Origin of the sequence: Bacillus sp. FJAT-27225, assembly GCF_001685025.1 — a bacterium.
GTDB lineage: Bacteria > Bacillota > Bacilli > Bacillales > Cytobacillaceae > Bacillus_D.
In genome coordinates this window covers 1-52,363 of sequence record NZ_MAYU01000027.1, presented here as the reverse complement: position 1 = coordinate 52,363, position 52,363 = coordinate 1, and the positions used below count along the sequence as shown (strand labels likewise).

52 protein-coding genes, 2 tRNA genes and 1 pseudogene are annotated in these 52,363 nt (G+C 42.2%); 3 read left to right on the top strand and 52 right to left on the bottom strand.

Translation table 11 applies throughout. The annotated features are described in order from the left end of the window. Positions 1-343 precede the first annotated feature (343 nt). The 16 genes and pseudogenes from lysS to spoIIE form a co-directional block, all read right to left on the bottom strand. A complete protein-coding gene (lysS, locus tag A8F94_RS24750; protein ID WP_066207364.1) occupies positions 344-1,828 on the bottom strand; it encodes a lysine--tRNA ligase in 1,485 nt (494 codons plus the stop codon). Between the two features lie 209 nt (positions 1,829-2,037). Beyond that, positions 2,038-3,036, bottom strand: coding sequence for a tRNA dihydrouridine synthase DusB (gene dusB, locus A8F94_RS24745; RefSeq protein WP_066207373.1), 999 nt, complete (start codon positions 3,034-3,036; stop codon positions 2,038-2,040). Positions 3,037-3,093: 57 nt separating this feature from the next. Beyond that, complete coding sequence (locus A8F94_RS24740) at positions 3,094-3,303, bottom strand: helix-turn-helix domain-containing protein (RefSeq protein ID WP_066207361.1); 210 nt, start codon at positions 3,301-3,303, stop codon at positions 3,094-3,096. Further along, the gene (folK, locus tag A8F94_RS24735) at positions 3,255-3,782 is read right to left on the bottom strand and encodes a 2-amino-4-hydroxy-6-hydroxymethyldihydropteridine diphosphokinase (RefSeq protein ID WP_066207358.1); all 528 of its coding nucleotides are present in this window, start codon (positions 3,780-3,782) and stop codon (positions 3,255-3,257) included. The genes A8F94_RS24740 and folK overlap by 49 nt, the downstream gene beginning before the upstream one ends. Further along, complete coding sequence (gene folB, locus A8F94_RS24730; protein ID WP_066207353.1) at positions 3,779-4,144, bottom strand: dihydroneopterin aldolase; 366 nt, start codon at positions 4,142-4,144, stop codon at positions 3,779-3,781. Before folB ends, folK begins: the two co-directional genes overlap by 4 nt. Next, positions 4,137-4,976, bottom strand: a complete 840-nt coding sequence (gene folP, locus A8F94_RS24725; protein WP_066207350.1) for a dihydropteroate synthase — start codon at positions 4,974-4,976, stop codon at positions 4,137-4,139. The genes folB and folP overlap by 8 nt, the downstream gene beginning before the upstream one ends. Before the next feature lie 210 nt (positions 4,977-5,186). After that, positions 5,187-6,113, bottom strand: a complete 927-nt coding sequence (gene cysK, locus A8F94_RS24720; protein WP_066207347.1) for a cysteine synthase A — start codon at positions 6,111-6,113, stop codon at positions 5,187-5,189. A 165-nt stretch (positions 6,114-6,278) separates the two neighbouring features. Then, complete coding sequence (locus A8F94_RS24715) at positions 6,279-7,154, bottom strand: peptidyl-prolyl cis-trans isomerase (RefSeq protein ID WP_066207344.1); 876 nt, start codon at positions 7,152-7,154, stop codon at positions 6,279-6,281. 21 nt (positions 7,155-7,175) lie between these two features. Continuing rightward, positions 7,176-8,054: an Hsp33 family molecular chaperone HslO gene (hslO, locus tag A8F94_RS24710; protein WP_066207342.1), complete on the bottom strand. Its 879-nt coding sequence runs from the start codon at positions 8,052-8,054 to the stop codon at positions 7,176-7,178. Positions 8,055-8,068: 14 nt separating this feature from the next. Continuing rightward, complete coding sequence (locus A8F94_RS24705) at positions 8,069-8,857, bottom strand: type III pantothenate kinase (RefSeq protein ID WP_066207339.1); 789 nt, start codon at positions 8,855-8,857, stop codon at positions 8,069-8,071. 217 nt (positions 8,858-9,074) lie between these two features. Further along, complete coding sequence (ftsH, locus tag A8F94_RS24700) at positions 9,075-11,036, bottom strand: ATP-dependent zinc metalloprotease FtsH (protein ID WP_066207337.1); 1,962 nt, start codon at positions 11,034-11,036, stop codon at positions 9,075-9,077. Positions 11,037-11,135: 99 nt separating this feature from the next. Then, complete coding sequence (gene hpt / locus A8F94_RS24695) at positions 11,136-11,681, bottom strand: hypoxanthine phosphoribosyltransferase (RefSeq protein WP_066207335.1); 546 nt, start codon at positions 11,679-11,681, stop codon at positions 11,136-11,138. Between the two features lies 1 nt (position 11,682). Further along, a complete protein-coding gene (gene tilS, locus A8F94_RS24690; RefSeq protein ID WP_066207333.1) occupies positions 11,683-13,092 on the bottom strand; it encodes a tRNA lysidine(34) synthetase TilS in 1,410 nt (469 codons plus the stop codon). A 143-nt stretch (positions 13,093-13,235) separates the two neighbouring features. After that, positions 13,236-14,252 (bottom strand): protein kinase domain-containing protein, encoded by a 1,017-nt coding sequence (locus tag A8F94_RS24685; protein ID WP_066207330.1) that lies wholly within the window; start codon positions 14,250-14,252, stop codon positions 13,236-13,238. Continuing rightward, positions 14,221-14,964 (bottom strand): annotated as a pseudogene (locus tag A8F94_RS24680) (VWA domain-containing protein); the annotation flags it as partial. The pseudogene A8F94_RS24680 and the gene A8F94_RS24685, both read right to left, overlap by 32 nt. Before the next feature lie 82 nt (positions 14,965-15,046). Continuing rightward, positions 15,047-17,515 carry a stage II sporulation protein E gene (gene spoIIE, locus A8F94_RS24675; protein WP_066207323.1) on the bottom strand — a complete coding sequence of 823 codons (2,469 nt, stop codon included), beginning with the start codon at positions 17,513-17,515 and terminating at the stop codon, positions 15,047-15,049. Positions 17,516-17,758: 243 nt separating this feature from the next. On the opposite strand from spoIIE, the gene A8F94_RS24670 reads away from it, so the two are divergent. Together A8F94_RS24670 and A8F94_RS24665 are read left to right on the top strand one after the other, a co-directional pair. Then, positions 17,759-17,832: transfer RNA gene (locus A8F94_RS24670), tRNA-Met, on the top strand. 45 nt (positions 17,833-17,877) lie between these two features. Further along, positions 17,878-17,949: transfer RNA gene (locus A8F94_RS24665), tRNA-Glu, on the top strand. Between the two features lie 195 nt (positions 17,950-18,144). On the opposite strand, the gene A8F94_RS24660 is transcribed toward A8F94_RS24665, so the two are convergent. The 26 genes from A8F94_RS24660 to metG all read right to left on the bottom strand — a co-directional run bounded on the left by A8F94_RS24660 (position 18,145) and on the right by metG (position 43,674). Beyond that, a complete protein-coding gene (locus A8F94_RS24660; protein WP_066207321.1) occupies positions 18,145-18,567 on the bottom strand; it encodes a S1 domain-containing RNA-binding protein in 423 nt (140 codons plus the stop codon). A 96-nt stretch (positions 18,568-18,663) separates the two neighbouring features. Further along, the gene (locus A8F94_RS24655) at positions 18,664-19,053 is read right to left on the bottom strand and encodes an FtsB family cell division protein (protein ID WP_066207319.1); all 390 of its coding nucleotides are present in this window, start codon (positions 19,051-19,053) and stop codon (positions 18,664-18,666) included. Between the two features lie 11 nt (positions 19,054-19,064). Then, entirely contained in the window at positions 19,065-19,697 is a 633-nt protein-coding gene (gene yabQ, locus A8F94_RS24650; RefSeq protein WP_066207314.1) for a spore cortex biosynthesis protein YabQ, read from the bottom strand. Further along, the gene (gene yabP, locus A8F94_RS24645; RefSeq protein ID WP_066207311.1) at positions 19,694-19,996 is read right to left on the bottom strand and encodes a sporulation protein YabP; all 303 of its coding nucleotides are present in this window, start codon (positions 19,994-19,996) and stop codon (positions 19,694-19,696) included. The genes yabQ and yabP overlap by 4 nt, the downstream gene beginning before the upstream one ends. Before the next feature lie 105 nt (positions 19,997-20,101). Further along, entirely contained in the window at positions 20,102-20,371 is a 270-nt protein-coding gene (locus tag A8F94_RS24640; RefSeq protein ID WP_066207308.1) for an RNA-binding S4 domain-containing protein, read from the bottom strand. A gap of 69 nt (positions 20,372-20,440) precedes the next feature. Beyond that, on the bottom strand, positions 20,441-21,910 hold the full coding sequence (gene mazG / locus A8F94_RS24635) for a nucleoside triphosphate pyrophosphohydrolase (protein WP_066207306.1): 1,470 nt from the start codon (positions 21,908-21,910) through the stop codon (positions 20,441-20,443). Then, on the bottom strand, positions 21,907-23,508 hold the full coding sequence (locus A8F94_RS24630; protein ID WP_066207303.1) for a putative polysaccharide biosynthesis protein: 1,602 nt from the start codon (positions 23,506-23,508) through the stop codon (positions 21,907-21,909). The genes mazG and A8F94_RS24630 overlap by 4 nt, the downstream gene beginning before the upstream one ends. 150 nt (positions 23,509-23,658) lie before the next feature. After that, the gene (spoVT, locus tag A8F94_RS24625; protein ID WP_066207300.1) at positions 23,659-24,195 is read right to left on the bottom strand and encodes a stage V sporulation protein T; all 537 of its coding nucleotides are present in this window, start codon (positions 24,193-24,195) and stop codon (positions 23,659-23,661) included. Positions 24,196-24,451: 256 nt separating this feature from the next. Continuing rightward, positions 24,452-27,985, bottom strand: a complete 3,534-nt coding sequence (gene mfd, locus A8F94_RS24620; protein ID WP_066207294.1) for a transcription-repair coupling factor — start codon at positions 27,983-27,985, stop codon at positions 24,452-24,454. Between the two features lie 152 nt (positions 27,986-28,137). Further along, complete coding sequence (locus tag A8F94_RS24615) at positions 28,138-28,368, bottom strand: anti-sigma-F factor Fin family protein (RefSeq protein ID WP_066207291.1); 231 nt, start codon at positions 28,366-28,368, stop codon at positions 28,138-28,140. 100 nt (positions 28,369-28,468) lie between these two features. Then, entirely contained in the window at positions 28,469-29,032 is a 564-nt protein-coding gene (pth, locus tag A8F94_RS24610; protein WP_066207286.1) for an aminoacyl-tRNA hydrolase, read from the bottom strand. Between the two features lie 106 nt (positions 29,033-29,138). Continuing rightward, the gene (locus A8F94_RS24605) at positions 29,139-29,792 is read right to left on the bottom strand and encodes a 50S ribosomal protein L25/general stress protein Ctc (RefSeq protein WP_368072813.1); all 654 of its coding nucleotides are present in this window, start codon (positions 29,790-29,792) and stop codon (positions 29,139-29,141) included. Between the two features lie 164 nt (positions 29,793-29,956). Then, positions 29,957-30,913, bottom strand: a complete 957-nt coding sequence (locus A8F94_RS24600) for a ribose-phosphate diphosphokinase (protein ID WP_066207281.1) — start codon at positions 30,911-30,913, stop codon at positions 29,957-29,959. Between the two features lie 22 nt (positions 30,914-30,935). Then, positions 30,936-32,309, bottom strand: coding sequence for a bifunctional UDP-N-acetylglucosamine diphosphorylase/glucosamine-1-phosphate N-acetyltransferase GlmU (glmU, locus tag A8F94_RS24595; RefSeq protein WP_066207278.1), 1,374 nt, complete (start codon positions 32,307-32,309; stop codon positions 30,936-30,938). A 243-nt stretch (positions 32,310-32,552) separates the two neighbouring features. After that, on the bottom strand, positions 32,553-32,843 hold the full coding sequence (gene spoVG / locus A8F94_RS24590) for a septation regulator SpoVG (RefSeq protein ID WP_042453823.1): 291 nt from the start codon (positions 32,841-32,843) through the stop codon (positions 32,553-32,555). A 152-nt stretch (positions 32,844-32,995) separates the two neighbouring features. Next, entirely contained in the window at positions 32,996-33,373 is a 378-nt protein-coding gene (locus A8F94_RS24585) for a RidA family protein (protein ID WP_066207276.1), read from the bottom strand. A gap of 14 nt (positions 33,374-33,387) precedes the next feature. Next, complete coding sequence (gene purR / locus A8F94_RS24580; protein ID WP_066207273.1) at positions 33,388-34,209, bottom strand: pur operon repressor; 822 nt, start codon at positions 34,207-34,209, stop codon at positions 33,388-33,390. Positions 34,210-34,263: 54 nt separating this feature from the next. Continuing rightward, positions 34,264-35,130, bottom strand: coding sequence for a 4-(cytidine 5'-diphospho)-2-C-methyl-D-erythritol kinase (gene ispE, locus A8F94_RS24575; protein WP_066207272.1), 867 nt, complete (start codon positions 35,128-35,130; stop codon positions 34,264-34,266). Between the two features lie 452 nt (positions 35,131-35,582). After that, positions 35,583-35,762: a small, acid-soluble spore protein, alpha/beta type gene (locus tag A8F94_RS24570; RefSeq protein ID WP_066207269.1), complete on the bottom strand. Its 180-nt coding sequence runs from the start codon at positions 35,760-35,762 to the stop codon at positions 35,583-35,585. A 247-nt stretch (positions 35,763-36,009) separates the two neighbouring features. Next, positions 36,010-36,273 carry a biofilm formation stimulator Veg gene (gene veg / locus A8F94_RS24565; RefSeq protein WP_043931802.1) on the bottom strand — a complete coding sequence of 88 codons (264 nt, stop codon included), beginning with the start codon at positions 36,271-36,273 and terminating at the stop codon, positions 36,010-36,012. 279 nt (positions 36,274-36,552) lie between these two features. Further along, entirely contained in the window at positions 36,553-37,440 is an 888-nt protein-coding gene (gene yabG / locus A8F94_RS24560; RefSeq protein WP_066207266.1) for a sporulation peptidase YabG, read from the bottom strand. A gap of 130 nt (positions 37,441-37,570) precedes the next feature. Further along, the gene (gene rsmA, locus A8F94_RS24555) at positions 37,571-38,461 is read right to left on the bottom strand and encodes a 16S rRNA (adenine(1518)-N(6)/adenine(1519)-N(6))-dimethyltransferase RsmA (protein WP_066207264.1); all 891 of its coding nucleotides are present in this window, start codon (positions 38,459-38,461) and stop codon (positions 37,571-37,573) included. Further along, a complete protein-coding gene (gene rnmV / locus A8F94_RS24550; RefSeq protein WP_066207258.1) occupies positions 38,454-39,014 on the bottom strand; it encodes a ribonuclease M5 in 561 nt (186 codons plus the stop codon). Before rnmV ends, rsmA begins: the two co-directional genes overlap by 8 nt. Positions 39,015-39,442: 428 nt before the next feature. Further along, a complete protein-coding gene (locus A8F94_RS24545) occupies positions 39,443-40,630 on the bottom strand; it encodes a G5 and 3D domain-containing protein (RefSeq protein ID WP_066207255.1) in 1,188 nt (395 codons plus the stop codon). A gap of 234 nt (positions 40,631-40,864) precedes the next feature. Next, positions 40,865-41,632 carry a TatD family hydrolase gene (locus tag A8F94_RS24540; protein ID WP_066207252.1) on the bottom strand — a complete coding sequence of 256 codons (768 nt, stop codon included), beginning with the start codon at positions 41,630-41,632 and terminating at the stop codon, positions 40,865-40,867. 74 nt (positions 41,633-41,706) lie between these two features. Next, the gene (metG, locus tag A8F94_RS24535) at positions 41,707-43,674 is read right to left on the bottom strand and encodes a methionine--tRNA ligase (protein ID WP_066207249.1); all 1,968 of its coding nucleotides are present in this window, start codon (positions 43,672-43,674) and stop codon (positions 41,707-41,709) included. 507 nt (positions 43,675-44,181) lie between these two features. Here metG and A8F94_RS24530 point away from each other — a divergent pair. After that, positions 44,182-44,460, top strand: a complete 279-nt coding sequence (locus A8F94_RS24530; protein WP_066207247.1) for an AbrB/MazE/SpoVT family DNA-binding domain-containing protein — start codon at positions 44,182-44,184, stop codon at positions 44,458-44,460. A gap of 97 nt (positions 44,461-44,557) precedes the next feature. Here A8F94_RS24530 and rsmI read toward each other — a convergent pair whose 3' ends face one another. From rsmI to A8F94_RS24480, 10 genes are all read right to left on the bottom strand, one after another. Further along, a complete protein-coding gene (rsmI, locus tag A8F94_RS24525; RefSeq protein ID WP_066207244.1) occupies positions 44,558-45,433 on the bottom strand; it encodes a 16S rRNA (cytidine(1402)-2'-O)-methyltransferase in 876 nt (291 codons plus the stop codon). Then, entirely contained in the window at positions 45,411-45,698 is a 288-nt protein-coding gene (locus tag A8F94_RS24520; protein ID WP_066207241.1) for a GIY-YIG nuclease family protein, read from the bottom strand. The genes rsmI and A8F94_RS24520 overlap by 23 nt, the downstream gene beginning before the upstream one ends. Continuing rightward, on the bottom strand, positions 45,685-46,428 hold the full coding sequence (locus A8F94_RS24515; RefSeq protein ID WP_066207238.1) for a tRNA1(Val) (adenine(37)-N6)-methyltransferase: 744 nt from the start codon (positions 46,426-46,428) through the stop codon (positions 45,685-45,687). The genes A8F94_RS24520 and A8F94_RS24515 overlap by 14 nt, the downstream gene beginning before the upstream one ends. A 540-nt stretch (positions 46,429-46,968) precedes the next feature. Continuing rightward, positions 46,969-47,328: a DNA replication initiation control protein YabA gene (gene yabA, locus A8F94_RS24510; RefSeq protein ID WP_066207235.1), complete on the bottom strand. Its 360-nt coding sequence runs from the start codon at positions 47,326-47,328 to the stop codon at positions 46,969-46,971. Between the two features lie 13 nt (positions 47,329-47,341). Further along, positions 47,342-48,169 (bottom strand): PSP1 domain-containing protein, encoded by an 828-nt coding sequence (locus A8F94_RS24505; RefSeq protein ID WP_066207232.1) that lies wholly within the window; start codon positions 48,167-48,169, stop codon positions 47,342-47,344. Further along, on the bottom strand, positions 48,162-49,169 hold the full coding sequence (holB, locus tag A8F94_RS24500; protein ID WP_139070178.1) for a DNA polymerase III subunit delta': 1,008 nt from the start codon (positions 49,167-49,169) through the stop codon (positions 48,162-48,164). The genes A8F94_RS24505 and holB overlap by 8 nt, the downstream gene beginning before the upstream one ends. Positions 49,170-49,220: 51 nt before the next feature. Beyond that, entirely contained in the window at positions 49,221-49,550 is a 330-nt protein-coding gene (locus A8F94_RS24495; protein WP_066207230.1) for a cyclic-di-AMP receptor, read from the bottom strand. A 155-nt stretch (positions 49,551-49,705) separates the two neighbouring features. Continuing rightward, positions 49,706-50,341 (bottom strand): dTMP kinase, encoded by a 636-nt coding sequence (gene tmk, locus A8F94_RS24490; RefSeq protein ID WP_066207367.1) that lies wholly within the window; start codon positions 50,339-50,341, stop codon positions 49,706-49,708. Positions 50,342-50,363: 22 nt separating this feature from the next. Next, positions 50,364-51,794 (bottom strand): aminotransferase class I/II-fold pyridoxal phosphate-dependent enzyme, encoded by a 1,431-nt coding sequence (locus A8F94_RS24485; protein WP_066207227.1) that lies wholly within the window; start codon positions 51,792-51,794, stop codon positions 50,364-50,366. Between the two features lie 79 nt (positions 51,795-51,873). Further along, on the bottom strand, positions 51,874-52,080 hold the full coding sequence (locus A8F94_RS24480) for a sigma factor G inhibitor Gin (RefSeq protein WP_066207224.1): 207 nt from the start codon (positions 52,078-52,080) through the stop codon (positions 51,874-51,876). Between the last annotated feature and the right edge of the window lie 283 nt (positions 52,081-52,363).

Genomic DNA, 52,363 nt, shown 5'->3' with positions numbered 1-52,363 from the left:
ATCATATTATTGTTTGTTGACGCTTGTTTGTTTAGTTTTCAAGGAACAATCACTAACGCATCTTTTTTTGAAGACGACTTTTTAATATTACCAGATTGCTAATGTGATGTCAACAAGTTTTTTCTTGTTTGTTTTTCTCTCAGAAGCAACTTTAATAATATAGCACCTTTGAGCAAACCATGCAATAGCTTTTTTAAACTTTTTATCCAAAATCATAAAGAACCAAAATTCTAATTATTCCTCGTCTTCATCGTGTGTATAAAACTTCCCAAACAAGAAAGCGCCAGCCTCCAAAAAGGAAACTGGCACTTACTTCATACTTCTATATTGAAGGTTAACAAAATTACCGATGCCTCATTAGAGGGAACAATAGGACATCCCTTATAGATGGAGAATTAGTCAACAACATAACTAGACGGTCGATGCCAATTCCCAGTCCCCCAGTTGGCGGCATACCATATTCGAGTGATTCAATAAAATCCTCGTCCATTTCATGCGCTTCATCGTTCCCTTGCTCACGCTCTTTTAGCTGAGCTTCAAAACGCTCTCTTTGGTCAATCGGGTCATTAAGCTCAGTAAAAGCATTCGCATGTTCCCGAGCCACAATAAATAATTCAAATCGATCCGTAAAGCGAGGATCATTTTCATTCTTTTTAGCAAGCGGAGATATCTCAACGGGATGGCCGTAAATGAATGTAGGCTGAATCAGTTTTTCCTCAACCTTTTGCTCAAAGAACTCATTAACAATATGGCCATAAAGCATATGCTCCGTAATTTCGACGCCATGTTCTTTAGCAAGCGCACGCGCCTCTTCGACACTCATTTCTTTCCAGAAGTCAACGCCAGTATACTCTTTAATGGCATCAACCATATGAAGCCTCTTCCATTCAGGCTCGAGATTAACCTCATACTCACCGTATTGAATCGTTGTCGTTCCGAGTACCTCGCGGGCAATATGGGCAATCAGATTTTCAGTCAACTTCATAATATCCTCGAAATCAGCATAAGCTTCGTATAATTCAATCATCGTAAACTCAGGATTATGTCTAGTAGAGACTCCTTCATTTCTGAAAACACGGCCAATTTCGTAGACCTTTTCAAGCCCTCCAACAATCAGGCGCTTTAAATGGAGTTCGATTGCAATCCTCATATACAACTCCATATCAAGGGCATTATGATGCGTAACGAACGGGCGGGCAGAGGCACCGCCTGCTATGGAATGCATCATTGGGGTTTCCACTTCAAGATAGCCTTGGTCATCAAGATAACGGCGCATTGCCTGAAGGATTTTACTTCTGGTAATAAAGGTCTCCTTGCTTTCATCACTCATAATAAGATCAAGGTAGCGCTGGCGATACCGTTGTTCTACATCCTTAAGGCCATGGAATTTATCCGGCAATGGGCGTAGCGCCTTTGTCAAGAACGTATACTCGCTAACTTTTATGGACAGTTCTCCTACCTGAGTCTTAAAGAGCGTGCCGGATACACCGACAATATCCCCCAAGTCAGTTTGATCAAACAGCTCATACTGTTCATCTCCAACAGCATCTTTTCTAACATATATCTGAATCTGGCCAGTAAGGTCCTTAATATGGGCAAAGCCAGCCTTCCCTTTCCCGCGCTTGGTCATCACCCGGCCAGCAAGGGCTACGGAGACTTCCTTAGCTTCTAGCTCTTCCTTTTCAAGTTCTCCATATTGCTCAATCAATTCCTTACTCGTAGCATCACGTAAAAACTTTTTACCAAACGGATCCAAGCCCTTTTGGCGCATTTCATTCATTTTTTCTCTTCTGACAAGAAATTGGTCATTCAATTCCTCTTGGCTCATACTATCAGCTCCCGTATATATAGTGCGGTATGTAAACTCGCGTATGTTGAAATGTTATTCACCCAATCAGTTTGGACAAATTATTATAAAACAAGACATTAGCTCCATTTTACACAAAATAAGCGCATAGTCCTACTAATAATAACAAAAACAGAAGAAAGGCTGCCAGTGTTATACCGGCAGCCGCATTTTTAGCATCTCGAAAAAGGTTAGCCGACAATTGCCTGCTGTTCCTTTTCCTCAACATAAGCCACAAGGCTATTAAGGAGCATAACAAGCTCATCTCTCGTATTGCATTCATTAATAGCATTGCGAACCTTAGCATTACCTTTGACGCCTTTCAAATACCAGGCTGCATGCTTGCGAAACTCTCTGACGGCAATAAATTCATCCTTAAGGGCAATCAATCGGTCAAGATGGAGAATCGCTACATCCATTTTTTCACGTACGGATGGTTCACCCATCAACTTGCCTGTTTCTAGATAGTTTACAGTACGGTAAATCATCCATGGGTTTCCTAACGCCGCGCGGCCAATCATAACTCCGTCAACCCCGGTTTCATCAAGCATGCGTTTGGCATCCTGGGGGGTTTGAACGTCACCGTTCCCAATAACCGGAATATTCACAGATTGTTTAACTTCCTTAATAATATCCCAGTTTGCTTTACCTTCATACATTTGAACACGTGTACGTCCGTGTACGGCCACGGCCTTACCGCCGGCACGTTCTACCGCGCGGGCATTTTCTACTGCGAAAATATGCTTTTCATCCCAGCCGACTCGCATTTTAACTGTTACAGGCTTTTCAACCGCATCAACAACAGCAGAGACCATATCATAAATTTTGTTAGGATCTAAGAGCCACCTTGCTCCGGCATCACATTTAGTGATTTTAGGAACTGGGCAACCCATATTAATGTCAATAATATCAGCATTTGTATTTTTATCTACAAATCGTGCTGCTTCAATGAGGGTTTTCTTTTCGCCTCCAAATATTTGCAGGCTTAGCGGTTTTTCCCGCTCATCTATATAAAGCATGTTCATCGTCTTTTCATTTTTAAACACGATGCCTTTATCACTAACCATTTCGGCACAAACCAGCCCGGCACCAAATTCCTTTACGGTTAACCGGAAAGCCGAATTACAGACACCAGCCATTGGCGCCAAAACAACAGGGTTCTTCATGACTATATCGCCAATCTTTAACATACTACGGCCTTCCTTTCTCTTAAATGGTTTTGGGCCCGTTTGTGCCCGCTTCATCTATTACTCCTTGGGCGGAGCAATCTCATCAATACTAATGCGCAAAACCTGTGAAACCTTATTAAGTAAATCTGCCGGCGGCATTCGGTTTCCCCTTTCAATTTCCCCAAGGATTGAGACAGATACACCCAATTCCTTTGAAAAACTATCTTGGGTAAATCCTTTTAGTTTTCTAAAAGCCCGAATCCGTCTTCCCCATTTATCCGCTTCCATATCCGTACTCCTTCTTTATCAGGTAACCGCCCTAAAAGCTCAGTTAAAGGCTCTTTGAAGCCGGGAAGAGAAATGTTTCCGGCGATTTCATGCAACGGAACCAGCACAAAAGCTCGCTCTCCCAATCTGGGATGAGGAATGCACAGGCTCTCTGTTTCAATATTTTCTTGGTTAAAGGCAAGAATGTCAAGGTCTATTGTTCGGGGGCCCCATCTAACTTCCCTTTTTCTCCCAAAAACTTGTTCTATCCCAAGACATGTTTCCAATAAAGCAGAGGAATTTAAATCCGTTGTTATTTCTACAACCATGTTTAAAAAAAGAGCTTGCTCTTCAAAACCAACTGGATCAGTTTCATAGATAGAGGAATAATTTACTACCTGTATGGAGGGATGGCGATTTAATTCACGAATTGCAGAAAATAGATAATAGAGACGGTCCCCCATATTGGTTCCTAGTGACAAGAACGCATGATTGTTCAATTTGACCTTCTCCTTGTTATCTCAATTGCTACCGATTGATAATGCCCGGGAATCGGAGGATCTGGTTTAATAACCTTGACAGTTACCTCTTCAACCAGAGGAAATTCACCTAATACTGTGGAGGCAAGTTTTTCAGCAACTGCTTCAACCAATTTAAAAGGTTTCCCCTCAACAACCTCTTTGCATACTAAATAAAGCTCCCCATAGTTAACTGAATCCCCAAGGCTATCGGAGAGACCTGCTTTGCTCAGGTCAAGGCCAATAGCCAGGTCCACCCCGAACCGCTGGCCAAGCTTTGTTTCTTCCGGGAAGACACCATGATAACCGTAAAACTGCATTTTACTAATATATATCCTATCCATGCACTCGCCCCCGCCCCATTAATGCATCCATCATTTTCGCCATTCTGGAAATTTCCTTTACGTCATGGACACGAACCATCTGGCAGCCCTTCTGGATTCCATAGCATACAGTTGCCCCCGTTCCTTCCATCCTTTCGTCTGGCGGCACGTCAAGGACGTGTCCAATGAACCGCTTACGTGAGGTCGCAAGAAGAACTGGATAGCCAATCCCAACAAGTTGCTCAAGGTTTTGCATCATTTCCATATTTTGTTCATATGTTTTTGCAAAACCTATCCCGGGATCAAGAATGATCTGTTCATCCTTTACTCCTGCAGCTTTAGCAATAGCGATGCTCTCATATAAATCCAACAAAGCCTCACGCATGAAAGTACTATAAGGCACGTCTTCACGGTTATGCATGAGGATGATGGGAGCTCCCGTTTCGGCGGCGACATTCGCAATTTCCGGGTCTTTTTTAGCTCCCCAAATGTCATTAATAATATGAGCACCAGCTTTTAAAGCTTGTCTTGCAACTTCTGCTTTATATGTATCCACTGATAGCGGAACAGACAATTCCCTTGCCAAGGCTTTCACAATCGGGATAATCCTCGAAATTTCTTCATCCTGTGAAACAGGTTCATGCCCTGGGCGAGTAGACTCACCACCAATATCAATCATATCCGCTCCATGCTCGACCATTTCCTTCGCTCGTTCAATAGCACGGTCGATTGAATTAAATCTGCCTCCATCCGAAAAAGAGTCCGGGGTAACATTCAAAATCCCCATAATCAATGTTTTCGAAGAATAATCCAATTCTAAAGGCCCACATTTAATAATTGTATTTGTAGTCATGCTAATGTTCCTCCGTCTTCGAGTTTCCTCTCCTATCATACAAGAATTTCTCATTAAAACCTACTAACGGGCCAACGGTAGTCTTTGCACTATAGCAGACATGAATCGTCCGCTTAGAAAGGCGGGTTAGAAAAACTTTGCACTGCAGCTTATTATTAAAACAAAACATGGGCCAGCAGCTGCCAGCCCATGTAACAAAATCATTTTATTTTATTCATCAAATTGATAAAGTGGAGTGCTTAGATAACGTTCTCCATTACTAGGAATAACAGCAAGGACTTTTTTGCCTTTACCAAGTTCTTTAGCAACTTTAAGAGCTGCATAAATGGCTGCACCCGAGGAAATGCCGCCTAGAATACCCTCTTGCTTAGCGGCACGACGGGCATACTCAAAGGCCTGTTCATTTTCAACAGTAATAATTTCATCATAAATTTCAGTGTTCAGGATATCAGGTACAAAACCTGCACCAATGCCTTGAATTTTATGTGGTCCTGGCTTCCCACCGGAAAGTACAGGGGAGTCAGCAGGCTCAACAGCGACAATCCTTATACCTGGATACGTTTCACGAAGGACTTCACCTGCTCCAGTAACCGTACCACCCGTTCCAATCCCTGAGATGAAAGCATCCAACTGCTCTCCAATTTGTTCAACGATTTCCTTACCAGTCGTTTTCCTGTGAATTTCAACATTTGCTTCATTTTTGAATTGCTGAGGCATAAAGTAGCCATTTTCTTTTGCTACTTCCTCAGCTTTTCGAATTGCCCCGCCCATCCCTTCAGGTCCTGGAGTGAGCACAAGGTCAGCGCCATAAGCACGTAGGAGATTTCGCCGTTCAAGGCTCATTGTTTCCGGCATAACGAGAATCGCTTTATATCCCTTTGCTGCTGCCACCATCGCAAGGCCAATACCTGTATTCCCGCTAGTAGGCTCGATAAGGGTATCACCTTCCTTCAGGCGCCCTTCCTTTTCCGCTGCTTCAATCATAGCAAGAGCAATCCTGTCCTTAACGCTGCTGCCGGGATTCATATATTCTAACTTCAGATAAACCTCAGCACTATTTTCATCGGCCAAACGGTTCAGTTTTACAATAGGGGTATTTCCGATAAGATCCGTTACTGAATTTGCAATACGTACCATTCGCTCCACTCCTCATATCCGAGTATTTTTATTGGATTTAATTAAAATTTATCACTTTACCAGTTAATAGTCAATATAATAACATTCCCTTTCATTCATTCCTAAAACATACTTTTACAAGCAAAAAAACCGCCTTCATAACGAGGCGGCGGAACTTCCAAAAGATTATTTATTATAAAACCATTCAACGCCTGCTTCCTCCCAAAGGGCAGCTGCTGAAACGGGGGCTTCCATTTGAGCAAGGGCAATTTGTCTTTTTATTTCACCCTTGACCTCTTTATATGAGTAAACCGTTCCTTTAATGCTTTCATTTAGCTTGATAATTGCAAAGCCTGATGAGGTTTCAAGAGGACCGCTCCACTCCCCCTTTTTAAGTGATGAGGCTGCTTCAATGTAAATTTGCGGATAACGGTCATCACCCTCCTGCACAAATCCAAGATCTCCACCTTTGGATGATGTAAATTCATCCTCGGAAACCTCCCTTGCCAGGGCAGAAAAACTTGATCCTCCTTCGAGTTCCTTGGCAATTTGATCTGCCACTTCCTTACTGCTTGCAACTATATGGGATAAATGATAAGCTCCCGACACATTATACAACTCTTTGTTTTCATCATAATAAGCCTTCAGTTCCTGTTCTGGCACGACAACGTCTTTTGTTAAAATTTCCTCTAACAATAGGGATGTTTTGATTTGTTTCTTCCATTGGTCAAGATCCTCCGTTTCTCCTGGAGATGAGCCGCCATATGCAGTTTGAAACCTAATCAACTCCCTTTCAACATCTGCTTCAGGTATGCTTATTTGATATTTTTTTGCCAACTGGGCTATGACTTCTTGGTCTATGAGTTCCCTTAACGTATCTTCCCCATAACGCGCTTCAAGTTCAGCAAGCCAATCCTGCCTTGTTATGGTTCCTTTCCCAATCGTCGCAACTGTTTCTCCATTATCCTGGATTGCATCTATTCTGGAAGCAAAGTAGAAAAACGTCAATATGTTTAGGCAAGCCAGAGCAGCTATAACCAGCCACAATTCCCTCGTTTTCATTTTCCCTCTCCCGGCTGTATATTATTTAGCCTGAGCCAATAACTCTTCCAGTTCAACTTTTGTATATTGGTATTTTTCATTACAAAAGTGGCAATGGGCCTCGGCTTTGCCGTCTTCTTCAATCATCTCTGTTATTTCCTGCTGACCAAGTGATACAATAGCATCTGCGAAGCGTTCCTTTGAACACGTACACTCAAAAGAGACTGGCATTTTTTCAAGAATATTTAGTTCCTCTTTTCCGAAAAGCTGCTCAAGGATTTCCTCGGGCGTTAAACCTCGCTGAATCATTTTTGAAACTGGCTCGATCGTTTTTAATCGTTCTTCCAGAATGCTAATTGTTTCTTCCGAAGTGCCAGGCATCAGCTGAAAAATGAATCCTCCTGCTGCCAGGATTGAGTTATCGGGATTTACTAAAACACCAAGTCCTACCGACGAAGGTACTTGTTCAGATGAAGCAAAGTAGTATGTGAAATCCTCACCGATTTCCCCTGACACCAATTGAATTGCTCCACTAAAGAAGTCCCTCATACCAAGATCCTTTACAACAGTTAGTGTGCCATCTGTCCCTACCGCCCTTCTGACATCGAGCTTTCCATTTTCATTCAATTCAAAATGGGTCTGTGGGTTCGATACATATCCCCTTACAGTTCCCTTGGCATTGCTATCAACAAGGATATTTCCGATTGGGCCTCCGCCTTCAATCTTAATGGTCAGTTTTTCGTCGCCTTTCAACATTGCTCCCATCATCAAGCCTGCTGTCATTGCCCGTCCAAGTGCAGCAGAAGCTGTCGGCCATGTATAATGTCTGCGCTGTGCTTCAGAAACGGTTTCAGTGCTTCTAACGGCATATGCCCGAATTTGCCCATTGTATGCAAGGGCCTTTATTAAATAATCACTCATATGTTTGAATCCTCCTAGCTGAATGTCTTTAATGTATCCAAATTCCGCTTATAAATAAGCTGCAAACCCTTTAAGGTAAGGAATGGATCAACAATATCAATAAGATTTGATTCCGAAGCTATTAAAGCAGAAAGCCCTCCAGTAGCAATAACTGTTGGAGTTTTGGTACTGTTATCTACCATTCGTTTTACAATTCCTTCAACTTGGCCTACATATCCATATAATATGCCTGCCTGCATGGCTCCTACTGTATTTTTCCCTATTACTCCGCCTTCAGGTCTTGCAATTTCAATTCTAGGCAGTTTGGCTGCCCTTGAATACAGAGCTTCAGTAGATATCCCAATACCTGGCGCAATAGCCCCCCCCATATATTGTTTGTATTCATTAATAAAACAATAAGTTGTGGCAGTCCCAAAATCGACAATAATAAGCGGGCTTCCATATTCATGGATGGCAGCTACCGCGTTGACAATTCGGTCGGCACCCACCTCTCGGGGGTTTTCGTATTTTATGTCCAGGCCCGTTTTAATACCCGGCCCCACCACAAGCGGCTTAACACCAAAATACTTCTGACACATTCTCTCAAGGGAAAACATAATCGGCGGAACAACAGATGAAATAATAATCCCTTCTATATCTTGAAACGAAAGCCCAGAATGTTCAAAAAGGGATTTAATCGCCATCCCATATTCATCCTCAGTCCTGTTTCGGTTTGTTTCAATGCGCCAATGATGAAGAAGCTCATCACCTTTATATACCCCTAACACAATATTTGTATTTCCAACGTCAAAAACAAATATCAATTTCCTCACCACTTTACTGTTTTGTATAAGAAGATCCTTAATAGTTCCATATAGCTGAAAACATAATACCATAAATAGAAACGTGAAAGGAAAACAGTTTCCGTATACGCATTTCGTAAAGGCAGTTATAACGTAAATAGAAGTGGAAGATCCTCCTGGGCAGCATTTAACAGATAAGGGCATCGCGTTTGCGATGCCCTTATCTGTTAGATTTTATTTATTTATCTGTTTTGTGGTCCTCAGGCTTGTCAAGTCCCTTGTTTTGTTCGTCATCCTTTTTGCCGGAAATATTAATGATTACATCATCAAGTGTTTCCTTAACCTCAGAGGATGTCTTGTTGGCAGGAACCTTGCCATCCGGAAGCCTTCCGTGCTCCATCAAGTGCTTGATGCCATCCGCATCGAGAGTTTCTACTTCAAGGAGCGTATTGGCTATTAGGTCAAGCTTATCGCGGTTTTCTGTAAGGATCTTACGGCAGCGTTCATAAGACTCATTAATAAAGCGCTGCATTTCCATATCAATTTCATATGCGATTTTATCGGAATAATTTTGTTCATTATGGAGGTCCCGGCCAAGGAATACCTGGCCGCCCTGTGCCTGGCCAAATTGCATTGGCCCAAGCTTATCACTCATACCAAATTCGGTAACCATTCTTCTGGCAATTCCTGTTGCCCTTTGGAAATCATTATGTGCACCAGTACTTACTTCACCGAAGACAATTTCTTCCGCGACACGTCCGCCAAGAAGGCCAACAATTTTATCGAGCAATTCAGGCTTTGTCATAAAGTAACGATCTTCTTTAGGCAGCATAACGGCGTACCCGCCAGCCTGGCCGCGTGGGACAATGGTTACCTTATGGACCATTTCTGCTTCATCAAGCATAAGCCCGATGACAGTATGACCAGCTTCGTGGAAAGCAACAATTCTTCTTTCCTTTTCTGAAATCACTCGGCTTTTTTTAGCAGGTCCGGCAATGACACGGTCTGTCGCTTCATCTATATCCGACATTTCAATTTTCTTTTTATCCTGGCGCGCGGCCACCAAAGCAGCTTCGTTCAAAAGGTTTTCAAGATCCGCACCGGAGAATCCTGGCGTACGCATTGCGATTGCCTTTAGGTTTACTGTATCCGCAAGTGGTTTATTACGGGCATGAACCTTCAATACAGCTTCACGGCCATTTACATCTGGGCGATCAACCGTGATCTGACGGTCAAAACGTCCCGGACGAAGCAGTGCAGGGTCAAGGATATCAGGACGGTTAGTTGCAGCAATAATGATGATTCCTTCATTCGCTCCGAATCCGTCCATTTCAACTAGCAATTGGTTCAATGTCTGTTCGCGCTCATCATGGCCGCCACCCAAACCTGCGCCACGCTGACGCCCTACAGCATCAATTTCATCAATAAAAATGATACATGGAGCATTTTTCTTTGCTGTTTCAAATAAATCGCGAACACGGGATGCACCCACGCCGACAAACATCTCAACAAAGTCGGAACCGCTGATTGAGAAGAATGGAACTCCCGCTTCCCCTGCTACAGCACGCGCAAGGAGAGTTTTACCTGTACCTGGAGGCCCCACAAGAAGTACCCCTTTAGGAATACGGGCCCCGAGTTCAGAAAATTTACGGGGATCCTTAAGGAACTCGACTACTTCGACCAGCTCCTGCTTCTCTTCGTCAGCACCGGCTACATCCTTAAAGCGTACTTTTTTCTTCTCCTCATTGTATAGCCTTGCCTTGCTCTTCCCAAAGTTCATGACACGGCTTCCACCGCCCTGAGCCTGATTAAGCAGGAAGAAGAACAAGATGAAGATAATGACAAACGGAATAATTGAAGTAAAGAACGTCACCCAGCCGCTTGTTTCCTTAGCAGCAAGAACCTCAACCTTGGCTGGCATTGCATCATCAATCCGATTGAGCATCCGTTCACTGTTAGGCACGTATGTCAGAAAATATTGCCCTTCCTTAGCGTCTTCCAGCTGTCCACGAACTTCATAGACACCCCGCTCAGGCTGCAATGTGACCGATTTAATCTCCCCATTTTCGAGATGAGAAATAAATTCGTTGTACGTTATATTCTTTGTAGGCTCGTTGCTTCCATTAAAGAAGCTCACAACGCCAATAATCACTAAAAATATTAGCAAATAAAAGATGGTATTACGGAAAATCCGGTTCATCCCTTACCTCCTCCCACGGTAAAAAACAGTATATAAAATAGTAGCATAAACAATGATATCGCTTCAACAATTGTGCTTTATAGGGCTATAGCCGTTGCCCTATTCAGCCTTCGTGTACACTTCAGGCTTTAGGACTCCAATATAAGGAAGATTTCGGTATTTTTCCGCATAATCCAGTCCATATCCAACAACAAAAGCATCCGGGACTACGAACCCAATATAGTCTGCCTTAATATCCACCTTCCTGCCAGTTGGTTTATCAAGCAGGGTTACAATCCTAATTGATTTGGCTTTTCTATAGCGGAATAACTCAACAAGGTAGCTCAGCGTAAGGCCACTGTCTATAATGTCTTCAATAATTAATAGGTCCCGGCCTTCCACTGATGTATCGAGGTCCTTAAGAATCTTTACTTCACCCGAAGATACTGTCGAATTGCCATAGCTTGAAACATCCATAAAATCCATTTCAAGATAACAATCCATCTTTTTCAAAAGATCGCCCATAAATGGCATTGCCCCTTTAAGGACGCCGATTGCCAAAGGAAACTTGTCATGGTAATCCTCAGTTAGCTGTGCAGCCAGTTTCCTTGTCTTTTCCTGAATATCCTCCTCGGAAATCAGAATCTCTTTAATGTCGTTTTTCATCTCATATGTGCCCCCCAGAGGTTGATTCCTTTTTATACATAAGTTTCAGATAGCATTCTCCTGGTTCACCAGCGGTATCCAAAGGTGTTTTTTTAAGCCCAGGCAGCCAAATGATTCGGCCGCTGCTGTCTGTTATGACAGGCCAGCTGCCCCGGTTGGCAACTGGTACCTTGCAATCAATAAAAATGTCTTTAAGCTTCTTTGTGCCTTCCATCCCTTTTATCGGCATTCTATCCCCTTTTTCCCTAGTCCGTATAATAAGCGGAAACTGAACCTGAGAAAACGGAAGGAAAAGTATGTCATTTCCCAAACCTGATTCGAAATTGGCACAAACTTCAGCTGAAAGGATGAATTCATTTGGCAATTTCACAGCTCCCGGTCCGTCCAATTCAAATCTGAACGGGGCGATATCCAATTTTTCAAAATGGAAAATACACCGGTTATAGGATCGGGTTATTTTAAGCCCTCCAGGCAAATCAAGTTTGCCTGATGGATGAGGATGTTTGATCAGGGAGATGGCTTGATCAATATGTAGAGCAGCAAAATAAGCAGGCTTTCCTTCGTAAAGATAGTTTAATATTAGTTGAATCCCTCTTCTTTGTAAAGGCATTGGCATCCCAAGAAAAGCCAATATATCAATCACAACTCTGTCATTTTCCCTGCTTGTCATTACTGTATCCATTCTTTGTACAGCCAATTCCTCCAAAAAGGCCTCATCTCGCTCGATGTCTTCGCTGAATCGCAGGAAATGTTCATGAACGTGGGGATTTTCCCTCTTCAAAAAAGGAAGGATGGTTTTTCTAAACCGATTTCGGCTATACACATCCTTTTCATTACTTGGGTCAAACCGGGGCTTAATTCCTTTCCTTTCACAAAAATCGATGATATCGCCCCGGGTAGCCCCGAGAAGCGGCCTTATGATAGCTGCTCCATGGAAAGGCCTCCTAAAGGGTATGCCAGCCCTTCCCCTGCCGGATGATCCCCTTGTCAGCCTCATGAGGATCGTCTCTACTTGGTCATCCCCATGGTGTCCGAGAGCAAGATAAGAATACCTGTACTCTTCAATCAATTCCTGAAAAAAGCCATAGCGTGCATCCCTGGCTGCTTCCTGTCCATTTTTACCGGTAGACGAAATGATGCCTGGCACATTGATTCTTGCCATATGAAAAGGAATTCCCTTCTCATTACAATACCGTTCGACATACATGGCATCTTCAAGCGATTGCTCGCCTCTGAACATATGATCGACATGGGCAGCAGCAATATTTATACCTATTTTTCCTGCTTGCTCCCAGAGATAGTGGAAAAGTGCCATTGAATCAGGCCCGCCTGATACCCCAACAAGAACGCTTTTCCCCACTAAAGAAACATTATTTCTCTTTAAGAGGGATTCAATTTTTTCTTCAAGCATCTGCAATCTTCCTTATGGTATGTTAACCTGTTTACCCGATTCGTTCCTGGAGTAACCAGTCTTTTGCAAAACTGCTTTTCCTTGTGTTTACGATAAAGAAGGAAAAAAGTTTCACAAACAAAAAAAGAATTATATTGGGTTTACTAAATTAATTGAACGACAACATAAACAATATAAAGAATTGCCATTGCAGATACAATTAAAATGGTTTCCTTCCCTCCTCCATGTTTGTGATGTACATTAGGAGAAACCATTCTTGTTTTTGCCCGAATTTGCTGGCGGCTTTGCAGGGGCTGCGAAGGATTGGTTCCGGTATGTGGTTTTATTTGATTAAATTTTTCACCCTTACCCTCTTGCGCCCCCCGGCCAATTTTCAGGAAATCCTCTCTCATTTCTTTAGCAGTTAAGTAATCTCCCTTTAAAGCTTTAACAAGTACAGGTTCGTATTTAACAAGCTGCCTTTTTAATCGGATGGCTCCCTGTAGCTGTTTCATTCCGCCTTCGCTCTTGTTGAATCTATTTGGATATGCTGTCGATATAAACACCATCGAAGCGGCGAATAAATCATATGAAGGTTCTGCCTTTCTTGAACCCATACCCCAATACCCGCGGTCGAAAAATTCTGTATACTCTTTGATCGCCCTTCCTGCCATTGTCGTCCCGCCAACATCTACACAGCGGATCCTCGAAGGCGGGCCGGCTATGATTAAATTCTCCGGTTTTAAATCTCCGAATACCCATCCATTTTGATGAAGCAAATCAAGATCAGTTAGGAGCTGAAGAAAAAGTACTTCGACCCATTCCGCCCCTTTGCCAGCAATAAATTCATCGAATCCGGGGCCTTCTATAAATTCCATTACATAAAAACTTACTAATCCTTCCGGGCTCTTCCAATCATCAACATCAAGCAAAGAAGGCCCAAGGGCAGTACCCCGGGCCTTGGCAAAAGACTTCAGTACATTAACTTCAGAAGTTATAGTGAAGCCATCGTTGCTAATTTTGAGAGCAGCCTTTTGGTTTCCGTATCTTGTTAAATAAACAACGCCATTTGCCCCCTCGCCTAACTCCTTAAGCAATATGTACTTTTGGCCATGCCATTTGCCCTCAATCACAGTAGCTGGAGGAAGTTTACATGGATTCTTCGATGTAGGCCTCATCATTTTGCTCTATTAGGCTCCTTAAAGGTCTATTCTCATCGAACCATCGCAAAGCTGTCCGAATTGCAGGTCCAGTAGGGGTAATTCCCCCAGGCGTAATCATTGAAAAAATACTAGTAATCGATTCAAGCCTTGGGGTCCAATCGAGGATTTTCTCAACTTCTTCCTTTTTCCCGGGAAATACAAAAACAGAGAACTGGTTCCTGCCGGCTCTTGCATTCAGGCTGATCGACAAATCAAGAAGTGACTCTTTAACTGTTTGGAGTTTATGCTTCATACTTGCACTTGCATCTACTAAAATAAGGACCTCAAGATTTACCGTTTCCCCTAATTCATCGACAACCTCCATCACTTCTCCCCGCTCTTCAGGAGGAAGATCTTCCATAGTCTTGAATCGGCCCAATATTTGTTGAAGCTCACGGTTTACTACACCTTGTATTGTCTGATTCATTGCTTTTCGGGTAACCATTTGAACGGTCTGGGAAAGCTGTGCGGAATAAACTACCTGGCTGACCCCGCCGCCTGATGCGGCAATTCCTTCAATTTCTCTCATCCCTTGCTCATCTATGATATCCCGTTCCATTACACCAATGACATTGACGGTAATTCCTTGTTCCTTTGCAAGTGCTGCCATAGCAATGGGGTCCTCACCTTGATTAGAACATCCATCGGTTATGACTAAAATCTGCTGGATTTTCCCTGTGCGCATTCCGTTCCCTCCATTCTCTAAATGTTACCATTTTCGACGTGATGGGAGGGATTTATACATTTAGGAATAAGGGTGGACTTCTAAAAACCTATGCGCGTCTTTTTTTAATGATTTGAACAGGAATGGACGCCCATTTCGGAGTGTTATGTTTGATTTTGGCAACGGCGACTGTCATATCATCCTCAATTTGATTTGACCTTGAACGAATTACCTCTTCCATAATCAAATCGGCGATAGCTTGAGGATCGTCTGTCTCAAGCTCATGAATTTTCCTTTTCATCCACATCTCATAGTTGCCCACATGTTTAGGGCCTTCAAACACACCATCACTCATCATGATTAAGATGTCGCCCGCCTTTAGCTGCTCGCTCACCATATCAACATCAAATTCCTGTACAATCCCCATTGGCAGATTGCTGGCCTGGATTTTCATTACTTTTTTCCCCCTCTTAATAAAACTAGGGGTCGACCCAATTTTCAGGAATTTCGTCGAGGCATTCTGGAGGTCTATTACTGCAAGATCCAAGGTAGAGAATATCTCATCGGTTGTCCGTAGTGACAACACCGAGTTAACAGACTTAATGGCTACCTTTTCCTCAATTCCGGATTTCAGAATTTGTTGAAGGAGCTTCAGTGTCTCCTGGCTCTCATCATGCGCACGCTTGCCATTGCCCATTCCATCACTAATTGCAATGGCATATTTTCCACTTCCCAGTTCAACAGTAGAAAAACTGTCACCTGAAACAAATCCGCCATCCTTAGCAGCGTAGGCTACACCTGTTTCAACTGTAAAGGCCTTTGCCGAACGGAATGTAGCCTGACAAAGACTGCCCGGAAATGTACCACACTCCTCCGTGTTGACAACAATCGTTTCTCCTAAAATATCAGATAGCATCGGGGCAATTAATTTCTCACACTCCCCGTGGCCATTGCAAAATGGAAGGGTCATATCTATATCAACATTGCCTTGTTCAAGGCTATAAATTTCCACATTGTCTATTTGCAGGCCAAATCCCTGAATTGCCTCAAGAATTTGCTCTTCCTGCTTATGAAGGTTTTCTCGTTCTCTCTGAATTTCCCTGGCAAAATCACCCATCACTTCCGAAACACCAAGCAGCTGGTCCGCTACAAGCTTTCTGCTTTCCTGAACTTGTTTCTTTAGTTTTTGGTTTGCCTGGTAAACTGCAAGCTCCTGATGGATTGCCTCCAATACCTTTTTCGGCCGTGAACAATGCTTTTCCCATTCCCTTGCAAGTTTCGGAGGAATACTCGCTTTAGATTGGTCCATTTGAAGCATTATTTCTTCCATATAGTCATATGTTGTTGTAAAGTTCCTTGTCCAGCAATGCTCCTTTTTAAAGCATGATTGGCATGTTTTTTCCGTGACATTTCCGAGAAAGTTATCTAGCTCTTTATCCTCTTCACCCGGTTCTGGATTATGCTGTGCAAAGCTTCTTGAGAGTGCCTCAAAGACATCTGAAAATTGCTCCACCCTCTTTGCGGTAACATCTCTCATTTTACGCATGTATTTTTGCTGCTCAGCTGTATGTTCCGGAGTCCCGGGAATATATTTCGCAATACTTACAGTCAATGCTGACGGAGTTATAAGAAACAAAACAATTGCAGCGACTGTTTCAAGCACTGTTACAGAAAGAGAGCTTCCAGTTTCTCCATACATCCCGACAAGTAAAGTTGAAACTAGCAACCCAAATGAAACGCCAATTTTTTTTCCTTCCTTCAGCAATCCGCCAAGAACTCCGGAGAAAGCCAAAAGGCTCATGTGTGAAAAGCTTGATACATTTGCAAGGCTGAATATCAGGCCGGTTACAACACCAACCGTGGACCCCACTGCCGCACCTGCAACTAAAGAAAAAAGCAAAACAAGGTACCTGGACATTACATGCTCTAAGGAAATGCCATAGAAGGCCCATCCAATTGTCCCAGTCATAATAGATGCAAGCAGAATAATTAGAGAAACAATTTCTTCCGTTTTTAATGGCTGCTTTCGTTTATTCGCCGTTACAAGCGGTACACTTTGTAGAAAAATCAAGGTCAAAATGAATGCAAGAATTCCCTCTACCCCAGCCATTAGCCCATCATAAGGTGTTAAATCCCCTGCAACCAGGAATCGTTCTGCAAGTCTTCCAGCCAGAAGAACCATTCCCGTATAATAGGGAACTACTTTAGCCGGATTTGAAATCCAGTGTCGTGTGGCCCTATATAATGCGAGAAATAGAAAAGCAATTGTAAACGAGGATAGGGCATGTCCAAGGGAGAGTGTTGCCGATCCCACAATAAGCCCGAGAAGTGCAAGTGGTGCCCGATCCTTTTTGACTAAAAATACAGCTGCAAAAAAAGGCAGGCCAAAAGGTGTCAGCTTTGATAAAATCAGGGCTCTTCCAAGCAAAAAGCCAACAAATACAAGGAGATATCCCTTCCTGAAAAAAAATGCTTCAATTTTGGTTTGAATTTTGGCAGCTAAGGCAGCAACTTCCCATTTGGTGCTTATTCCTGTATTAGGAACGTTCTCCATTATTGGTTGATCTGTTCTTTCCAAGAAAAAACACTCCCCTGTCTTGTAATCATTGCGCTAATTATAATTGGACAAGTTATAAAAGATTGTCAAAATTAAGGGTCAGGAAATTAGTTTTGTTCGACGCATTTCACAATGAACGCACATGTCTACAAAACTTGCCAGTTAATCCCGCTATCAAAAAGAGAAAAATATATTGACAGGTTTTTTTAATCTATGTATTATAAGACTTGTGCTTTTAAAAAGCAGTATACCCAGTAAGAAAATGGCGGTGTAGCTCAGCTGGCTAGAGCGTACGGTTCATACCCGTAAGGTCGGGGGTTCGATCCCCTCCGCCGCTATAGATGAAAATGCCTGGCTTGCCAGGCATTTTCAATGTTAGTTACGGCCCCTTGGTCAAGCGGTTAAGACACCGCCCTTTCACGGCGGTAACACGGGTTCGAATCCCGTAGGGGTCATTACAAGAGCAATAAGAAGGAGCCGCCCAAATGGACGGCTCCTTCTTATTGCTCTTGTCTTTTTAGTCTGCATTATACTCTTTAATTTGCTGAAAAAAAAGCGCGATTACCATTTCCAAATACAAAATAGGCAGAACCCAAATAGGCCTGCCTGGTATTAGAAAATAGTATATATTTCAATGTAGCAGCAACAAGTTAACCTCGTCTTGCACCTCTGCCGCCTCGTTTTGATTCGGTATGGCGCTTAAGGGAAGATAGGCGATCTTCACTGTCCTTTAAGAATTTAGCCATCTTAGTTTCAAAATTCTCAGGGCGTGGATTGCGGTCATTTGTCCTGCCCTGGCGTGGACGTGGTGAATAAGGCCTTTGCTGCGATTCAGGGCGATCCTTCGCCTTTTTAATTGAGAGGCCGATTTTGCCATCTTTTTCAACATTAATGACCTTCACTTCAACCATGTCGCCCACTTTAAGATGATCATTAATATCCTTGACATAGTTGTCAGCTACTTCACTGATGTGAACAAGGCCTGTTGACCCTTCCGGCAGCTCGACGAACGCTCCGAAATTTGTAATCCCTGTTACCTTTCCTTGTAACTTGCTGCCTACTTCGATTGACATAAAAAGAATGTTCCTCCTTAAAAATATAAAAAAATCATACTTACTCTATATTATACCGAAATTGAAAAATAAGTGTCAATGAAGCAATACTGTGGTTCATTTTTCCTTTTTATTTTCATCGTCCGGCAGGGTAAAAATAATTTCACCTTCATCAGAATAAAAGTACTCTTTTCTTGCGTATTTCGCCAAATACTCATCATCATTAAGTTTTTTTATTTCCTCTTTGAGAACTTCCCGTTCATGCTTGAGTTCGGAAAGCTGATGATGAAGACGTTCTTTTTCTGCCTTTTTATCCTCGAGCATTGTTGCACGTGTATACATTGACGAAATAGTAAAGTAAGTTAAGAGGGCGGCCAACAACGCAAACGCGGACAGGCGGCGGATAAGACCTTTCCGCTTCCGCAATGCAGCTTCTGATGAAAGATGCTTTGCTTCGGAATACTCATTCTTGATTCTGGCTACATTCGTCTTTTTCGTTGCTCCCATGGTTTTCCCCCTTACTTTTTATTTTTATTCCACGTGATTGCTCTTTTATAAACATTCTTGGCTTTCTTAAAAAATCCTGCAACTTTATTATATATCTTCTCGACGGTTTTTTTAATCCCTTTCGGCAAAAGTTTCCATACTAAAAGAAAAACTTTACTAACTGGCAGAAAGAAGATTATCTTTATGAATTTTAGAAGGGCTTTTAACAAAAACCGTGCTGACGATATAACGGCTTTCCCAAGAAAGAACACGAGACCAAGAGCTAGCTGGAAAAGCCCAATAATAGGTTTAAAGACCAGCATGCTTACCAACTTCACTATAAAACGCCATATTTGTTGGATCACATGAAGCATTGCATTTAAGAACCAAAGATAAAACCCCTTTACTAATGCCTGATAGGCCGCAAAGCCGCACAAAAGGGCCAGAAAAATATAAAAGCGAATTTCCCCGCGGTTCACTAAAAACAACACATAAAAGATTACAAGGGCTTGGACAGTCCAAAACAAGATGTCATTAATAAAGGCAATCCAGCTCTTTCGTTTCGGGCGGTTTAAAAAGCGCTGGTATGTATCCAGCATCATACCGAAGCCAATCCCTGAGAGAATCATCGCCGCCATGGTCATGAACTGGACATTAAGTGTCATCGGAACAATTTGCTAAAGAAACCTTTAGCTTTTTCTCCCTGGTGTTCATCAAGATAGACGAGCTCATATACCTTGCCTTTTATTGAAACCACACCTTTGTCGACATCCAAGTTCTTCATTTGCAGATTTTGTCCTTTAATTGACAGAAAGCCCATTGTTGTCTCAAGTAGAAATTCTTCATTATCAAAGCTTTCTACCTGTTTCACTCCGGTAATATCAAGAAGCTTTCGCCCTCTCATTATTACATCATGGTCAGGTACTGTTCCCTTGGTCTGATTCGCATCATAATACTGGCTCATCTCTTTAAACCCCCGATCACATAGTTTTGTACATCCTATGCCTCGTTGAGTTTAATTAGAACAAGCCCTCTGTTCACATTGAATCAGATGAAGGGGAACCATTTTTCATAAAAGCTCCTGGTTCACTTTCTCTTCTTTCAGGATCGTATACATTTCTGCAGCTTCATCCTTCCGGGTCGTTTCTTGGATTTGATCAATCCTCGCAGTGACAACACGCTGTCCGAAACGGATGGTTAATTCATCTCCGACTTTCACTGTTGTACTGGCCTTTGCCTCTTTTCCATTAACATGGATTCTGCCTTGTTCGGATACTTCTTTAGCCAAGGTTCTCCTTTTGATGATTCTCGATACCTTTAAAAATTTATCAAGTCTCATGGTCGTTCCCCCTTTATATTTGGTGTTACATTAGTTTTTAGTTTGATTTCCACTTCACTAAAGAAAAATTTATAACCCTTTTTGTTTCGCCTCATCCCAGTATGCATCAAGTTCTTCAAGAGAATGGCTCTCAAAGGGCTTTCCGCTCTCATTTGCCTTACCCTCAACATATCGAAAACGCCGGATGAACTTTTCATTCGTATCTGCGAGTGACTCTTCGGGATGAATACCGAGAAATCGACTCACATTCACAAAGGCAAAAAGTAAATCGCCAAATTCCTTTTTCGCAAGATGGAAATGCTGGTCATCGGCCAGCTCTGATTCAAATTCCTGCAGTTCTTCCTTAACCTTCTCGAATGCAGGCCCGATTTCCTTCCAATCGAAACCAACTTTAGCTGCTTTTTTCTGCAATTCATATGCTTTTAATAAAGCGGGATAGGAAGCAGGTATAGTATCTAGGATTGAGCCTCTACCTTCTTTCCCTTTTTCACTGGCTTTGATTTCCTGCCAATTTGCCACTACTTCGTCAGGCGTGCTCGCATGTCTGTTACCAAAAACATGCGGATGCCTTCGGATCATTTTTGAAGAGATGGATTCTATGACATCGTGGATAGTAAAATACCCGTCATCCTCCCCTATCTGTGCATGAAGCATGACCTGAAGCAAGACATCACCGAGTTCCTCTATAAGGTTATCGATATCTCCCCGATTGATTGCATCGATCATTTCATATGTTTCTTCAATTGCATATTTCTTTAACGACTCATGTGTTTGTTCCTGATCCCACGGGCAGCCATCAGGCCCTCTTAAAGTTGCAATAATCTCCCGAAGCTTCGAGAAATCCCGCCACTGCAGTTCCTCTTGCTGGATTGGCGGAACATAAACCGTTACAAGATTATGTACCTCCGTTTTATGATCAAGTTCGTAAAGTTTCACTTTTTCAATTTTTTCTTCACTGCTTCCAGCGGCAGTAACAATCAATACCTCATATTCATCAGGAAGCCGCTCCATGAGGGTAAGCTTCACCTCAGAAGCAACAAACCGATCATATACTTGGCTAATGAACATATGCTGGCTCAGTTGAAGTTCATCCGCTTTCAATGAAGAACCATCCAGTAGTTGGAAACCCTCGACAGGATCAATTCGAAGCGCCTGAAAAAGTGCATCTAAAAAGCTTTGCCCTCCACCAAACCGGATTTGGATAGTCTTGTCATGTGAGGAAGCTTCCAATAGAAGTTGGACTGTTTTTTCGGCTACAAGCGGATGTCCCGGAACAGCATAAATGACTGGCCCCGCACTCGCTTCTTCTTGTATTCTCTGGCAGATATCCCGGTAGACATCATCAAAGTTATCATGTTTCTCATAAATATCATCAAACGCTGTATAGACGAAACCTTCTTTCTCCAACTCACGGACTACTGGATGTTCTTTTGTGCGAAGGAAAACTCTATCACCTTTCATTAACCTCTTATACACACCAAGTGGCATTTGGTCCAATTCAGCGGAACCAAGCCCGATAATTTCTATTTCCTTCATCATTTCCTTCTCCTATCCTTTGGCAATAGTAAAATCAACTTGCTTCCGAAAGGAAACAATGCCAGTTCATCAGCCCGAAAAGCCCCGCCTCTAATGATAATCAAAACATATAAGTAACCACCCAACAAACAGGCTGTCACTGCCTGCAGAGCGGCCGCCATCCTCCCGCTTTCCAATCCATATAAAAAGTCTGTCCCAAACAAATAGAGTTTAAGAAAAACAACCATAATCACCAAAGCAGCGGCAACATTTTTCATAAATGAGACGGTAATGATTCCATCATGAAAGGTATCTTTCAAAGCCAACCCAACCGCAATTGCAATCATACATAATGTTATTGTTGTAGCCCATGCCGCACCCATGGTTCCGAAATGGGGAACAAGCACCAGGTTCAGGACATATTTGAGCGGAAATCCAGCAAAAATTGCGGCAGCCGGGAAAAACATAACCCCGCGGCTTTGCAAAATAGCTGATGATGTTGAAATAAACGAGCTAAACAAGATTGCTATGCTTAGTACAGCCAGCACTGCAGTCCCGCTGCTGTTTTGAAACAGCATGATATTCGTTGGCTTCACAATTGCCCAAAGTCCTGCGGCGGCGCCAGCGCCTATGACGATTGTAACCTGTATGGCAAGTTTGATTTTTCCGTTAAGAAATTCTTTGTTTTTCTTTAAATGGTTTGATGCTATTAGAGGGACAATTGAGAACGAGATGGTAGAGGCCGCCGTAAGGCCTAACTGAATTAATGGCTGCCCTCTGTCAAATATCCCTTTCAGTTCTTTTGCGCTCTCTGGATCAATCCCACTTCTAACTAATAGGGAATATAAATTCAAAGCGTCCCCTAGCTGAATGAACACCAACAGGAGACTGCTAATACAAATAGCCAAGCCCTGGAGCCCCAACAAGGCACCAATACGTTTAAATTCAGACAGACGAAGCTTGAATAGCTCCCTCCTGCTAGTTCGCCGCGAGGTCCTTCTGTTTAAAAAAAGCAAAAGAATAATGAGAGAAAAAATTCCGCCAGTAACTGAACCGAACATTGCGCCAGCCCCAACATAGTAAAGAGAATAACCTTGTTGCACAAACAAGATTGCAATCACTAGTATCGTTGCTACACGGATAGCCTGTTCTCCAATTTGGGATGCAGCCGTTGGAACCATATCCCCTCTTCCTTGAAAATACCCCCTAAGAACAGAGATCGCTGGAAAAAGTAAAAAAACTGACGCTACAGCTTTTAAAAGGATGGAAAGACTTTCATCGCCCATCCAACCGGCAATATACTCAGCCCCTAAATAAAGAATTGCAAACAATACAAAGCCAAAACCTTGCAAAAGGAGAAATGAAGCAGCAAATAACTGCCTTTCCCTTTCACGATGTTCTGCAAAAAGTTTAGAAAGTACCACGGGAAATCCGGTTGTCGCTAAGGCCATTGCAATCCCATAAAAGGGATAAACCTGTTGATATATGTAAAAGCCCACATCCCCAGCAATATTCTGGAACGGAATCCGGTAGCCAGCACTCAGAAGTTTTGTGAATAAGGCGGCTGCCGTTAGAATGAAGGCCCCTTTAAATAAATTTTTTGCCTGGTTAGACGGCTCCATTACAATCTCCTTCATAAATGAATTCGTCCACTATTATAGCACAGTGAAAATTGTATAAGGTGAATGCCCTTCATGAACAGTTGGAGTCCGCTTTTTGCAATAGGAAGAGGGCGGCCCTTGGAACAGGCCGCCCTTTGAATCGATGTGATTCTATTGTTCCATTTGCCTTGCAAGAAAGCCGGCTGCCGTTTCAACTGCTTTTTGCTCGACTTCCCCCAAGGTTCCTTCTTTCGAAAAAATAATGACTGCTCCTATAGGGTCACCGTTAGCAATGATTGGCCCAATAGTATAGGATGATATCGATTCTTCATTTCCATCTGTAAGTGAAATGGTCCCTTGCTGGGTGATAAGAACAGAAGAACGGTCTTCCATTGTTTTTTCAACGAGGTCACTTATATTTTTGTTGAGATAATCCTTTTTCGATCCGCCCGCAACAGCAATGTAAGCATCCCTGTCACAGATGAGAACCGGGTTGCCAAGGCTGTCATACAGAGCTTCGGCATATTCTTTGGCAAAATCGCTCAACTCGCTGATGGGCGAGTATTTTTTCAGGATGACTTCCCCGTCACGGTCAACGAAAATTTCCAACGGGTCACCTTCCCGGATACGAAGGGTTCTGCGAATTTCCTTCGGAATAACAACACGACCTAAATCATCGATACGACGAACTATACCAGTTGCTTTCATCCAATGTTGCCTCACTTTCATCTGATGATTGAAATTGACTAACTTTCTGTTTTTTTGAAAGCCTAGCCAAGTTTGAACTTAGTATCCTTCATATGGAAAGTTCTATACATTGCGGAATTATTTTATCTTTGGTAATAAAGATTCCAGAAAAGGATAAACATTCCAGCCCTAATGGCTATTTACATTGATTGAATACCCATGTTTTTCCTAGCTGAAACTTCTTTTCTAATATATAAGAAGAACTTATTAGTTTAAGTTATTTTGTTTCTATTGCCTCTGTCCTTGCCTCATCCAGGCCTCTTGCCATTTGGTAGATGGCATGCAGCCAGACTGCTGTTTCCATACCCTTACTGGCAAGATTGATTTTAAACTTCTTCCCTTCCATTTCAAAACCGGCTGCGCGGCCATATGGTTCTGTAACACCGATAATCTTATCGCCAGGTATTTCAGCAACTGCCCTTTCATTTAAAAGGAGTGTAATCATACCTTTAGCTTGTTTAATGGATTCAATTCCTGCCCTTTTCCCATGTATCTTAATTTCTGCAATCTGGAACAAGAATGCTACCTCGTCTGGGTAATCTCCAAAACGGTCTTTCATTTCAGTTTCAAGCTCCTCTATTTCAGCTAGCTCCGTTATACCCCGGAACCGTTTGTACATCTCAATCTTTTGGTGTCCATCACGTATATAGGAGTCAGGGATATAGGCATCAATTTCAACATCAATCTCAATTGATTGAGATTCTAGCTCTCTTCCGGTCCCTCTTCTTTCTTCGATTGCTTCCTTCAGCATTTGTGAATATAAATCAAATCCTACCGAATCAATAAAGCCATGCTGCTGAGCCCCAAGCAAGTTACCGGCTCCTCTAATTGATAGATCTCTCATGGCAATCTTAAAGCCTGATCCAAGTTCGGTGAACTCCTTTATTGCATGGAGCCTCTTTTCGGCAATTTCATTCAGTACTTTATCCTTCCTGTAAGTAAAATAGGCATAGGCAATACGGTTAGAACGCCCTACGCGCCCACGGAGTTGATAAAGCTGCGACAAGCCCATCCTGTCTGCATCATGGACTATTAATGTATTTACATTCGGTATGTCCACGCCAGTCTCAATGATTGTAGTGCTAACCAGCACATCAAACTCCCCGGCAAGGAAACTAATCATTACAGATTCCAGCTCATTTTCGGTCATCTGCCCGTGCGCATACGTGACCCGGGCATCCGGGACAAGCATCGAAATCTCCTCAGCCTTACGCTCAATATCCTCTACGCGATTATAGAGGAAATAGACTTGGCCATCGCGGGCAAGTTCTCTCTCTATTGCTTCTTTCACAAGTGCACCATTGTATTCCATGACATATGTCTGAATCGGAAAGCGGTTTTCGGGAGGAGTCTCAATGACAGACAGATCCCTGACCCCGAGCATGGACATATGAAGAGTCCTCGGAATTGGCGTTGCAGTTAAGGTCAAAACATCTATATTTGTTTTAAGTTGTTTGATTTTTTCCTTATGGGTCACTCCAAACCGTTGTTCCTCGTCAATAATTAATAAGCCGATATCCCGATAAACAACATCTTTTGAAAGCAGGCGGTGTGTTCCGATGACAATGTCGACTGTACCCGCCTTAAGACCCTTTAAAGTTTCTGTTTGTTGTTTCTTCGACCTGAACCTGCTTAATAGTCCAATATTTATTGGGTACTCCTGAAACCGTTCACGAATTGTCTCATAATGCTGCTGAGCCAATATTGTTGTTGGTACCAGAAATGCGACTTGTTTTCCATCTGCAATGGCCTTAAAGGCTGCACGGATGGCAACTTCCGTTTTTCCATACCCAACATCACCACAAAGCAGCCTATCCATTGGACGCGGTTTTTCCATGTCACGTTTAATTTCATGAATTGACCGAAGTTGATCATCTGTTTCCCGGTAGGGGAAGGACGCCTCAAACTCCCTCTGCATTTCTCCATCCGGGCTAAATGCATTGCCTACGGCTGCTTCACGCTCTGCGTAAAGCTTAATCAAATCATCTGCAATATCCTGGACAGAAGCCTCAACCTTCTTTTTAACCCTTTTCCAATCACTTCCGCCAAGTTTATAAATTTTTGGATCTTTGCCTTCAGAGGCTACATATTTTTGAACCAAGTCAATTTGCTCGACTGGAACATAGAGCTGATCTGTACCTTGATAACGGATATGCAAATAATCCTTGTGTACCCCGTTAATGACTAAAGTCTCAATCCCAAGATATTTGCCAATCCCATGATTCACATGTACCACATAGTCGCCAATTTTTAGCTCCGAATAACTTTTCAGTCGTTCTGCATTGGACAGTTTTTGGCGCTGTCGAGATCGTTTAGGGCGCTTATTGAATAACTCTTCTTCAGTAATAACCGCTAGGCGCTGCATTGGAAGTTCAAATCCGCTTTGCAGACTTCCAGGAACAATTTGAACTGTTCCCGGCAACAGGATACTTGATCTTTCAGCTAGGCCCGCTTCAATTCCATAGTCATCTAAAACTCGTTGCAGCTTGTCTACCCTTTCTTTGTCAGGTCCAAGGAAGACTACCGAATAGTTCCCCTTTTTCCAACGCTCCAGCTCCGTTTTTAACAAATGCATTTGACCATGAAAATTCTGCATTTGCCTGCTCGAAATATTGATAATATTTTGTGGGCTTGTATTTGCTACATGACGAAGAAAAAGAGACAGGTATAAAACAGGGATTTTGGATTTCTGAAACAGCTCCGAAACATTATGGGAGAGGGTCAAGTCATGAACAATTTTCCCTTCGCCTAAAAGCGATGTATACCATTCCGCTTCTTCTTTATCGAGGCCCTCGTTCATTTCATGGACCCTGCTGATTTCATCTACCATTACCAGGCCGTTTGCCGGGAAGTAATCTAGTAAACTAGCTTGGTCCTCATATGCAAGCGATACATACTTGAAAATATCGTCTGTTCGCTGTCCATTTTTAAATTGTTCAAGTTCAAAGGATATATTTTGGGAAAGCTGTAATTTTGCTTTCTCATTCTTAATCTTTTTGAGGCTTGATCCCAATTGGGCTTGAAGCTTTTCATAGAGCCTTAGATAATTTGTTTGCTCAAGCGGGATTTCATTGGCAGGGCCTATAACTGCATTTGTTAATTTATTTTTTGACCTTTGGTCCTCCAATGAAAACGTCCGGATCGAGTCTACCTCAGTATCAAAAAACTCTATTCTAAGAGGGTCAACCTCTGTCAGCGGAAAAATATCCACTATACCGCCTCGAACACTGAATTCACCAGGTGTAGCCACCATTTCAGTCCGGACATACCCCATCCGGACAAAATCCAGCAACAGCTCATCTATATCAAGGTCATCACCTAAGTGAACCTGTCTCTTATATTTTTGCCACACGTTAGCAGGGGGAAGCATTTTCCGCAATCCGGCAACTGTAACAATTAGGATTCCGTTCCTCCCCTGGCTCCAATCATTTAACACTTCTATTCTTTGAGCACGAAGTTCAGGGCTGGCAATACTCATTTCTGCAGCTATTAACTCGTTTGCTGGAAAAAGATAAACATCCCGCTCATCTATTAAATTAATTAAATCATCATATAATTTTTGTGCCTGAAGCAAGTTATAGGTAACAAGGAGAACTGGCCTTTTTGTCTGGTTATGGATAGCCGCTGCCATAACTGTTCGGGATGAACCCGACAATCCTGCTACCAGCTGTTCCCTCAAGCCGCCTTCAAACCCGCTAACAATCGATTGTATGTCCTCCTGCTTGAGGAATAATGTTGTAAGGCCTTCCATGTCGCCTCCTCCTTTCTGTCCGCCTGCGAACGGTCATGCAAATCGTCTGGTTCTTGTTATCTCATGAAAATGCTATTTTAGAAATAGACGGTAATAAAAACGATACGAAAATCAAAACAGAAAAATGCTTTGGATCTTTCTCCAAAGCCTTTTCAGTGAATTAAATAATCATATTGGTGAAGTTCAGGATTTCTTTCGAAGGATTCCTGGCAATCCTCACAAATTGACTTTATTTCAACATCACCATCTTCATTATATGAAACCATTTGGGTTCGTTCCTGGCGATTCAGAGCAAAGAGTCCAAGCTTTATTGTATCAGCCGTCACCATATCGAGAGACCCCAGCTCTGTGCCGCAATGCCTGCATTTATAATGGATAGCCATCATTATCCTCCCCTGCCCAACTAATTATTTGTAGTATGGACTTTCATAGGGCTAATTATTCAGGCCTTTCCATTTTATGAGTATAACACTGCGAACATGCTCATGCTTGATTGAAGTCATTCATTACCTGCAAAAAGGGATTTTCAAGCCACGCCTCACAAGCAGCGGCACTTTTGTTTATAGCTTCCTCTATAAGCGGACCTTCTTCCTTACTAAAACGGCCTAATACATAATCCGGAACAGCCATCCCGACAGGAGGCCGGCTAATTCCTATTCTGATTCGATTGAACTCCTGTGTCCCAAGGTGCGCAATCGTGGACTTTATGCCATTATGGCCACCTGGGCTCCCCTTTTGCCGAAGCCTGATTTTACCGGTAGGCAGATCAAGGTCATCATATATAACCAATAGGTCTTCTGTATCCAGCTTATAAAAGTCCATGGCAGCCCGGATTGCCTCTCCTGACAGATTCATGTATGTAAGTGGCATTAGAAGAAGGACCTTTTCTCCTTTATGTACTCCAGATCCAAACACCCCTTTATGTTTGGCTTGATCCATAGCAATACCAAGACGGTCAGCCAGCAAAGCAATAACTTCGAATCCCACATTGTGGCGAGTTCCGGCATACTGTCTGCCTGGATTACCCAGTCCAACGATTAATTTCATCAGAATCCCCCTTTTTCCAATACTCATTATGTGAAAACAAGCAAGGTATGATTTTAGTTTAAACCATAAAAGACGTAACCTTGTAATTAAGGCTACGTCCTCACTTTTATTCTTCTTTTTCAGAGGCATCCGAAGGTTCGGTTTCTCTTCCCTCTTCGTTATCAGGTGCCCCGCCATCCTGTTGTTCACCGGTATCGATTTCTTCCTCAACTTTCGGAGGAAGGATGGAGACGACAACTTCATCCTCTTCATGATTAATTTCGTATTTACCTTCTGTATTTAAGTCCGCTACAGTCAGTGTCTCATTTACCTGCAGGTTTGTTACATCAACCTCAAGGGCAGAAGGGATATTTTCAGGGGTGCTCGTAATCGAAACGGTAAAGAGCGGCTGCTGCAAGACTCCGCCATCCTTCACGCCTGCTGCTTCTCCCACGAGTACAACGTTGACATCGACATTGACTTTTGAAGACTTATCAATCGCAAGAAAGTCGGCATGGAGGATTTCATTGTTAATTGTATCCCTTTGATAATCAGTCATAATGACATCCTGTTTCGCTCCATCAATATCCAGAGATATAATGCCGTTTCTGCCTACCTCTTTTATAGTTTTCGCAAAGTCGGCTGAACTAATGTATACAGGTGTGCTATCTACTTTTGAACCGTAAACGACTGCGGGTATATTCCCTTGCCTGCGCAGCTGCTTCGGACGCAGCCCTTGTTCTCCACTGCGGTTTTTAGCTGATAGAACTGTGCTCATCATGTATCCCCTTCCTATTCTTTCATCGTTTTGTCCTTCTATTAAAAATTGCCCCAAAAATGGAAGGTCTAAACTCACAACATTCTTCAGCTTAAAGAGAACACACCCGAAATCACAAAAATAGATACAAGGAAAAGGGCCAATCTAAACGGACCGGCCCTGGTATTTTAATCAAACAACGTGCTGACCGACTGTTCTTCGTGAACACGGATAATCGCTTCGCCAATTAAAGGTGCGACCGAAAGGGTTTGAATTTTTGCAATCTTCTTTTCCTCACCCAATTCAATTGAGTTTGTCACGACAAGTTCTTTGATCTTAGAATTCTGGATTCTCTCAATTGCCGGGCCAGACAAAACTGGGTGAGTACAGCAAGCATACACCTCAGCGGCGCCATTCTCGACTAGCGCATTAGCAGCTAGTGTAATTGTACCGGCAGTGTCAATAATGTCATCAATCAGGATGGCTATCTTCCCTTCGATATTACCGACAATATTCATAACCTCTGCCACATTCGGGCGCGGACGGCGCTTATCGATTATGGCTATTGGAGCTTTCAATCGTTCAGCCATTTTACGGGCACGGGTTACACCGCCATGGTCCGGGGAAACGATGACAATATCCCCTTTTATATCACTGCTTTTAAAATGTTCGGAAAGAATCGGTACACCCATTAAGTGATCAATCGGAATATCGAAGAATCCCTGAATTTGCGGAGCATGCAAATCAAGTGTAATGACGCGAGTAGCCCCTGCTGTCTCAAGAAGGTTCGCCACAAGTTTTGCAGTGATAGGTTCACGTGCACGCGCCTTCCTATCTTGGCGGGCATATCCGTAATATGGCATGACAATATTAATGGTTTTTGCTGAGGCACGCTTAAGGGCATCAATCATAATCAGCAATTCCATAATATTTTCATTGACTGGCGCACTGGTGGATTGAATGACATACACATCGCAGCCACGTATGCTTTCTTCAATGTTGATTTGGATTTCTCCGTCACTGAAACGCGTAACGGAACATTTTCCAAGCTCAACCCCGATTACTTTTGCAATTTCATCGGCAAGCTGATAATTTGAGTTTAAACTAAATACCTTTAAATTCGGATCTAAATACTGGTTTGACATGATGGCCTCCAATTGGAATCAATTATTTCTTTCTATCGAGTTTTTGCACATAGTTCTCTTTATTAACCTGGCGTGCTCTGGCAACCGACAAGGCTTCAGGCGGAACATTTTCGGTGATGGTGGAGCCAGCGGCAACATAAGCGCCCTTTCCAATTGTCACTGGGGCAACCAGGTTAGAGTTGCAGCCAATAAAAACCCCATCTTCTATTCTGGTCAAAAACTTATTTTTGCCATCATAATTAACTGTAATGGAACCACAGCCAATATTTACCTCGCTGCCAACTTCTGCATCACCAATATAGCTTAAGTGAGATGCTTTGCTGGAATCCCCCATAACAGCCTTTTTAATTTCAACAAAATTGCCTATTTTAACTTCGTTTCCAAGCTTGGAATCAGGGCGTATATGAGCGAATGGTCCAATGTTCACCTTAGAGCCAATCGAACTATTAAAAGCTGCAGATTGCCTGATAACTGTTTCATTTCCTATTTCGCATGATTCAATTTCGGTATTGGGGCCAATTTTACAATCCGAGCCAATGGTGGTTTTTCCACTAAGAATGGTTCCCGGCAGGATAATTGTGTCCTGGCCTATTTGTACATCCGGCCCAATATACGTTGCAGCCGGGTCGATAATTGTCACACCATTTCGCATATGTTTTTCATTCAGGCGGCTTCTCATGATCCGCTCCGCCTCAGATAACGCGATCCGATCATTTACGCCAAGTGATTCCGCAGGGTCATCTGTCATATATGCGGTGACAATTTCCCCTTGTTTTTTCAAGATTTCAATGACATCAGGAAGGTAGTATTCGCCTTGGGAATTTTCATTTGATACATTTTTGAGGGCAGAAAACAATGCTTGATTATCAAAACAATACGTTCCAGTATTAATTTCAGTAATTGACCTTTCTTCATCACTGGCATCTTTATGTTCAACTATTTTCTCTACATGGCCTGATTGATCCCGGACAACCCGTCCGTAACCTGCAGGGTCCATCATCTGAGCAGTAAGCACAGTCGCCTTTGCACCTGTGGCGCTATGGTGATTGAACAATGCTTCCATCGTCCCGGAAGTGATTAATGGGGTATCCCCGCAAACAACGAGTGTAACGCCTTCTCTATCAGCAAGCTGCCCGGCTGCCTGCATAACGGCATGAGCCGTACCAAGCTGTTTTTCCTGAAGAGCATAGCTGCTCTTTTCCCCGAGCTGGGCTTTTACCTTTTCTGCTCCATGACCAATGACGGTCACTATTTCATTTATCGAAAGCTTAGATATTTCATCAACAACATGCTCTACCATTGGTTTTCCACAGACAGGGTGAAGAACCTTGTAAAGCTTGGATTTCATGCGTGTCCCTTGGCCGGCGGCTAGGATAACAGCAAAACGGTTCGACATGAACATGCCTCCAATATCAATTAAATACAGCAAAAATGGCATTTGATAAGTACAATTCCGGAAGCGTGCCATTTTCTGTTTATCCAATTTAAAATATTAACGTAAATAGGCTGTTATTTCAAGGTTACCGAAGGAATGTATATTTTTTACACGGGGAAGTATAGCGGAACCATGCCGGGGAAGTTGCCGGGAATAAATAAAAAAAGAGCCTGACTATAAGAGTAGGCTCTAGTTGCATTATGCTTACGAAGCTCCTGCTTCTTCAAATTCAACTTCTAATTCCCCGAGGCGGTGATACTCAGCGAGGACCGCTTCCTGAATTTTTCCGCGGGTACCGGAATTGATCGGATGGGCAATATCGCGAAACTCCCCATCCGGAGTCCGCTTGCTCGGCATTGCCACAAACAAGCCATTGTTGCCATCGATCACGCGGATATCGTGGACGACAAATTCATTATCGAGCGTAATAGATGCAATCGCTCTCATCCGTCCTTCTGTATTTACGCGGCGCAATCTAACGTCTGTCACTTCCATACCTTCACACCCTTTTCTCGTGAATAAAAACCTAATACTATATTCGTCACAAATTTCCGTTTTCCTTCTTTTAATTTAGATTTTTTAGAAAAAATTCACCAAATTAGTGAACATTAGCAAAAATGGTATAAAATGGTGTGAGGCAGGGAAGATTAATTTTTTACGAGTGCGATAACTTCTATCTCAACTAACACATCTTTAGGGAGCCTCGCAACTTCCACAGTCGATCTAGCCGGCTTATGGACAGGGAAGTATTCAGCGTATACTTCGTTTAAAACCGCAAAGTCATCCATATTTTTTATAAAAACAGTTGTTTTTATGACGGTATCTAAACTTGCACCGGCTTCCGCAAGAACAGCCTCCAGGTTTTTAAATACTTGCCTTGTCTGGGCCGCAATATCGCCTTCCACCAAAACCCCCTGATCTGTAAGGGGAATTTGGCCGGAACTGTAAAATATATTATTTACAACCATTCCCTGAGAATAAGGACCAATGGCTGCGGGCGCCTTTTCAGTCTGAACTATTTTCATAGATTTTCCTCCTTTTAGATTTTGTTGAAATAATTCCCTTTCCTTACACTTATACGTTTTTCACGAACATCCACATCAGCAAGCTGGACAAGCGAGATATATTCGTCGACAAGTCTTTCCTCAATTTTTTCCGATTCTACGAGGACGGCTATACCGGCTACTGTCGCTTTGAATTCTTCCAAGAGGCTAATCATGCCGGCTACCGTTCCTCCAGCCTTCATAAAGTCATCAACAATCAGTACCTTTGATCCCTCTGCAAGGCTTCTTTTGGAAAGGACCATGGTCTGAATCCGTTTAGTTGAACCTGATACGTAATTGATACTGACTGTGGGCCCTTCTGTAACCTTATTGTCACGCCTAACTATAACCAGCGGTACATTTAATTCTGTTGCTACTGCATAAGCGAGTGGGATTCCTTTTGTTGCTACTGTCATGACTACATCTATTTTTGTTTTTGCATAGCCAGAAGCCATTATTTTGGCTGCAGTTTGTACTGTTTGGGGATTGCCAAGAATGTCTCCCAAATATAAGTAGCCCCCGGGCAAAAGCCGGTCAGGCGTAGCAATCAGTTCACAGAGTCCGTTTACAAAGCTTTCCGCTTCCTCTTGGCCGATTTTCACTAAAAACCTAACACCACCAGCCGCACCAGGAACCGTTTGGAGTGTTCCTATGCCACGCTTTTCAAATGTTTCCTTTATGATTGCCAGGTCCTCGCTAATCGAAGACTTAGCCGAGGAATACCGTTCAGCAAAAAATGTTAACGGGACAAGTACCCGAGGGCGTTCTAACAAGTAATTTGTCATATCAATAAGGCGTTCGCTGCGACGAAATTTCATGAGGACCTCCAAATACCGAATATTTTACTTTAAATTTAACATAAACATCCGGATTTATTCAATATTACGTTCTCCGAGCATCCTTACGGCGAACACTTGGTCACAAAAACCCCTGAGGCCGTTATAAATTCTGTGCATTCTTGAATCATGTTTAACAAGGCCAAAAACGGTGGGGCCGCTTCCACTCATAAGGACTGCATCTGCCCCAAAGCGTTTCATTTGGTCCTTAATTTGAGCTACTTCGGGGTAATGCTTTAACGTTACTTCTTCAAGGACATTTCCCACATTCTTGCATACACCTTGATAATCACTGCTGGTTATTGCGTTTATCATCGCTTTTGTATTGGGATGTATAATTCCTGAAATATCAAGCCTTCTGTAAACATCAGCAGTTGAAACTCCGGTAAAGGGTTTGGCAAGAATGACCCAGCACGTTGGAGGAGCGGGTAAACTCTCAATTATTTCTCCACGTCCGGTTGCACGGGCAGTTCCTCCATAGACACAAAACGACACATCCGAACCTATTTCTGCTCCTAGTACCGCAAGTTCATCCAGGGAAAGCCCCAGTCCCCATAATTTGTTTAAGCCTCTCAAAGCTGCTGCTGCATCACTGCTTCCCCCTGCTAGCCCCGCCGCAACAGGAATTGTTTTATCAATCGATATGGTTACACCTTGTTTGACCAGGAATCGATCCTTCAGCAACTGAGCCGCCTGATACGCAAGGTTTCGTTGGTCATCTGGAACAAAACGGCTCTGGGAGACTATTTTTATTTGCCCATTTTCGTTGGCAGATAACTCAAGGCGGTCAGCCAAATCAATTGTTGTCATAATCATTTCTACTTCATGATAGCCATCCGGCCGCTTATATAGTACGTCCAGGGATAAGTTTATTTTTGCCGGGGCTTTAACTAAAAGCTTCACTGAAGTCCACCTACTTTTGTCTAAATACAACAAGATCACTAATTTTGTCCTATTTTACCACAAAACCTGTCCGATAAGACCTTGTTTAGCGAAGTACTGCCAAAAATATAATGGTTTCTCACTCATCAGTGACTGTTTTGTTCATGTTCCCCTTATTTCAATCCTTAACTTTAGACGAGGAATTATGCCGGGTAAGAGGAGGAGCATCCCACTAAAAAGCCCAGGATCTTCATCCTGGGCATGCCGCAATGATTTATTGTTATTTTAATGCTCGAAGACGGTTGTTAGCCGTGTTCAGGTCTTCCGTTTATGAAGCCGATCAATGCCAGGATGTTCTCGATCGAATTCAGTAACAGCATAACTGCCACTTTCCGTTGAGGCCATTCTGGCAAATCTTTTGAAGCTTAGTCTTCCTGCTATTATCAGGTTTCCAAGCTTTTGAAAAGCAGGCTTCATTGCCGCTCCTGTATGAGCTGCTGCTGGGCGAGTTCAATTGCACGCTTAACCATATTTCCAGCATCACGTGCTCTGATGCCGCCCCAGCCTTCCCTTTCAACGACATCATAGAAACCAAGGTCCTTTGCTAGTTCCTCTTTAAAACGGTCTGACATTATTCCTCTTCTTCTGGCCATTTAAAACAACCCTCCAATCAACCGCGGCATTATTTAGTATGCAAACCATTCTATTTTTCATCCTTATGTAAACGGCAATACGGAAGCTGTAAACTGTTTCTTTAAACAGCGTGTAGAAAAAATTACTTTGCTCCAAAGAGGAGAACAGTCATTCTTAATTTGTCGAATTATATTCTGCCTAATAAATAGGCTCTTATAAAAAAACAAAACAGCGGGCTATGTTCCCACTGTTTTGCATGTTTATATCCTAGCTTAAAGCTGCCTGTCCTGCTGCTTCTTCATAGAAGGTAATTTCGACTGTTTCGGTGAGTACATCTGCATAGCTGTAAGAAACACGTTCAAATGCATTTTCTTCCTGGTCCAGTTCAATAACAAAAACTGAAGGGTAGGTCTCCGCTAAAATGCCGGAGCGTTCAATGGTCTTCCTGCGGCCTCCATTCGCTTTTAACAGAAGCCTTTTTCCCAAATTTGAATCCAGAGCCTTTTTGATATCGGCAAGTGTCTTTGGCATTCGATCCACCTCACTGTGTAAAGTATAACACGCTGACATAATTTTGTCAAATAAAAAAAACATAAATTATATAGTTCTTGAAAATGATTGTCAATATTTTTTGTTCTACTTTTTCTTGTAAAATTCAACAAATGTTATAATGCCCGTACCTTATCCGATATATGTACATATTGTAAAGAAAGGAAACTCCCTTAATTTGTAAGTAAGCTTTCCCTGTTATCTCTTTTAAATTCTGTTTTGTCTCTATCAGCAAAAAAAATAAGCCCCGAATTCCAAGGCTTATTCCCCTTCTTCCGCATATTCCGGCCGATACGGCATACCAGTTCTCAATACTCCCTTTGTTTCAATTCCGCCAAGGCCCTTTTCACCTGTTAATGTATTCCTCAGTACATCCCATACATTGATCCGCTCCATAAAAGGAGTAAAACTAATTTTTGCAACAATATAAACCGGATCGAGGGCATGGATATTGATTCTTGAAGGCGAACTGGCAAAATTAGCTCCAGCTGTTATTAGAGATTCGAAATGTGACTGGCAGGCTCCCGCAAAAATCACTAACTGGTCAAGGTGAGGAATTTTCCGCCTTGCCTCCCTAACAGTCTGGACAAAATGCTTTGAATGACGGTATGCATTAATATCACTCATTTTACCTTTTGACTTGGAATAAGCATCATGCCCTGTTACCACTAATATGTCGGGACGGTAATAATCGAGGAAGTCCCCTACCCTTTCAGGCATTTCCTTTTCGTTGCAGTGAATTCCATACACCGGAATCCCAATTTTCTCATATAGAGCAAGGCATTTCTTCAGATATGCCTGATCTCCATCAAGGTGGAGGACTTTACCCGGTATCTGAAAATAGTTTGCCGGTTTTGCATAGCCTGAAGTAGCCTGGTATTCCTGTCTCTGTTTCAGAAGCGTAACGTCCTGCCGAAACAGCTCCAGCGACTGTTCTTCCTTTGATCGGTATTCGTTGGACAACTTCTGCCTTTCCGACTGGCCCATTATGATTAGGTCTTCACATGGCGCATCGGCTGCAAGGCGGACATACTCTCCATACAAATAAGCCACTTGCTGCCCATCTTTTTCAATGATATCAATTACTCTGAATAAAATATCACAGTTATACGAACGCCTGCCGACAATATCCATCCGTTTAATAGCCACAGAAATTCACCCCAATAGGTTTCTTTCATAAGCTATGCGTTTTTTAAAAAACAGGTGACAAATGAGAATAGGTCAGCTAGGTCTTCTGGCAAAAGAAACGATATACTTTCAGAAAACACAACATAGATCACTATGATTCCAATGGTTTGAAAACAGGCAAAAGGACATCGCTTAACCGGGCAAACTCCTCCAGTGAAAGAGTCTCGCCACGCCGGGTTGGTTCAATACCAGCCTCATGCAACGCCTTAATGATTGATTCCTTCCTCTCTTTACCGCTTTCAAGTTTGCTTGTAAGGTTATTCAGAATTGTCTTTCGGCGTTGGGCAAAGCTTGCTTTTGTTACTTCGAAGAAAAAGTCTTCATTTTTAACCTTAACCGCCGGTTCCTTTCTAACTTTGAGCCTGATAACAGCAGAATCAACATTTGGCTGCGGTACAAAAACTGTCTTGGGAACAATCATAACTACCTCAGCCTCTGTATAGTATTGAATAGCAATCGAAAGCGAACCATAATCCTTTGTGCCTGGACTTGCCGATATCCTGTCTGCAACTTCTTTCTGAAGCATAACTACAATCGCCCTGACAGGCAATTGTTCCTCAAGGACTTTCATTATAATCGGTGTGGTCACATAATAGGGTAAATTAGCAGCAATCACTAAATCTGTATCAGGCGTGAATTCTTTGTCAATTACACTTTTTACATTCGCTTTTAAAAAGTCACTATGAATGATTTTTACGTTGTCATATGGCGATAAAGTATCTTCGAGAATTGGAAGCAAACGCTGATCTATCTCAAAAGCGACTGTCTTTTTGCTTGTTTTAGCGAGCTGTTCTGTCAACGCCCCTATACCTGGCCCTATTTCAATTGCAGATGTCTCTGGGGTAATTCCTGCTGCCTCTACAATTTTCCTTAAGATGTTTGTATCGATTAAAAAATTCTGTCCAAGGCTTTTTTTAAATGAAAATCCATATTTTTCAAGAATCGCCCGTGTCCTTAATGGGGTTGCAATATCCTTATTCATTTGTCTCCTCCTCACGGATTGCTTGAAGGGCTTCCGCAAATTGCTGTCTGCTAATTTGGAACATCTTCAGTCTTTTATATAACTGTTTGCCATTTGTATACCCTATCTTGAGCAACTTCCCAATCTGTTCTCTCCTATAACTTGATCCTTGCCCACCAATTAGCCCTGAGGCAATTAAATCTTCCTGTGTAATCTCCTCAATTGCCTCCTCATTCATCCATTGTGCATCTCTTAAAGCCTTCCGAATAGCCTCGCCGCTAGCATGCTCAACACCAAGGCTATAACCAGCCTTTCCTCTAGCATCGTCCTTTTCGAGGAAAGCATGCTTGCATCCAGGAACTCTATTGGAAATCTCATTCCGAATTTTCTCTCCAGGAAAGTCGGGATCTGTAAATACAATGACCCCCCTCACTTTCTTTGCCAGCCTGATTCTTTCTATTGTTTCATCGTTAAGGGCGGAGCCATTTGTCTCAATGGTATCTGCTTCCACTGCCCTTTTAATTGCAGTGGTATCGTCTTTCCCTTCCACTACGATGATCTCTTTTATTTTCATTGTTTTCCTCCAGTAAAAACCCACTAAATAAATGGTACTATGTATTTCCGATCCACAAAGGGAAGCATTTCAGAATAGTTAGCCCATGGACACAAAAGAATTCACTGGAATAAACATCGCAGTGACAGAAGTCCTTGGGCTGTCACGAGGAGTTCTCGGGACGTTGAATAACCTTCCTTGAGAAAGACCCACAGGAGAAGATGCGAACCCATATTGGAGCGAGCTTTCGCGCCTTCCGTTTCAACTTTTATTAATAAAATGATACTATTCACGTACACTTAAAGTAATTATTATATTTTTGATACAAAAATGAAACCATTTTGTAACCAAAACCGTCTATATAGATAAGACATTCCCTTCCCTAGTATAAGAAAAAACGCTGCAAAAACAAAATGCAGGGAATCATCCCTGCATTCGAAGAAGACTATTTAGTTTAGAACCTTAATCTTTACCTTCTTTTTCCCCCATCGGTAGGCATCCGACAGGTTAGGGAAAAACACATCTATTTTATGTCCCTTTATTGCGGAGCCTTTATCAGCGGCTATTGCATATCCATATCCTTCGACATATACCTTAGAGCCAAGCGGAATAATTCTAGGGTCGACAGCTATTACTTTTAAATTTGGGTTGGAACGAAGATTAAGCCCAGTCGCGGTAATACCCGAGCAGCCATTGCATCCTGCCGTATAAGCAGTCGAAGATACATAAAACTCCTTGCCGCCCGAAGGCATGGAGCCACGAGAGACCTGTGCCACAAGGACTCTTGTACCGATTGCAACAATTTTATCTTGTTTTTCCCGAACCGTACTCTCACTTACCAGCTTCCGGGAAATTTCTTTTCCATTTTCGAGGACTACTTCAAATTTTCTGTTTTTCAATCCAGGCTTTCCTTCTTGAACAACCTTCTCTTTTCCTTTGGCAAGTTTTGCATCCTTCTTTGTGACTACAGCGAACTTAATAGGTTCTTCCACTACATCGGTGACTTTTTCTACCCGAATGACTTTAATCACGGCATTTTGTTCAACCTTTTCGTTTAGAGAGGGTTCAACTCGATCCAGTTCTTTTAGTGTAATGCCTTGCTGTGTTAAAAAGTCAGCGACAGTAGCCGAAGTAGACCATACTTTTTGTTCTTTTTTATTACCATCAATTAAAGTTAAATAAAGTGCTTTGGTGATTTTAATACTCATTTTGTCGCTGATTGGTTCTTCAGGTTTTGCAGAAATATCATCTTGCTCAATCAAGGAAATCTTCTGCTCTTTCAGGAGCTCAGCAACCGTATCGGCTGTTGTCCAAACCGTTTTTTTCTCGTTATCTTTGACAATTTCAACCTGTTTAGCTTGTTTCCAGACAATTTCAAGGTTATCTTTCACCTTGGTTTTAACCGAAGGAAACAAATAATCGTTTGAGTTTATGGCAACCTTCAGTTCCCTTAAAACCTCTTCCACCGTGCCCGCATGGGTCTCAACCACCTTTTCCTTGCCATTCAGTGTTAAGGCGACTGTTTTTTTAGTCCCCTCATAAAAAGAGAATCCAACGGTGATCGTAAAGACTAGGAAACTAGCAATATAGATTACCAGTTTTTTTCTACTCAAAGAGATCGGAAACAGGCTTTTCATGTTTTTGAATCCGATGAAAAACGCCTCCTTTTCTTGGAGTGATTATATAGAACCATATTACCAGATGTCAAATCTGACCTTGCCGAAGGTAGTTCTAATTATGCACATCCTTTCGCAATTTGCAAAGAATAACTTATCGACATGATTATCCTATGTAGATAAGGAGACGTGTAGAACTATAAGTTTTTCGTTATGATTTGGACAAGCAGCTGCCTATTTCGACACCAATCGCCGTCAACTTATGCCGAATATCCTTTTTGCATTAGAAGTTGTCACATTTGCCACATACTCAAATGGAACCTCCTTAATCCGGGCAATCTCTTCAGCCACAAGGCGGACATGGGCCGGTTCATTTCGTTTGCCACGGTATGGGTGGGGAGCAAGATAAGGGCAATCTGTCTCAATCAGCAGCCTTTCCAACGGTATTTCCGCGGCAACCTCTTTCGGTTTCTTGGCATTTTTAAAGGTCACAGGTCCTCCAAGCGAAATATAGAAATTCATATCAACGCATTCCTTCGCAGTTTCAACACTTCCGCTAAAGCAATGCATGATCCCACCTACTTCAGCTGCCCCTTCCTCCTTTAATATTTCAACAATATCGGCTGTTGCTTCTCGATTATGAATGACAATCGGAAGTTTCACTTTTTTTGCGAGTCTTATCTGCTTCCGAAAAACCTCTTTCTGTATATCCTTTGGGGACTTGTCCCAATAATAATCGAGTCCCATTTCCCCTATTCCTACTACTTTGGGATGACTGGAAAGCTTCTCAATCCACTCTAAGTCTTCGTCTGTCATATCGATTGCATCAACTGGATGCCAGCCAACAACAGCATAGATATACTCATGGGCATCCGCCAGTTCAATCGCCTTTTTTATTGTAGGCTGGTCAAAGCCCACTACAATCATTGTTTCTACTCCATTTTCTTTTGCCCGGGCAATTACATCATTTACATCGTTTTCATACTGATCCGCATTTAAGTGTGTATGAGTATCAATAAGCATCAATAACGCACCCTCTCTGATGAAAAAGGGAATGCTTTCATACAGGCATTCCCTTCTTATTTAAAAATTATTTTTTATTTAATTTTGGTCCCATTCGGCAGATTTTGATCTACTGAAGCGAGCGACAGAGTTCCTTCTGTTTTACCAGCCAGGATCATTCCTTGTGACAGCTCTCCGCGAAGTTTGACTGGCTTCAGGTTTGTAACACAGATCACCTTCCTGCCAATTAGTTCTTCCGGCTTGTAGTATTCAGCTATACCAGAGACTACCTGGCGTTTTTCATAGCCAAGATCCAATTGAAGCTTTAACAATTTGTCTGCCTTCTTAACTTGCTCAGCGTGGAGAACCTCCGCAACCCGCAAATCGACTTTCATGAACTCGTCAATCGATATTTCTTCAGTTCCGGGTGCCTCGCCTTTATTTTCCTCTGGCTTTTTCTCTTGTACCACTGGTGCTGAACCTTGCATTTCCGCTTTGATGAACTCTACCTCTTCAGCGATTTCGAGGCGCGGGAATAAAGGATTCCCTTTTGCTACTTTTGTTCCAGCAGGAATCTTGCCAAATTGAACAAGACTATCCCAGGCCATCAATGATTCATCAGAAATACCCAATTGTTCAAAGATTTGCTGTGGTGAACGGGTCAAGAAAGGCTGGAGCATAACGGCCACTCTGCGCAAGGACTCAGCCAGGTGAGACATAACCGACTCCAATTCGGATTTTCGTTCTTCATCTTTGGCCATAACCCAAGGCTGGGTTTCATCAATATATTTATTTGAGCGGCTGACCAACTGCCAAACAGCAGTTAACGCTACTGAAAACTCCATTCTTTCCATTGCTTCTTCATACTTTTCGACAGTTTCCTTATTTACTGCCAGAAGGCTATCATCAAATTCGGATACTGAGCCAACATAAACAGGAATCTCTCCGTCAAAGTATCGATCAATCATTGCCACAGTTCTGTTAAGGAGATTGCCAAGGTCATTTGCCAAGTCAAAGTTTATCCTTTCGACAAACCCTTCCGGAGTAAACACACCATCCGCTCCAAAAGGAACTTCCCGAAGGAGATAATAACGAAGTGCATCCAGTCCGTACCGGTCTATAAGAGTAACCGGGTTGACAACATTGCCCTTGGATTTGGACATTTTTCCATCCTTCATCAAAAGCCATCCATGAGCAAACACTTTTTTAGGGAGAGGCAGATCAAGAGCCATCAGCATAATTGGCCAATAAATTGTATGGAAACGGACGATTTCTTTTCCTACGAGATGGACATCAGCCGGCCAATATTTTTGATATTTTGTATCATCTTCACTGCCATAACCAAGGGCAGTAATATAATTCGACAAAGCATCGATCCACACATAGATGACATGTTTTGGATTTCCCGGAACCTTAATCCCCCAGTCAAACGTGGTACGGGAAACAGCAAGGTCTTCGAGGCCAGGCTTTATGAAATTATTGATCATTTCATTTTTTCTTGATTCGGGCTGAATGAAGTCAGGGTTTTTCTCATAGTAATCGAGAAGCCTATCAGCATATTTACTCATTCTAAAGAAATAGGATTCTTCTTTTACTTTTTCTACCGGCCTTCCACAGTCTGGGCAATTCCCTTCAACCAGCTGCCTGTCTGTATAGAATGATTCACAAGGCGTACAATACCACCCCTCATATTGGTCAAGGTAAATATCGCCTTGTTCGACAAGCTGGGCAAAAAGCTTGTCGACCGATTTTTTGTGCCTGTCCTGAGTTGTTCTGATAAAATCATCATAAGAAATATCTAGTTTTTTCCAGAGATCCTGAATACCTTCAACAATCCCATCGACATACTGCTGAGGTGTCAATCCTTCTTCTTTGGCTTTCCGCTGGATTTTCTGCCCATGCTCATCCGTTCCTGTCAAATACATTACATCATAGCCGCGCATACGCTTGTAGCGTGCCATTGCATCACCAGCCACCGTTGTATATGCATGCCCTATATGCAAATTTCCGCTAGGATAGTATATAGGCGTTGTCAGATAAAATGTTTTTTTATTTTCTGCCATGAAGACCCCTCCTATTTATAAAAAACAAATACAGTGCTATTTAAGTCATTATTGCCTAATCACTTCAGCTTCTATCAACAAAATATACCGAAAAATCAACTTTTCTGCAATAACAGGGACTTTTTCCTGTTTACTAAAATGGCTGCCGGAATTTTTTATTTTCTATCCCTATAAAAACCAAATGATTCCCGAATAGTATATTGGTCGATAGCAAGTTTTGTTGATTTTTGTCGAATAATGAAAAACTTCCCGATTTTTTATTATTGCAATAAAGTTTTTTAAATATTCTCTCTCTTCTATCTTTTTTTGAAAATCTGTTTTAAAAACCCCTAATTTATCAAGGTTTTTAGCACTATATCCAAAAGTTGCTATTGTATTTTTAAAAGAAAGTAATTGACGAATATGGGAATGACTGGTATCATAATGTTATTAAACAAATGTCGAATAATGACGAACTTTGTAATAGTATTATTAGAGAAATAAGGAAAATGAGAGGAGTTATTTTATATGAAATCTACTGGTATTGTCCGTAAAGTTGATGAGCTTGGCCGGGTTGTTATCCCAATTGAATTAAGACGTACTTTAGGCATTGCAGAGAAAGATGCTCTTGAAATTTATGTTGACGATGAGCGCATCATTCTAAAAAAGTATAAGCCGAATATGACTTGCCAGGTAACTGGTGAGGTTTCTGATGATAATGTTGCACTTGCCGATGGCAAGTTGATCTTGAGCCGTGAAGGCGCAGAACTGCTTCTAAAGGAAATTCAGGATGCTTTCTCGAAGTAATCCTTAATAGGAAAGAGGCTTCCCCAGCAGGGTGAAGCCTTTTTTGTTGTAGTTGATAAGATATAAAAACTGTCAAAGGCGTTTCCGCTTTTGTTCTTTATTCAACATGATATTCATGATAAATATCCCGTTTGCTCATGCCCCGGTCTTTCGCAACAAGCTTAATTGCTTCCTTGGAAGACAGCTGATTTTGATCCATATAAGAATTGACATGTTCTTTAATTGATAAGTCTTTCCACCATGTTCCCGCTTCGGCAGTGTCATCCCCTGTACCGCCTTCAAGAACTATACAAAATTCTCCTCGGACTTCACCTTCTCCACACCATTCAATTACCTCCGAGACAGAACCTCTGATGAATTCCTCATATTTCTTAGTCAATTCCCGGCAAAGGGCAATTTTCCTGTTTCCGAGTATTTCCAGTATAAGGGTTAACGTTTCTTTGAGCCGGTGTGGTGATTCGTATAGGATTATTGTGCCGTTCTGGTGTCTTAGCTGCTCCAGTTGCTTCTTTTTCTCCTTCCTTTGCCTTTGGAGAAATCCAAAGAAATAGAAGGGCTGAGAAGGTAAACCGGATGCAATTAACGAGGTTAAGGCTGCGTTTGCACCTGGAAGAGGAACAACAGTAAGCTGTTCCATTATTGCTAACTCGACTAAATCAAAACCCGGATCTGAAATCGCCGGCATCCCTGCATCACTGACCAGCGCAACCTTCAATCCATTTTGTAATTTTCCTATTAGCTTGGGTCCGCTCGTTTCCTTATTATGTTCATGATAGCTCACAATAGGAGTTGCTATGTCAAAGTAATTACATAGCTTCCTTGTATTCCTGGTGTCCTCCGCAGCAATGACATCTGCCTCTTTTAGAATCTTGATAGCCCTAAAGCTTATATCCTCGAGATTTCCAATTGGCGTTGGTACAAGATAAAGGATTCCTTTTGATTCCTCATTTTCAAAGCTTTTTTGCTGCCACATAGACCCCACCCTCTTCCATTGCCAAAAAATCTTCCTTCTTCTTTCTTGTAAGCTGTTTAAAACGATATTCTTCCTGCATGGCTTCTGTCTTTGTCGGAAAGGACTTAGCAAATATAAGTGTAACAGGGCCCCGGGCTCTCGTATATTTAGCTCCCTTTCCTTCATTATGAAGTTTAATCCTCCTGGAAAGGTTAGTTGTGTAACCGCCATAGAAACTTCCATCCCGACATGATAATACATAAAAATAATGGTTAGTTTCTACCATATAAAATCTCTCTTATTTCAGGAGTGTATTCGTTTTGGCTATTGTACACGGTTATAGCTGGAAGTACCTTAAGGCCTGGCTGTCCATCTTTTGCGGCTTCAATCAGCAAGGTATTAGCTTCCTTTCCTTCCTTTGGAAAAACAAACTGGACTTTTTTTGGCTCAAGTTTGTACTTTCTCATCAATTCAATGATTTCAATCAGCCTTTCTGGCCTATGTACAAACGCAACCTTGCCGCCAGCCCGGGCTAAAGCAGCTGATACTCTAATCGTATCCTCCAATGTACAGAGGAGTTCATGCCTGGCAATTGCAAGGTGCTCATTTTCATTAATTTCACCTTTAGGAGGTGTTTTGAAATAAGGCGGATTACACGTTACAACATCAAACTTTCCGTAGCCAATTTTTTGTGGCATATCTTTTATATCACCAAGAATCATCGTTAGCCTATTGTCCAACTCGTTATAGCGGATACTTCGTACAGCCATATCATACAGCCTCTCCTGTATTTCTACCCCCGTAATCGTTCCCTTTGTGCGGGTACTTAAAAACAACGGGATAACCCCATTGCCGCTGCATAAATCAATAAGATTTCCTTTTTGGATCGGCACGTATACAAATCTGGATAGAAGGACAGCATCGAGAGAAAACGCAAAAACAGATGGGCTCTGAATGATTCTAAGGTTTTCTGCAAGTAAATAGTCAAGCCGCTCATCATCTTTTAACTCAACCATCCTATACCCTCCAGTGCATTCATTTGTTTTTTAACTATATAAGTTATATTTTCTAAAATGGCCTGTTGATTTTCGTTCCACAATGGGATGCCTCTTAGAGTTTTCATCACAGGGACACAAAGAAAAGCTCCATGGAATAAACATCGCAGTGACAGACGCCCTTTGTCTGTCACGAGGCGCTTCGCGGACCTTAGGGGCGTACGGTGAGCCTGTCTAGCTACGCCTCCATATGTCTTTCTTCTCGTCGCCCTTGGTGTCTACGGGGTCCCACCTGTCCCGCTACTCCCGCATCACGTCGAATAATCTTCCCTGAAATAGCACCGCAGAAAAAAATGTATTTTTTCCATTTTCGAAAGAGCTTCGCACCCTCTATTCCAATCAACAGGGCTGCCAAAAACAAATTTTAAAATTCAACATATATAATTTATAGTCTTCCAGTAAACAATTTCTCAAACTCATTCTTTTTTGGATTAGACAGGAAAGTTGGTTTCTAACCTATTGTTGTCCAAAAAAAAGGCCTTCCTATTAATAAGGAAGGCACTATTTTTTATTCAAAAATGACAGGCAGAATAAACAGTCGCCTTCTTTTCGCAAGCTTCCAAAATGCAAATTGCAAATATGGAAACCTTCCTGATAAAGTCGGGCAAGATTATCATAACCCTCTCCAATATCAACAGGCTTGCTCCCGGTTCGGCCTTTCTTTCCCTTCTTCCCGGCCGAGTCCGTCTGTTCTTCGGATTTTTCCAGCCGGCGCCTTAAAAGGTCGTTCTCAAGCTTAAGAGAGTGGTTCTCCTCAAGTATCTCAGCCAAATGCTCCTTTAATTCGCCTAATTGCTGGTAGAGGTTTCCGATTTGCGTTTCCATTGAGCCGACCGACTCAAATATTTCCTTTTTATCCACGTATTCCACCTCATTAGTCTGTGGATGGTATAGAAAAAGCACCTTCTTTAAGGATTTCCTCCAAAGTGTATTCAAGAACCTTTTCTTGTTCCTTAATCTCCACTTGGAGTACCCGTTCAAGAATATTCAGGCCTACAACCTTGCCTCTTCCTAAAGGGGTAGAAATAATTTCACCCAAATCGGGAAGAAGGTCCTTTGCCGTTTCATATTCATCGTTTTCATATTTTAGACAGCACATGAGCCTTCCACAAAGGCCGGATATTTTGGTTGGATTTAAAGAGAGGTTCTGGTCTTTTGCCATTTTAATTGAAACTGGATCAAAATCACCAAGGAACGTGGAACAGCAAAGCATCCTTCCGCACGGACCAATACCGCCCAGCATCTTCGCTTCGTCCCTTACACCAATTTGGCGAAGTTCAATTCTTGTCCTAAAAATGGAAGCAAGGTCTTTAACCAATTCTCTAAAATCAACTCTGCCATCTGCAGTGAAATAAAAGATAACTTTATTTCTGTCAAAAGTGTATTCAACGTCAACTAGTTTCATATCCAGTTGATGGCCGCTAACCTTTTCGCAGCAAACATCATATGCTTCTTTTGCTGCATGCTTATTTTCCTCTACAATGAGTTTGTCCTTTTGATCTGCAATCCGTACGACCTTTTTTAAAGGCAGGACAACGTCATGCTCGTCCACTTGCTTCCGGGCAATGACTACCTTTCCAAATTCAACGCCCCGTACGGTTTCAACTATAACATAGTCATCCTTGTTGATTGGCAGATCTCCGGGATCAAAATAATATATTTTACCCGCTTTTTTAAAGCGTACCCCAACTACGTCATACAAATGCCGATCCCTCCTGCAATTTTAGCACGAGCTGCTCCATCAATAGCTGCGGGTTCATATTGGCTTGTAGTTTCCGCTTCGCCTCAAGCACCGCAGCCATTTGATCTGGCAGGCTGCTCATCCGGGTATGCAGGGCAAATTGCTGGAGCCGCCCTGCTTCCCTCCTGAAAACAATTTGCTCCTGTTTTCCCAACTGTATATATAATAGGTCCTTAAAGACAAGTAATAAAAGATCCAGGCCAAGGTCAATCTGTTCTTTCTCTTTAAAGTGCACAAACCATTCCCTCTGAAGTGCGACCATAGCTTCAAGAGGATTTTTTTTGAGCACTTCATATAATTTTACCACTATCTTTTGGGCTTGTGCAAACCAATCCTGAACGTTTAGTTCCATTGCCTCATGAATATTATTTGTCAATTGGGCTAGCAGCGGAGCAGTATCGGGATCCACCCCATGGGCTATTAATTTTTTTATAAATATATCAGGAACTAGGGGCTGAAATGCAATCGTTTGGCATCTTGATAATATAGTAGGCAGCATTCGCTGAGGGTTTTCTGTCAATAAAAGGGCAACTGTATCAGCCCCTGGCTCTTCCAAGAATTTCAGTAGGGAATTTGCCGCGCCAACTGACATCTTTTCAGCATCAATCACCATATATACTTTTCTGGATGATTCCATTCCCTTTTTGGAAAATTCCTCCTGAAGGTCCTTGATTTGCTGTTTTTTGATGGATAGGCCATCCGGTTCAATCAGATGAATGTCAGGATGGTTTCCGCTAGTAATCCGTTTGCAGTTTAAACACGTCTCGCATGGTTTATAGCCATCAATAGAATTTTCACAGTAAAGAGCTTTGGCTAAAACAATTGCGGTATCCCGTTTACCTGTGCCGCGCATTCCTTCAAGTAAATAAGCATGGGCAATTCTGCCCTTTAAAAAGCTGTTTTTGATAAGTGTTGTTACTGCCGGTTGCATTTCAGCTAATTCATCCCAGGTCATTGCCACATTATTCACCTGCTACTCCCTCTGGAAACTCCATAGCCAGATATAGTCAAATTAGAATTGTAGGAATTGTTCAATTGGAAGGACAAATACCGTTGCACCGCCAACCTCAACCTCAACCGGATAAGGAACATATGAATCAGCATTTCCGCCCATTGGTGATACAGGAGCCACGAGCTGATCCCTTGATTTACAGTTATCTCTTATAATATCAAGAGCCTTTTGTACACGTGCATCTTCTACCCCAATCATGAATGTTGTGTTACCGGATTTAAGGAAGCCTCCTGTCGTCGCAAGTTTTGTCGCCCGAAAATTATGGTCAACAAGTGCATTTGACAGCCGGTTGCTGTCCTGGTCCTGTACGACTGCTATAATTAATTTCATTGATTTCAGCCTCCTAAAAGGTTCTTCCTTTCATTATATCAGGAATTTTGTGTCCCGACACTCTTTCAATCAATGAATAGTGGTATGATAATTTTCCCATCATCGCAATCCTCGACAAGGAGTTTTTCTTTATCCTATTTATAAAAAAGTCCTCCCTATTTAAGAGGGAGGATTGAGTCAATAATGCCCTTTGCCGAATGGAATACATCTTCTAACTCCAAGGACGCATCAACTTTTTTAATACGCTCAGGGAACTGTTTCAACAAAATTAGATAGCCTTCTCTAACTTTACTATGGAAGCTAAGTTCTTCGAGATCAAGCCGATTGACTTCTCTGTCTTTGTGCTTCGCTATCCTTTTAAGACCCTTTTGGGGTTCAATATCAAAGTAAATAGTTAAGTTTGGCATCATCGATTCAATGGCAAACTCATTTATATTGTAGACCTCATGTATTCCAAGCCCCCGGGCGTGACCTTGATACGCAAGTGAACTGTCAATAAATCGGTCACAAATGACGATGCTCCCTCTTTTAAGTGCAGGCATTACCTTTTCAATAAGATGCTGTCTCCGGGCAGCTGCATAAAGCAGAGCCTCTGTCCTTGGGTCCATGGCTGTATTTTCCGGCTTTAGAATGACTTTACGGATTTGTTCCGCGATGTCAATTCCGCCTGGTTCACGTGTTAGTACAGCATCATATCCTGATTTGATTAAATGCTCGGCAATCATTGCTGCCACTGTCGACTTCCCTGCACCTTCGGGGCCTTCTATTGTGATAAATAATCCTTTAGTCATAGTAATCTCCATCTGCTCCTCTTTAAACAAAGACAAGGATTTTCCCTTCATCCAGGTGAATACCACCTTGAAAGCGGGCTCCTTTTTGCCTCAATTCCATCAGTCTTTTTATTGTGTCCCATTGGAGCCTTTCCCCTTTTATAACAAGAGGTATCCCCGGAGGATAAGGAATAATCGTTTCCGCTGATACCCTCCCGGTTGCTTCCAAAATGGGAGCTGGAAAAAAGGGACGCTCTTGCATTTCTTTATAGGTCAAGGCCAATTCGGAATATCCATTCGCCGAAACCACAGTGGCGTCTGGTTCATTTAACATGCACTCAAACTCGCTTAAAATAGCCTCTAGTTTTTTAACTGTATCATCAAATGGGTAAACCATATCCTTTTTCAAGAGAGGCAAAACAAATAATACATTATGTGAATCTGCTAGTTCCGTATATATGCCCGCCTTCACCAATTTCTCCTGAAGCTCGAAACCAGTAAGCTGGCACGCAGATTGGATGGTAACCTTCAATGGATCTCCTTTACCAGGATAATCAAGAACTTTTATTTGTTTAATTCGGCCAAGTTTTTCCCGAAAGGATGTTACTTGTCCAGTCAAATACTCAATGTCGGATTGATTATATGATGCAAGGTAACTCCTTGCTATATCCAGTGATGCCATAATCGGATAAGATGGGCTGCTGGACTGGAGGATTTGAAGTTGTTCTTTGATTTTTTCTACAGACACCAGGCTGCTGTTAACATGTAAATAAGACCCCATGGTCAAAGCAGGGAGGGTTTTATGGGCTGACTGGACAACAACGTCCGCCCCCTGAGAGCATGCTGAATCAGGAAATGAGCTTCCAGCTGTAAAATGAGCACCATGAGCTTCATCAACAAGTACCGGAATCCCCTTCTCATGTGCTGCCTCAACAATGTCCTCTATTGAATCAGCCATGCCATAGTAATTTGGATAAGTCAAAACGATGCCCTTTGCATCCGGAAACTGATCTATTGCCTGTTTAACAGCCCTATAATTAACGCCTCCCGCTACTTTCCAGCTGCTAATGTAATCAGGTTCAATAAACAAAGGCCTTGCCTTTGCAAGCTGTATAGCATTCATAACAGACTTATGGCAATTCCGCTGTACAAGTATCCTGTCATTTTCCTTACAGACAGCTAGAATCATGGCCAGATTACCTACAGTTGAACCATTTACTAGAAAGAAGCTTTTTCTAACATTATGCACCTCAGCAAGAAGCTGTTCTGCTAGCAGGATCACACCCTCCGGAGAATGAAGATCGTCAAGTTCAGGCAGTTCCGTTGCATCTATTTTCATTATTCCAGAAAAATAATTCTCAGTCGCCAAGGTAGGAACAAACCCATACTTGTGCCCTGGTACATGGTAAGAAACAGGTTTTTTTATGCTATGTAAATGTAATGCAGTGTATAAAGGTGTTTTAGATTGATCCATTTTTACTCCTATTTACAAAAGTCTTTTCCATTGTAACACGTCTTTTGAAACAAAAAAATAAAAGCCCTTTTGGACTTTTTTAAGAATAGATGCTTGGTGCTGTAACTTTCCGAAGTTGTTTTAGGTAATATGGATATTTGGGATCATTTGTTTCGGTCTTTATCATATCCATTTCACACTCCATGCATATAAAAGAAGTGTATAAATGGATTCCTTTTGTTTTGATTTCCCCGCAAACTACACACGTTTCACTAACTGCCTGAGAACTCACTTCTCCCACCTCCATATGGTAAGTATGTCCATTCCCTGAAATTTGTATACAATTTTATGAATTGTCGCGTAGACAGCTGCCATTCTTAGTGTATGTGAATCCGCCCATTTCGTGTATGTCTACCGTCAAAATCTTTTAACATAATTTCATGTAATGTTTATGGTATGTAAGATTTTTTGTGAAGCTATAAGTGATAAAGATTATGTTCCTTATCAGACAAAAAAAGGACAAACCCAGATTGGGTTGTCCTTAATTGTTGCCCGGCAGCGTCCTACTCTCACAGGGGTTTGCACCCCAA

Excerpts from the sequence above, each read along its gene's own strand:
- lysS (WP_066207364.1), bottom strand. The coding sequence starts at position 1,828 with ATGAGCCAAGAGGAATTGAATGACCAATTTCTTGTCAGAAGAGAAAAA.
- dusB (WP_066207373.1), bottom strand. The coding sequence starts at position 3,036 with ATGTTAAAGATTGGCGATATAGTCATGAAGAACCCTGTTGTTTTGGCG.
- A8F94_RS24740 (WP_066207361.1), bottom strand. The coding sequence starts at position 3,303 with ATGGAAGCGGATAAATGGGGAAGACGGATTCGGGCTTTTAGAAAACTA.
- folB (WP_066207353.1), bottom strand. The coding sequence starts at position 4,144 with ATGGATAGGATATATATTAGTAAAATGCAGTTTTACGGTTATCATGGT.
- folP (WP_066207350.1), bottom strand. The coding sequence starts at position 4,976 with ATGACTACAAATACAATTATTAAATGTGGGCCTTTAGAATTGGATTAT.
- cysK (WP_066207347.1), bottom strand. The coding sequence starts at position 6,113 with ATGGTACGTATTGCAAATTCAGTAACGGATCTTATCGGAAATACCCCT.
- A8F94_RS24715 (WP_066207344.1), bottom strand. The coding sequence starts at position 7,154 with ATGAAAACGAGGGAATTGTGGCTGGTTATAGCTGCTCTGGCTTGCCTA.
- hslO (WP_066207342.1), bottom strand. The coding sequence starts at position 8,054 with ATGAGTGATTATTTAATAAAGGCCCTTGCATACAATGGGCAAATTCGG.
- ftsH (WP_066207337.1), bottom strand. The coding sequence starts at position 11,036 with ATGAACCGGATTTTCCGTAATACCATCTTTTATTTGCTAATATTTTTA.
- hpt (WP_066207335.1), bottom strand. The coding sequence starts at position 11,681 with ATGAAAAACGACATTAAAGAGATTCTGATTTCCGAGGAGGATATTCAG.
- tilS (WP_066207333.1), bottom strand. The coding sequence starts at position 13,092 with ATGCTTGAAGAAAAAATTGAATCCCTCTTAAAGAGAAATAATGTTTCT.
- A8F94_RS24685 (WP_066207330.1), bottom strand. The coding sequence starts at position 14,252 with ATGATGAGGCCTACATCGAAGAATCCATGTAAACTTCCTCCAGCTACT.
- A8F94_RS24660 (WP_066207321.1), bottom strand. The coding sequence starts at position 18,567 with ATGTCAATCGAAGTAGGCAGCAAGTTACAAGGAAAGGTAACAGGGATT.
- A8F94_RS24655 (WP_066207319.1), bottom strand. The coding sequence starts at position 19,053 with ATGGGAGCAACGAAAAAGACGAATGTAGCCAGAATCAAGAATGAGTAT.
- yabQ (WP_066207314.1), bottom strand. The coding sequence starts at position 19,697 with ATGACACTTAATGTCCAGTTCATGACCATGGCGGCGATGATTCTCTCA.
- yabP (WP_066207311.1), bottom strand. The coding sequence starts at position 19,996 with ATGAGCCAGTATTATGATGCGAATCAGACCAAGGGAACAGTACCTGAC.
- A8F94_RS24640 (WP_066207308.1), bottom strand. The coding sequence starts at position 20,371 with ATGAGACTTGATAAATTTTTAAAGGTATCGAGAATCATCAAAAGGAGA.
- mazG (WP_066207306.1), bottom strand. The coding sequence starts at position 21,910 with ATGATGAAGGAAATAGAAATTATCGGGCTTGGTTCCGCTGAATTGGAC.
- A8F94_RS24630 (WP_066207303.1), bottom strand. The coding sequence starts at position 23,508 with ATGGAGCCGTCTAACCAGGCAAAAAATTTATTTAAAGGGGCCTTCATT.
- spoVT (WP_066207300.1), bottom strand. The coding sequence starts at position 24,195 with ATGAAAGCAACTGGTATAGTTCGTCGTATCGATGATTTAGGTCGTGTT.
- mfd (WP_066207294.1), bottom strand. The coding sequence starts at position 27,985 with ATGGAAGGCCTTACAACATTATTCCTCAAGCAGGAGGACATACAATCG.
- A8F94_RS24615 (WP_066207291.1), bottom strand. The coding sequence starts at position 28,368 with ATGGCTATCCATTATAAATGCAGGCATTGCGGCACAGAGCTGGGGTCT.
- pth (WP_066207286.1), bottom strand. The coding sequence starts at position 29,032 with ATGAAATTAATCGTTGGACTGGGTAATCCAGGCAGACAGTATGCCGGA.
- A8F94_RS24605 (WP_368072813.1), bottom strand. The coding sequence starts at position 29,792 with ATGATGAGCACAGTTCTATCAGCTAAAAACCGCAGTGGAGAACAAGGG.
- A8F94_RS24600 (WP_066207281.1), bottom strand. The coding sequence starts at position 30,913 with ATGTCAAACCAGTATTTAGATCCGAATTTAAAGGTATTTAGTTTAAAC.
- glmU (WP_066207278.1), bottom strand. The coding sequence starts at position 32,309 with ATGTCGAACCGTTTTGCTGTTATCCTAGCCGCCGGCCAAGGGACACGC.
- spoVG (WP_042453823.1), bottom strand. The coding sequence starts at position 32,843 with ATGGAAGTGACAGACGTTAGATTGCGCCGCGTAAATACAGAAGGACGG.
- A8F94_RS24585 (WP_066207276.1), bottom strand. The coding sequence starts at position 33,373 with ATGAAAATAGTTCAGACTGAAAAGGCGCCCGCAGCCATTGGTCCTTAT.
- purR (WP_066207273.1), bottom strand. The coding sequence starts at position 34,209 with ATGAAATTTCGTCGCAGCGAACGCCTTATTGATATGACAAATTACTTG.
- A8F94_RS24570 (WP_066207269.1), bottom strand. The coding sequence starts at position 35,762 with ATGGCCAGAAGAAGAGGAATAATGTCAGACCGTTTTAAAGAGGAACTA.
- veg (WP_043931802.1), bottom strand. The coding sequence starts at position 36,273 with ATGCCAAAGACACTTGCCGATATCAAAAAGGCTCTGGATTCAAATTTG.
- rsmA (WP_066207264.1), bottom strand. The coding sequence starts at position 38,461 with ATGAATAAGGATATTGCAACCCCATTAAGGACACGGGCGATTCTTGAA.
- rnmV (WP_066207258.1), bottom strand. The coding sequence starts at position 39,014 with ATGAAAATAAAAGAGATCATCGTAGTGGAAGGGAAAGACGATACCACT.
- A8F94_RS24545 (WP_066207255.1), bottom strand. The coding sequence starts at position 40,630 with ATGAAAAGCCTGTTTCCGATCTCTTTGAGTAGAAAAAAACTGGTAATC.
- A8F94_RS24540 (WP_066207252.1), bottom strand. The coding sequence starts at position 41,632 with ATGCTTATTGATACTCATACACACTTAAATGCGGATCAGTATGAAAAC.
- metG (WP_066207249.1), bottom strand. The coding sequence starts at position 43,674 with ATGGCAGAAAATAAAAAAACATTTTATCTGACAACGCCTATATACTAT.
- A8F94_RS24530 (WP_066207247.1), top strand. The coding sequence starts at position 44,182 with ATGAAATCTACTGGTATTGTCCGTAAAGTTGATGAGCTTGGCCGGGTT.
- rsmI (WP_066207244.1), bottom strand. The coding sequence starts at position 45,433 with ATGTGGCAGCAAAAAAGCTTTGAAAATGAGGAATCAAAAGGAATCCTT.
- A8F94_RS24520 (WP_066207241.1), bottom strand. The coding sequence starts at position 45,698 with ATGGTAGAAACTAACCATTATTTTTATGTATTATCATGTCGGGATGGA.
- A8F94_RS24515 (WP_066207238.1), bottom strand. The coding sequence starts at position 46,428 with ATGGTTGAGTTAAAAGATGATGAGCGGCTTGACTATTTACTTGCAGAA.
- A8F94_RS24495 (WP_066207230.1), bottom strand. The coding sequence starts at position 49,550 with ATGAAATTAATTATAGCAGTCGTACAGGACCAGGACAGCAACCGGCTG.
- tmk (WP_066207367.1), bottom strand. The coding sequence starts at position 50,341 with ATGACTAAAGGATTATTTATCACAATAGAAGGCCCCGAAGGTGCAGGG.
- A8F94_RS24485 (WP_066207227.1), bottom strand. The coding sequence starts at position 51,794 with ATGGATCAATCTAAAACACCTTTATACACTGCATTACATTTACATAGC.
- A8F94_RS24480 (WP_066207224.1), bottom strand. The coding sequence starts at position 52,080 with ATGGAGGTGGGAGAAGTGAGTTCTCAGGCAGTTAGTGAAACGTGTGTA.